The organism is Aquisalimonas asiatica, from assembly GCF_900110585.1.
GTDB lineage: Bacteria > Pseudomonadota > Gammaproteobacteria > Nitrococcales > Aquisalimonadaceae > Aquisalimonas > Aquisalimonas asiatica.
This window is the reverse complement of the sequence record NZ_FOEG01000001.1, coordinates 1-55,745: the sequence shown is the minus strand read 5'-3', so window position 1 is coordinate 55,745 and position 55,745 is coordinate 1. Positions and strand designations below refer to the sequence as shown.

Annotated in this window: 58 protein-coding genes and 1 tRNA gene (1 of these 59 running past the window's edge); 22 read left to right on the top strand and 37 right to left on the bottom strand. The window is 65.9% G+C overall.

What is annotated here, in order from left to right; genetic code table 11:
- Positions 1-48: the final stretch of a M23 family metallopeptidase gene (locus BMZ02_RS00295; RefSeq protein WP_216110629.1), read on the top strand. It extends 795 nt beyond the left edge of the window; 48 of the gene's 843 nt are visible here — the last part of the coding sequence; the start codon falls outside the window, past its left edge; its stop codon occupies positions 46-48.
- A 31-nt stretch (positions 49-79) separates the two neighbouring features.
- On the opposite strand, the gene BMZ02_RS00290 is transcribed toward BMZ02_RS00295, so the two are convergent.
- Positions 80-1,042: a glutathione S-transferase family protein gene (locus BMZ02_RS00290; protein ID WP_091638932.1), complete on the bottom strand. Its 963-nt coding sequence runs from the start codon at positions 1,040-1,042 to the stop codon at positions 80-82.
- 160 nt (positions 1,043-1,202) lie between these two features.
- A complete protein-coding gene (locus tag BMZ02_RS00285) occupies positions 1,203-1,775 on the bottom strand; it encodes a hypothetical protein (protein ID WP_171909746.1) in 573 nt (190 codons plus the stop codon).
- Positions 1,776-2,125: 350 nt separating this feature from the next.
- On the opposite strand from BMZ02_RS00285, the gene BMZ02_RS00280 reads away from it, so the two are divergent.
- The gene (locus BMZ02_RS00280) at positions 2,126-3,097 is read left to right on the top strand and encodes an ABC transporter ATP-binding protein (protein ID WP_091638930.1); all 972 of its coding nucleotides are present in this window, start codon (positions 2,126-2,128) and stop codon (positions 3,095-3,097) included.
- Positions 3,098-3,118: 21 nt separating this feature from the next.
- A complete protein-coding gene (locus BMZ02_RS00275; RefSeq protein ID WP_091640311.1) occupies positions 3,119-3,892 on the top strand; it encodes an ABC transporter permease in 774 nt (257 codons plus the stop codon).
- A gap of 68 nt (positions 3,893-3,960) precedes the next feature.
- On the opposite strand, the gene BMZ02_RS00270 is transcribed toward BMZ02_RS00275, so the two are convergent.
- Entirely contained in the window at positions 3,961-4,278 is a 318-nt protein-coding gene (locus BMZ02_RS00270) for an H-NS histone family protein (protein WP_091638928.1), read from the bottom strand.
- A 243-nt stretch (positions 4,279-4,521) separates the two neighbouring features.
- Here BMZ02_RS00270 and BMZ02_RS00265 point away from each other — a divergent pair, with 243 nt between their 5' ends.
- Both BMZ02_RS00265 and BMZ02_RS00260 read left to right on the top strand, forming a co-directional pair.
- Positions 4,522-5,757: a hypothetical protein gene (locus BMZ02_RS00265; protein ID WP_091638926.1), complete on the top strand. Its 1,236-nt coding sequence runs from the start codon at positions 4,522-4,524 to the stop codon at positions 5,755-5,757.
- A gap of 27 nt (positions 5,758-5,784) precedes the next feature.
- On the top strand, positions 5,785-6,966 hold the full coding sequence (locus tag BMZ02_RS00260; RefSeq protein ID WP_091638925.1) for an MFS transporter: 1,182 nt from the start codon (positions 5,785-5,787) through the stop codon (positions 6,964-6,966).
- On the opposite strand, the gene pdxH is transcribed toward BMZ02_RS00260, so the two are convergent.
- The 3 genes from pdxH to adk form a co-directional block, all read right to left on the bottom strand.
- A complete protein-coding gene (gene pdxH, locus BMZ02_RS00255; protein WP_091638924.1) occupies positions 6,956-7,546 on the bottom strand; it encodes a pyridoxamine 5'-phosphate oxidase in 591 nt (196 codons plus the stop codon). The genes BMZ02_RS00260 and pdxH overlap by 11 nt on opposite strands.
- A complete protein-coding gene (locus BMZ02_RS00250) occupies positions 7,543-8,955 on the bottom strand; it encodes an NfeD family protein (protein WP_091638923.1) in 1,413 nt (470 codons plus the stop codon). The genes pdxH and BMZ02_RS00250 overlap by 4 nt, the downstream gene beginning before the upstream one ends.
- 142 nt (positions 8,956-9,097) lie before the next feature.
- Entirely contained in the window at positions 9,098-9,754 is a 657-nt protein-coding gene (gene adk, locus BMZ02_RS00245; RefSeq protein ID WP_091638921.1) for an adenylate kinase, read from the bottom strand.
- 277 nt (positions 9,755-10,031) lie between these two features.
- Between adk and BMZ02_RS00240 the strand changes: the two genes are divergently transcribed.
- Complete coding sequence (locus BMZ02_RS00240) at positions 10,032-10,817, top strand: pentapeptide repeat-containing protein (RefSeq protein ID WP_171909745.1); 786 nt, start codon at positions 10,032-10,034, stop codon at positions 10,815-10,817.
- Here BMZ02_RS00240 and BMZ02_RS00235 read toward each other — a convergent pair.
- From BMZ02_RS00235 to BMZ02_RS00175, 13 genes are all read right to left on the bottom strand, one after another.
- Positions 10,814-11,593: an NRDE family protein gene (locus tag BMZ02_RS00235; protein WP_091638920.1), complete on the bottom strand. Its 780-nt coding sequence runs from the start codon at positions 11,591-11,593 to the stop codon at positions 10,814-10,816. The genes BMZ02_RS00240 and BMZ02_RS00235 overlap by 4 nt on opposite strands.
- Positions 11,594-11,596: 3 nt before the next feature.
- Entirely contained in the window at positions 11,597-12,754 is a 1,158-nt protein-coding gene (gene bamB / locus BMZ02_RS00230) for an outer membrane protein assembly factor BamB (protein WP_091638918.1), read from the bottom strand.
- Positions 12,751-13,383, bottom strand: coding sequence for a YfgM family protein (locus BMZ02_RS00225; protein ID WP_091638917.1), 633 nt, complete (start codon positions 13,381-13,383; stop codon positions 12,751-12,753). The genes bamB and BMZ02_RS00225 overlap by 4 nt, the downstream gene beginning before the upstream one ends.
- 16 nt (positions 13,384-13,399) lie before the next feature.
- The gene (gene hisS / locus BMZ02_RS00220; RefSeq protein ID WP_091638915.1) at positions 13,400-14,686 is read right to left on the bottom strand and encodes a histidine--tRNA ligase; all 1,287 of its coding nucleotides are present in this window, start codon (positions 14,684-14,686) and stop codon (positions 13,400-13,402) included.
- An 83-nt stretch (positions 14,687-14,769) separates the two neighbouring features.
- A complete protein-coding gene (locus BMZ02_RS00215) occupies positions 14,770-15,927 on the bottom strand; it encodes a RodZ domain-containing protein (RefSeq protein ID WP_091638914.1) in 1,158 nt (385 codons plus the stop codon).
- On the bottom strand, positions 15,920-16,663 hold the full coding sequence (pilW, locus tag BMZ02_RS00210; RefSeq protein ID WP_091638912.1) for a type IV pilus biogenesis/stability protein PilW: 744 nt from the start codon (positions 16,661-16,663) through the stop codon (positions 15,920-15,922). The genes BMZ02_RS00215 and pilW overlap by 8 nt, the downstream gene beginning before the upstream one ends.
- Positions 16,660-17,745, bottom strand: coding sequence for a dual-specificity RNA methyltransferase RlmN (gene rlmN, locus BMZ02_RS00205; RefSeq protein WP_245753937.1), 1,086 nt, complete (start codon positions 17,743-17,745; stop codon positions 16,660-16,662). Before rlmN ends, pilW begins: the two co-directional genes overlap by 4 nt.
- Positions 17,746-17,791: 46 nt before the next feature.
- Positions 17,792-18,217, bottom strand: a complete 426-nt coding sequence (ndk, locus tag BMZ02_RS00200) for a nucleoside-diphosphate kinase (protein WP_091638908.1) — start codon at positions 18,215-18,217, stop codon at positions 17,792-17,794.
- A gap of 202 nt (positions 18,218-18,419) precedes the next feature.
- Positions 18,420-18,743, bottom strand: coding sequence for a HesB/IscA family protein (locus BMZ02_RS00195; RefSeq protein ID WP_091638906.1), 324 nt, complete (start codon positions 18,741-18,743; stop codon positions 18,420-18,422).
- A 16-nt stretch (positions 18,744-18,759) separates the two neighbouring features.
- Positions 18,760-19,137: an iron-sulfur cluster assembly scaffold protein gene (locus tag BMZ02_RS00190; protein ID WP_091638904.1), complete on the bottom strand. Its 378-nt coding sequence runs from the start codon at positions 19,135-19,137 to the stop codon at positions 18,760-18,762.
- Positions 19,137-20,399 (bottom strand): cysteine desulfurase family protein, encoded by a 1,263-nt coding sequence (locus BMZ02_RS00185; RefSeq protein ID WP_091638903.1) that lies wholly within the window; start codon positions 20,397-20,399, stop codon positions 19,137-19,139. Before BMZ02_RS00185 ends, BMZ02_RS00190 begins: the two co-directional genes overlap by 1 nt.
- A complete protein-coding gene (gene cysE / locus BMZ02_RS00180) occupies positions 20,380-21,189 on the bottom strand; it encodes a serine O-acetyltransferase (RefSeq protein WP_091638901.1) in 810 nt (269 codons plus the stop codon). Before cysE ends, BMZ02_RS00185 begins: the two co-directional genes overlap by 20 nt.
- Positions 21,190-21,364: 175 nt before the next feature.
- Entirely contained in the window at positions 21,365-22,114 is a 750-nt protein-coding gene (locus tag BMZ02_RS00175) for an RNA methyltransferase (protein ID WP_091638899.1), read from the bottom strand.
- 153 nt (positions 22,115-22,267) lie between these two features.
- Between BMZ02_RS00175 and BMZ02_RS00170 the strand changes: the two genes are divergently transcribed.
- Together BMZ02_RS00170 and BMZ02_RS00165 are read left to right on the top strand one after the other, a co-directional pair.
- Positions 22,268-23,068 carry an inositol monophosphatase family protein gene (locus BMZ02_RS00170; RefSeq protein ID WP_091638898.1) on the top strand — a complete coding sequence of 267 codons (801 nt, stop codon included), beginning with the start codon at positions 22,268-22,270 and terminating at the stop codon, positions 23,066-23,068.
- 80 nt (positions 23,069-23,148) lie between these two features.
- Positions 23,149-24,207, top strand: coding sequence for a polysaccharide deacetylase family protein (locus BMZ02_RS00165; protein ID WP_091638896.1), 1,059 nt, complete (start codon positions 23,149-23,151; stop codon positions 24,205-24,207).
- A 21-nt stretch (positions 24,208-24,228) separates the two neighbouring features.
- On the opposite strand, the gene BMZ02_RS00160 is transcribed toward BMZ02_RS00165, so the two are convergent.
- Complete coding sequence (locus tag BMZ02_RS00160; protein ID WP_245753897.1) at positions 24,229-25,506, bottom strand: M48 family metallopeptidase; 1,278 nt, start codon at positions 25,504-25,506, stop codon at positions 24,229-24,231.
- Between the two features lie 155 nt (positions 25,507-25,661).
- Entirely contained in the window at positions 25,662-25,934 is a 273-nt protein-coding gene (locus tag BMZ02_RS19155) for an RNA recognition motif domain-containing protein (RefSeq protein ID WP_091638892.1), read from the bottom strand.
- A 343-nt stretch (positions 25,935-26,277) separates the two neighbouring features.
- On the opposite strand from BMZ02_RS19155, the gene BMZ02_RS18685 reads away from it, so the two are divergent.
- Positions 26,278-26,466, top strand: a complete 189-nt coding sequence (locus tag BMZ02_RS18685) for a hypothetical protein (protein WP_139209100.1) — start codon at positions 26,278-26,280, stop codon at positions 26,464-26,466.
- A gap of 59 nt (positions 26,467-26,525) precedes the next feature.
- Here the strand turns inward: BMZ02_RS18685 and BMZ02_RS00145 are convergent, their stop codons facing one another.
- From BMZ02_RS00145 to BMZ02_RS00130, 4 genes are all read right to left on the bottom strand, one after another.
- Positions 26,526-26,897: a hypothetical protein gene (locus BMZ02_RS00145; RefSeq protein ID WP_091638889.1), complete on the bottom strand. Its 372-nt coding sequence runs from the start codon at positions 26,895-26,897 to the stop codon at positions 26,526-26,528.
- Positions 26,898-27,113: 216 nt separating this feature from the next.
- Positions 27,114-27,704 carry a TetR/AcrR family transcriptional regulator gene (locus BMZ02_RS00140; RefSeq protein WP_091638887.1) on the bottom strand — a complete coding sequence of 197 codons (591 nt, stop codon included), beginning with the start codon at positions 27,702-27,704 and terminating at the stop codon, positions 27,114-27,116.
- Between the two features lie 152 nt (positions 27,705-27,856).
- Positions 27,857-28,111 carry a Smr/MutS family protein gene (locus BMZ02_RS00135; protein WP_091638886.1) on the bottom strand — a complete coding sequence of 85 codons (255 nt, stop codon included), beginning with the start codon at positions 28,109-28,111 and terminating at the stop codon, positions 27,857-27,859.
- Positions 28,092-28,664 carry an LOG family protein gene (locus tag BMZ02_RS00130; protein WP_091638884.1) on the bottom strand — a complete coding sequence of 191 codons (573 nt, stop codon included), beginning with the start codon at positions 28,662-28,664 and terminating at the stop codon, positions 28,092-28,094. The genes BMZ02_RS00135 and BMZ02_RS00130 overlap by 20 nt, the downstream gene beginning before the upstream one ends.
- 86 nt (positions 28,665-28,750) lie before the next feature.
- Here BMZ02_RS00130 and BMZ02_RS00125 point away from each other — a divergent pair, with 86 nt between their 5' ends.
- The gene (locus BMZ02_RS00125; RefSeq protein WP_091638882.1) at positions 28,751-29,296 is read left to right on the top strand and encodes a porin family protein; all 546 of its coding nucleotides are present in this window, start codon (positions 28,751-28,753) and stop codon (positions 29,294-29,296) included.
- Positions 29,297-29,322: 26 nt separating this feature from the next.
- On the opposite strand, the gene secF is transcribed toward BMZ02_RS00125, so the two are convergent.
- From secF to ttcA, 9 genes are all read right to left on the bottom strand, one after another.
- The gene (secF, locus tag BMZ02_RS00120) at positions 29,323-30,273 is read right to left on the bottom strand and encodes a protein translocase subunit SecF (protein ID WP_091638880.1); all 951 of its coding nucleotides are present in this window, start codon (positions 30,271-30,273) and stop codon (positions 29,323-29,325) included.
- A gap of 21 nt (positions 30,274-30,294) precedes the next feature.
- A complete protein-coding gene (gene secD / locus BMZ02_RS00115) occupies positions 30,295-32,166 on the bottom strand; it encodes a protein translocase subunit SecD (RefSeq protein ID WP_091638878.1) in 1,872 nt (623 codons plus the stop codon).
- Between the two features lie 18 nt (positions 32,167-32,184).
- Positions 32,185-32,541: a preprotein translocase subunit YajC gene (gene yajC / locus BMZ02_RS00110; RefSeq protein WP_091638876.1), complete on the bottom strand. Its 357-nt coding sequence runs from the start codon at positions 32,539-32,541 to the stop codon at positions 32,185-32,187.
- A gap of 184 nt (positions 32,542-32,725) precedes the next feature.
- On the bottom strand, positions 32,726-33,838 hold the full coding sequence (gene tgt / locus BMZ02_RS00105) for a tRNA guanosine(34) transglycosylase Tgt (protein ID WP_091640308.1): 1,113 nt from the start codon (positions 33,836-33,838) through the stop codon (positions 32,726-32,728).
- Entirely contained in the window at positions 33,838-34,881 is a 1,044-nt protein-coding gene (gene queA / locus BMZ02_RS00100) for a tRNA preQ1(34) S-adenosylmethionine ribosyltransferase-isomerase QueA (protein ID WP_091638875.1), read from the bottom strand. The genes tgt and queA overlap by 1 nt, the downstream gene beginning before the upstream one ends.
- 160 nt (positions 34,882-35,041) lie before the next feature.
- Positions 35,042-35,644 carry an outer membrane beta-barrel protein gene (locus BMZ02_RS00095; protein ID WP_091638873.1) on the bottom strand — a complete coding sequence of 201 codons (603 nt, stop codon included), beginning with the start codon at positions 35,642-35,644 and terminating at the stop codon, positions 35,042-35,044.
- A gap of 284 nt (positions 35,645-35,928) precedes the next feature.
- Positions 35,929-36,015 (bottom strand) — tRNA-Leu (locus BMZ02_RS00090).
- A gap of 119 nt (positions 36,016-36,134) precedes the next feature.
- On the bottom strand, positions 36,135-36,737 hold the full coding sequence (locus BMZ02_RS00085; protein ID WP_091638871.1) for a hypothetical protein: 603 nt from the start codon (positions 36,735-36,737) through the stop codon (positions 36,135-36,137).
- A 176-nt stretch (positions 36,738-36,913) separates the two neighbouring features.
- Positions 36,914-37,765, bottom strand: a complete 852-nt coding sequence (gene ttcA / locus BMZ02_RS00080; RefSeq protein WP_091638870.1) for a tRNA 2-thiocytidine(32) synthetase TtcA — start codon at positions 37,763-37,765, stop codon at positions 36,914-36,916.
- 80 nt (positions 37,766-37,845) lie between these two features.
- Between ttcA and BMZ02_RS00075 the strand changes: the two genes are divergently transcribed.
- From BMZ02_RS00075 to BMZ02_RS00045, 7 genes are all read left to right on the top strand, one after another.
- Positions 37,846-39,684, top strand: coding sequence for an ABC transporter transmembrane domain-containing protein (locus BMZ02_RS00075; RefSeq protein WP_091638868.1), 1,839 nt, complete (start codon positions 37,846-37,848; stop codon positions 39,682-39,684).
- A 107-nt stretch (positions 39,685-39,791) separates the two neighbouring features.
- Complete coding sequence (locus tag BMZ02_RS00070) at positions 39,792-40,310, top strand: PadR family transcriptional regulator (RefSeq protein WP_091638867.1); 519 nt, start codon at positions 39,792-39,794, stop codon at positions 40,308-40,310.
- A 126-nt stretch (positions 40,311-40,436) separates the two neighbouring features.
- A complete protein-coding gene (locus BMZ02_RS00065; RefSeq protein ID WP_091638865.1) occupies positions 40,437-42,251 on the top strand; it encodes a putative bifunctional diguanylate cyclase/phosphodiesterase in 1,815 nt (604 codons plus the stop codon).
- Between the two features lie 81 nt (positions 42,252-42,332).
- Positions 42,333-42,911, top strand: a complete 579-nt coding sequence (locus BMZ02_RS00060; RefSeq protein ID WP_091638863.1) for a heme NO-binding domain-containing protein — start codon at positions 42,333-42,335, stop codon at positions 42,909-42,911.
- The gene (locus tag BMZ02_RS00055) at positions 42,908-44,815 is read left to right on the top strand and encodes an EAL domain-containing protein (RefSeq protein ID WP_091638861.1); all 1,908 of its coding nucleotides are present in this window, start codon (positions 42,908-42,910) and stop codon (positions 44,813-44,815) included. The genes BMZ02_RS00060 and BMZ02_RS00055 overlap by 4 nt, the downstream gene beginning before the upstream one ends.
- Before the next feature lie 146 nt (positions 44,816-44,961).
- The gene (traF, locus tag BMZ02_RS00050; RefSeq protein ID WP_091638859.1) at positions 44,962-46,395 is read left to right on the top strand and encodes a conjugal transfer protein TraF; all 1,434 of its coding nucleotides are present in this window, start codon (positions 44,962-44,964) and stop codon (positions 46,393-46,395) included.
- A 175-nt stretch (positions 46,396-46,570) separates the two neighbouring features.
- Complete coding sequence (locus tag BMZ02_RS00045; RefSeq protein WP_091638858.1) at positions 46,571-47,275, top strand: hypothetical protein; 705 nt, start codon at positions 46,571-46,573, stop codon at positions 47,273-47,275.
- Here the strand turns inward: BMZ02_RS00045 and BMZ02_RS00040 are convergent.
- Entirely contained in the window at positions 47,265-48,572 is a 1,308-nt protein-coding gene (locus tag BMZ02_RS00040; RefSeq protein WP_216110628.1) for a lactate 2-monooxygenase, read from the bottom strand. The two genes, BMZ02_RS00045 and BMZ02_RS00040, sit on opposite strands and share 11 nt — an antisense overlap.
- A 121-nt stretch (positions 48,573-48,693) precedes the next feature.
- On the opposite strand from BMZ02_RS00040, the gene BMZ02_RS00035 reads away from it, so the two are divergent.
- The 3 genes from BMZ02_RS00035 (at position 48,694) to BMZ02_RS00025 (ending at position 51,313) form a co-directional block, all read left to right on the top strand.
- Positions 48,694-49,965 carry a serine hydrolase domain-containing protein gene (locus tag BMZ02_RS00035; RefSeq protein WP_245753896.1) on the top strand — a complete coding sequence of 424 codons (1,272 nt, stop codon included), beginning with the start codon at positions 48,694-48,696 and terminating at the stop codon, positions 49,963-49,965.
- A 20-nt stretch (positions 49,966-49,985) separates the two neighbouring features.
- Positions 49,986-50,858 (top strand): sirohydrochlorin chelatase, encoded by an 873-nt coding sequence (locus tag BMZ02_RS00030; RefSeq protein WP_091638854.1) that lies wholly within the window; start codon positions 49,986-49,988, stop codon positions 50,856-50,858.
- A 152-nt stretch (positions 50,859-51,010) separates the two neighbouring features.
- Positions 51,011-51,313, top strand: a complete 303-nt coding sequence (locus tag BMZ02_RS00025; RefSeq protein WP_091638852.1) for a DUF4282 domain-containing protein — start codon at positions 51,011-51,013, stop codon at positions 51,311-51,313.
- A gap of 42 nt (positions 51,314-51,355) precedes the next feature.
- Here the strand turns inward: BMZ02_RS00025 and BMZ02_RS00020 are convergent, their stop codons facing one another.
- Positions 51,356-51,898 carry a hypothetical protein gene (locus tag BMZ02_RS00020; protein WP_091638850.1) on the bottom strand — a complete coding sequence of 181 codons (543 nt, stop codon included), beginning with the start codon at positions 51,896-51,898 and terminating at the stop codon, positions 51,356-51,358.
- 148 nt (positions 51,899-52,046) lie between these two features.
- On the opposite strand from BMZ02_RS00020, the gene BMZ02_RS00015 reads away from it, so the two are divergent.
- Positions 52,047-53,180, top strand: a complete 1,134-nt coding sequence (locus tag BMZ02_RS00015) for a zinc-dependent alcohol dehydrogenase family protein (protein ID WP_091638848.1) — start codon at positions 52,047-52,049, stop codon at positions 53,178-53,180.
- A 12-nt stretch (positions 53,181-53,192) separates the two neighbouring features.
- Here BMZ02_RS00015 and BMZ02_RS00010 read toward each other — a convergent pair whose 3' ends face one another.
- Positions 53,193-54,692, bottom strand: a complete 1,500-nt coding sequence (locus BMZ02_RS00010) for a methyl-accepting chemotaxis protein (protein ID WP_091638846.1) — start codon at positions 54,690-54,692, stop codon at positions 53,193-53,195.
- Positions 54,693-55,079: 387 nt separating this feature from the next.
- Here BMZ02_RS00010 and BMZ02_RS00005 point away from each other — a divergent pair.
- Positions 55,080-55,745 (top strand): AMP-binding protein (locus tag BMZ02_RS00005; protein ID WP_139209099.1); only part of this gene is annotated, 666 nt, incomplete at its 3' end.

The following is a 55,745-nucleotide window of genomic DNA, read 5'->3' as shown; positions in this document are numbered from 1 at the left end:
GAGGGGGAAGACGAATCCTACAACGAGGCAAACGGGCAGGACGGCTGACCCCGCCCGTCTGCCTGCACGACAGCACCTGTCAGCTCAGGCGATCCCGGCCGTGGGGGGCGTCCAGGTCCACCTCCGGTGCCCGCGCGACGATCCCCGTAGGGTTGATGAACCCGTGACTGCGGTAATAGTGCTGCCGGATGTGATCCATGTTCGTGGTCTCCCGGAAAGCGGGCCGCTGGTAAAGATCCCGCAGGTACCCGAGCAGATTGGGGTAGTCCATGATCCGCCGCTGCGAGCACTTGAAGTGCACGCTGTAGACGGCGTCGAACCGCACCAGCGTCGTATAGAGTGCGATATCCGCCTCCGTGATGCTGCCACCGCACAGGAACCGCTGCTGCCCCAGAACCTCATCCCAGTGGTCGAGCGCACCGAACAGCGCCTCGGATGCTTCTTCATAGGCGTCCTGGGACTGCGCGAACCCGCACTTGTAGACACCGTTGTTGACCGGTTCGTAGATGGCGTCGATGGTCTCATCCACCCGTGCCACCAGATCGGCCGGGGCGTAGTCGGTCGTGTCAGCGGCAACGGACTGCCAGCGGTGGTCCAGCATGCGCAGCAGCTCCCGTGACTCGTTGTTCACGATGGTCTGCTCCCGTTTGTCCCACAGCAATGGCACCGTCACCCGGCCCGTAAACCCTGCATCCGCAGCCTGGTAGACCTCGCGCAGGAAGCGCGCCCCATGGATGGGGTCCGACGTGCTTCCGGGATAGTCACGGAATTCCCAGCCATCGTCGAGCATCAGCGGGTGGACCACCGACACCGGAATCGCTTCTTCCAGCCCTTTCAGCCGGCGCATGATGAGAACACGGTGCGCCCACGGGCATGCATAGGACACGTAGAGGTGGTACCTCCCCGCTTCCGGCCGGAACCGGGCACTGGCGTCATCCGTGATCCAGTCGCGAAACGCGGACTCCTGCCGGACGAACCGCCCCTTGTTGTCGGGCTCGTAGCCCTGGGTATACCAGACGCCTTCAATCAGTCGACCACCCATGCAGATTCTCCCGGTGCCCAGCACCTTTGTTGCAGTACGCCAAAAGTTCTTACAAGGATAGTCCAATTTCGGACTTTTTCAAGGGCTCCCGAACCAGGAACAAAAAAACCCGGGTGGACACGTCCACCCGGGCTTGTCAGCACAGAAGGCTGGAAGGGTATTACTGCGGGGCCATTTCGCCGCCCTGCTGACCACCCATGCCGCCCTGCATGTCCTGCTGGATCTGCTGGAACTCTTCAATCAGCTCATCCGTCTCCGGATCTTCTTCACGCATGGCTTCCATCAGATCGTCCTGGAAGGCCTGCTGTGCCTCGACGACTTCATCGTCCTGCATGGCAACCTGCTGCGCCTCCTGGAGGTCCTGCTGCGCTTCCTGAGCTTCCTGCAGCATCTGCTGGCGCTCTTCGTCGGACAGGCTCTCGTCCTGCATGTCAGCCTGGACCGACTCAAGCGTCTGCATGCTCGCGTCCGGGTCATAACCCGCTTCTTCCATCTTGCGGATCACCAGCTCTTCGAGCTCGTCACGCTGCTGCTCCAGGCCCGGGTTGTTCTCAAGGGCCGCTTCCTGAACCTCGGCAAGACGCTGCTGGATCTGCTGAAGCTCCATCTGCGGGCCACCTTCCTGGCCCTGGGGCTGCTGCTCCATCTGGGCCACCGCGCTACCAGCGAAAATCATCGCTGCTGCCACGACAAGCGCCCGCAGCGCTCCAGTACCGATCATCTGCATTTGCATAGTCAGGCCTTCTCCCGTTTGCGGCCTATGCGGCCGATTTTGCATCAAGTATGAAAGCTTAGCAGCCGATTCACGTGTCGTGTCAAACCAACAGATCGTGCACGCGTCGACTTGCCCGCTCTGACGGCACGAAAACGCACAGGTTCCATCCGATTCAGGAAATTTCCGATAAACGGGTCGCAACCCGCCCCTGACTTGCCCGCCTCCCTGTCGCGCGGGTACTGTACTCACCTTCCTGGATCCAGCCCGCCGTGCCGGTCACGGCCCCGCACCCGCCCGCTCGGCGGAGCCCGGAGCTGCAGGCGCGCCGGCGCACGACCAATCATTCGCCCCGGGGGCATTGCGCACTCATGAAAGCACTCTCGCTGCAGGGCCTGAGCAAGACCTACAAGGGCGGGACGACCGCGCTCAGCGACGTCAGCCTGGACGTGGAAGAAGGCGCCTTCTTCGGCCTGCTCGGCCCGAACGGCGCCGGCAAGTCGACCATGATCGGCATCATCAGCTCGCTGGTCACCATGTCGTCCGGGAGCGTGGAGATCTTCGGTTTCGACCTCAACCGGCACGAGTGGGAAGCGAAGACCCGGCTCGGGCTGGTCCCGCAGGAATTCAATTTCAACGGCTTCGAGACCGTCGAGCAGATCGTGCTCAACCAGGCGGGCTACTACGGTATCCGGCGCCGGGAGGCGCGGGTGCGCGCGGAGAAATACCTGCGCCAACTGGGGCTGTGGGAGAAACGCGGGGATGCCTCACGCACCCTGTCCGGTGGCATGAAACGGCGACTGATGATCGCCCGGGCGCTGATCCACGAGCCGCCGCTGCTGATTCTCGACGAGCCCACGGCCGGCGTGGACATCGAGCTGCGGCGCTCCATGTGGGCTTTTCTGCGCGAGATCAACGCACGCGGCACGACCATTATTCTCACCACCCACTACCTCGAAGAGGCCGAGAGTCTCTGCCGGAAGATCGCCATCATCGATGAAGGCCGCATCATCGAGCACACCAGCACCCAGGCCCTGCTGAACCGGCTCAAGACCCACGCCTTCATTCTGGATGTCCGCGGGCCGCTCCAGGAGGCGACCCGGCTTCCCGGTTACGCCGTCCAGCAGCTGGATGACGCGCGCCTGGAGGTGGAGGTCCACGAGGACCAGTCGCTCACGGACCTGTTCGCAGCGCTGGGCGAGCGCGGCATCTCCGTGATGAGCATGCGCAACAAGTCCAACCGCCTGGAGGAACTGTTTCTGCGCCTGCTCGAGGATAACGGCGGCAGCAGCGACGCCGGCGAGCCCGGCCAGCCGGAAGCCTCTGCCGCCGAGAATGCCTGACACCGGGCCATGGAGAACCGCATGTACTGGAAACAGTCACTGATCGCCCTGCAGACCATTGCCTACAAGGAGGCCAACCGGTATCTCCGTATCTGGATGCAGACGCTGCTGCCGCCGGCGATCACCATGACGCTCTACTTCGTGATCTTCGGCAACCTGATCGGACCGCGCATCGGCCCGATGGACGGCTACACCTACATGGACTTCATCGCGCCCGGGATCATCATGATCGCGGTAATCACCAATTCCTATTCGAACGTGGTGTCCTCGTTCTTTGGAGCAAAATTCCAGAAGCACATTGAGGAATTGATGGTCTCCCCCACCCCGAACATCGTCATTCTCGCCGGCTATATCTCCGGCGGTGTGGGACGGGGCCTGCTCACGGGGCTGATCGTGACCATCGTGGCCAGTTTTTTCACCACGCTGCAGATTCACAACGTGGGCGTGCTTGTCTCAGTGGTGTTTCTCACCTCGGTGCTCTTCTCCCTGGGAGGCTTCGTCAACGCCATTTTCGCCAGGAAGTTTGACGATATCTCCATCGTCCCCACGTTCATTCTCACACCGCTGACGTACCTCGGCGGCGTGTTCTATTCCATTTCCCTCCTGCCGGACGTGTGGCAGGGCGTGTCACTGCTGAACCCCGTTCTGTACATGGTGAATGCGTTCCGCTACGGCTTTCTCGGCGCATCGGACATCGACATTCGCGTGGCCTACGCGATCATCGGTCTGTTCATTCTGGTGCTGGGGACGCTCAGCCTGACGCTGCTGAAACGGGGTGTCGGGCTGCGGGGGTAAGATCACGGCCACAAAAAACCCGGGCGGCGCGCCCGGGTTCCGGTTGACGTCTCGGCGGTCAGCGCGCCTCAGTCGTCGACCCGCAGGGCGTCCAGGGATTTGCCCTGGGCTTCCCACTCCTTGATCCAGGCCGGCTTGCGACCCCGTCCGGACCACCCCTTGGACGGGTCCTCCGGATGACGGAAGCGTACCGACGCGGCCCCTTTACCGGACTTGGAGCCACCGCCGGAAACCAGATCGGTCACTGCCAGGCCGTACTTTTCGGCGACCTGCTTGAGTTCTTTCTGGGCTTCCTTGACATCCTGCTTGCGGCGCTTTCTAAGCTCCTTGTCGATGTCTTTCTTTAACTGATTGAGTTCCTGGGACGTATACTTGGTAAGATCCATCCTTACTCCTTTTCGGGCTCAGCCCCACTGCGATTGACGTTTGAAAGATAGTTGAAATGCAAAGTCGGTGCAATACCGACCCTGTAGAAAACAGGGAGACATTAACAATATCTGTAAACGGAAGAAAACCGACCTTTCGTTAAAGCCTGCCCATTCGTTGCCAAATCGCGACAACCGTCGGGACGAAAACCATACGTTCAGGTATAGTGGCGCCCCATTTTTCGTTCGCCGACTGGAGGCCTCATGCAGAACCAGGTCGCTGCCGTACCCGCCGTACTGACGGTGGAATTGGATCTGGATGTCGTCGCTCAGGGGCAACGCCCGCCCGAGCCGCTGTCTTCAGAGGCGGCTGATTCGTTGTGCTGGGCCATTGCCGACGACCTTCAGCGCATTCTCGGCCCCTTGAACGACTACGGGTTCGTCCTCCTGGGCGGTCTGTACGATCTCACGGAGATTCTCCGTCCCGGATTGCCCATGGTGGATGTCCTCTCCGAGCTGTACCGGCGCAGCCTGCCCGACACGCGCTTTCAGCCGCAGGTCATGGCCATCGGCGCAGACGGTGACGCCTTTCCAATTCCGGAAATCGCACCGCGTCGCCGCCCGGGCTCCGGCCCCTTGCTGGCCATTCCGTTTCTTTTTCTCGGGGAACCGGAAAACATGGACGCCCTGGGCACGAAACTCGAGAAGAACCTGCTCGAGAAGGGACGTGCCTCGCTGAAAACGGGTCAACTCGTTCAGGACCGATTCGGCATCAAGGCGCTCAATCTTTCTTTCGCGACATTCAACGACCTTTGCGCGCTGATGAAGATCCAGCTCGAGCATGCTGAATTCGGCCCGTTGTGGACATTGCTGGAGGCTGCACTGTTTACCAGCCAGCCGCCGGCACGGGTGGAACTGCCGGAGGGCAATCTCCTGCTGGTGGATGGTGCCCAGGGTTTCGCCCGCTTTCTGACCTTCAGCCAGTGGGCCACCGAGAACCCCGGCGTCACCGACCCGGCGGCGGCTTACGGCCGCTTCCAGCAGATTCAGCGACAGTACACCGCCGGCCTCGCCGCACACGGGCTCAGCGTGCAGGTGGTGGAGGATAGCGCGGACCTGCGGGACGACAACCTGGACCAGGCGTTGTCGGCAGCCCGCATGGGTGCCATGCCCGCCGAAACGCTGGAGGTCAACGAAGTGGTTACGGACACGGGCGACTGGAGCGACGTGGCAGGCATCAGCCTCACGGAACACAGCCGCCCCGGCCTGGGACCGGTGGCCTACACGGTGCTCGTGCGCTCCGCGGACGACCGGGTCATCCACTACGCCAACCACTACCCGCTCGCGCCGGAGGGCATTCAGCACATCCGCGCGCAGTGGCAGGACACCGCGGCACGGTACGGGCTGGATCTCGAGTTTCTGCAGCCGGGCGACATCCTTCACAACGCCAATGGCGATCAGCTGCTCCCGTGGCCTGAGGCCATGGGCGCCAATCACTGACCGCAATGGGCGACGAGGGACTCCTGCATGGCTGAACCCGTGCGCCGGGCGCTGCTCGCGGTGATCGTGGCAGGCGTCTGCCTGGATACGCTGATCTACGGGCTTGTGGTTCCCATGCTCCCGCAACTGGGCGCTGAACTGGACTTCGGCCAGACCGGGGCCGGCATCCTGCTGGGCAGCTATGCGTTCGGCCTCTGTGTCGCCACCCCGCTGATCGGCCTGGGCATCCGGCACTGGGGCTACCGGCTGCCCCTGATCGGCGGCATCGCCGGTCTGGCGGCCGTGACCCTGCTGTTCGTCGCCGCCGACAGCTTCACCGCGATGATCACCGCCCGCATGCTCCAGGGCGCCACCTCCGGCGCCACGTGGACGGCCGGTCTGGCGGTCATCGCCAACCACTGGCCGAGTCATGAACGGGGCCGGGCCATGGGCATGGTGATGACCGGTTTCGCGGTCGGTCTGATGGCCGGCCCACCGCTGGGCGGCATCGTCAGCGACCTGTTCGGAATCACGGCAGCATTCCTGGCGCCGGCTGCCGTTGCGCTGCTCCTGACGGGCGTCGCCGCGTCTGTGCTGCTGCGTCTGCCCGAAAGCGACCAGGCCAGCTCCGCCGGGCCGCTGGCGCGGATCCTGACGGACCCGGGCATTCTCGGTCTGGCCGGTGTGGTGGCCGCGGTGGCGGCCATCATGGGCCTGCTGGAGCCCACCCTGCCGCTGTTCCTGGAGCGCCAGTTCGGCAGCGGTGCCGGCACCATCGGTGTGCTGTTCGGGCTGATCGCCGTCGCGTTCGGGCTGGGCTCCCCCCTGGCCGGGTACGGCGGAGACCGTTGGGGTGCGGTCGCAACCATACGCCGTGGCGCGGCGCCACTGGTCCTGCTGCTGCCGTTGTTCGCCCTCGCGCCCGGCGCCTGGTGGACCGCGCCGCTGTTCGCTGCCACGGGGCTGTGCTGCGCTCTTGCCCTGGGCCCCGCCCTTCCGGGCCTGGCGGCCAGAATCGATCAGCACGACGGCCAGTCCTACGGAATCGTCTACGCGCTGTTCAACCTGGCGTTCGCCGTTGGGCTGCTGCTTGGGCCGGTCGTTGGCGCCCTGCTTGCGGAGGCCATCGGGCTGCTGCCGACGTTGCTGTTCACGGCCGCCGCCATCGCCGCCTTCCTGCCTGCACTCCGACGGCTGGCCTGGATCGACGGCGAGCAGATCAGGGGTTGACGAAACAGTGCGACCAGGCGCCGTCGCCGTCGCGCTGGTAACGCTCGCGCCGGTGCAGACGGCCATCCGCCGCTGCCCAGAACTCCATCAGTGTCGGATCGATGCGATAGCCGGTCCAGTGCGGCGGCCGCGGCACCGGCTGATCGGCGTACTCGCGCTCCAGCGCATCGACCCGTGCAGCCAGGGTCTCCGGACTGTCCAGGGGCTGCGATTGCTCGGATGCCCAGGCGCCGACCTGACTGAGCCGCGGCCGGGACGCGAAGTAGGCGTCGGCCTCGTCACCGCTGACCTGGCTGACGTCCCCTTCCACCAGGACCTGCAGGTTCAACGGCGCCCAGTAGAAGCACACTGCCGCCCTGGGCTGCGTGGCAAGATGCAGGCCCTTGCGGCTACGGGTGTTCGTATAGAACACGAATCCCCGGTGATCGACGCCCTTGAGCAGCACCGTCCGCGCGGCTGGCTGCCCGCCATCACTGACGGTTGCCAGCGTCATGGCCGTGGCATCGGCGATCTCCGCACAGTCCTGCGCCTGCCTGAACCACTCCTGAAACCGATCGATCGCCTGCTCGCGCAACGTCATTGCAACTCCTGCCGATTCGCTCCCGTGGGCCGCACATGGACGGTCAGGCCGTCCACACGACTGACCCGCACCGTATCACCCTTGCGCACTTCGCCCTCCCCTTCCAGCACCGCGTTCCAGACTTCGCCGAGCAGGCGCACCTTGCCGCGGCCATCCCGGAAATCCGCAGCGGCCTCCGCCGCCTCCTCCACCATCTGCTCGGCACCGGACGCAACCCGACGCCGATGGGAGCGGACAGCCATGGTGGCGATGCCGAAGATCACCACGAAGCTGACCGCGGAGACGCCGATCACCACGGCAAGGGAGAGCTCGTAGGCTTCGACACCGGTATCCACCAGCAGCAGTGAGCCCAGCACGAATGCGGCCAGCCCGCCGATACCCAGTATGCCGAAGCTCGGCATGAACGCTTCCCCGACCATGAAGGCAGCGCCAAGCAGCATCAGGCCAAGCCCGGCGTAGTTGATCGGCAACGCCTGGAAGGCGAACAGTGCGAGCAGCAGGCTGATGCTGCCCAGCACGCCCGGGACGACAGCGCCCGGATTGGCCAGCTCGAAGATGAGGCCGTAGATGCCCACGAGCATGAGAATGTAGGCCACGTTCGGGTTGGTGATCACCGACAGGAGTTCATTGCGCCAGTCGGGCTCGATGAACTCCAGCGCAAGCCCGTCCGTCTCCAGCGTGATGTCGCCGGCAGAGGTACGCACCTCACGGCCATCGATCTGCGCAAGCAGATCGTCCATGTCGTCCGCCATGAGGTCGATGACGTTGAGCTCCAGCGCCTCGGACGATCCGATGCTGGCCGCCTCGCGCACGGCTTTCTCGGCCCAGTCCGCGTTGCGGTCCCGCATCTCCGCCAGGGAGCGGATGTAGGAGACCGCATCGTTGATCATCTTGCGCTCCATGGCGTTGGCGGGCTGCGGCGCGCCGTTGCCGTTGTCCTCATCGGCGGCGTCCTCGTCACCGTTATCGCCGTTGCCGTTATCGGTGTCCTCCGTGGTCTCCTCCTCGTCGCCACCGGGCATTCCACCCATCTGCACCGGCGTGGCGGCACCAATGGTGGTCCCGGGGGCCATTGCGGCAACATGAGAGGCATACATGATGTAGGTCCCGGCACTGGTCGCCCGCGAGCCGCTTGGAGAGACGTAGGTCACGACCGGAACGGGCGATTCCACGATCGCCTCGATGATGTCACGCATCGAACTGTCGAGACCGCCGGGGGTGTTCATGCGCAGAACGATGAGCTCCGCGTCCCGTTCCGCGGCGCGATCAATGCCGCGGCTGACGTAGTCCAGCGTCGCAGGGCCAATGGCGCCGCGGATGTCCAGCACGTAACCGCCGGGCGCCTCATCGGCGCGCCCCGCCGTGAGTGCCAGCGTGACCAACAAGACCATCGCGAGAAGACGTTTCATGCCACCGGAACCGGTTCGAGGGGTGTGTTGAAGTCGCCCGAAACGGCGCGAGCGCTCTCATGTCCAACATACCGCACGGCAGGCCATAACGCCACGACACGCAAGCTGCGGGGCGGCGTGCGCCGCCCCGCCGGGGGCGGGATTACGCCGAGAGGGTGGTGATGATGCGGTTGCGGATCTCGTCGACGTCGCCGGTACCCTGCAGCGCAACGTAGCGCGGCGCATTCGGCTCGCCGCTGTCAGCCAGTTTCTGGTAGTACTCCACCAGCGGCCGCGTCTGATCATGGTAGACCTCAAGGCGCTTGCGCACCGTGTCTTCCTGATCATCTTCCCGCTGCACCAGGTCTTCACCGGACTCATCGTCCTTGCCGGCCACCTTCGGGGGATTGTGGTCGACGTGATAGACGCGCCCGGACGCCGGATGCACCCGACGGCCGCTCATGCGGCTGACGATCTCCTCGTCATCCACCTGCAGTTCAACCACGTAATCCAGAGCGATCTGCTCGTCCTTCACCGCCTCGGCCTGGCCGATGGTCCGCGGAAACCCGTCGAACAGGAACCCGTTGGCACAGTCCGGCTTGGCGATCCGCTCCTTGACCACACCAAGAATGATCTCGTCGGAGACAAGCCCCCCGGACTTCATGATCTTCTCCGCTTCCTGGCCCAGCGGTGTCCCTTCCTTGACCGCCGCACGCAGCATGTCACCGGTGGAAATCTGGGGAATGCCGAAATGCTCGCAGATGAACCCGGCCTGCGTGCCTTTGCCCGCACCGGGCGGTCCCAATAGAATGATACGCATGACTCAAATGCCTCCTCACTCCAATGCAATAAAATCGGTCCAATCGGCGGCGCCCGGCGGAGTCGTCCTGCCGGCGCACTCCCGGCCCGGTGCCGACAGCGCGCCTGCCATCGGGCGCCCGGGGCCGGAAGGCGCTACGGCGGCAACTGCCGCCACGGTCGGCAACGCACTGATCAATCTGGTGAAACATGCCTTCCGGGCGTCCAGCCATCAGAGTGCGGCGAACGCTGTCAGCGGGGTGTCTGCCCGGCTTACGACAGGGCTCATGGCGTTGGGCATGCTCATTTTTTCGGCGCTGAGCGTATCACCCGCCCATGCGGACTGCAACGCGGAGCCGGCCCAGGGGGTCAACTGGGCGGGCTGCGACAAGCGCGAGGCGGAACTGGAGGGGGCGACGCTGAACCGTGCCCTGCTTCGCCGGATCGATCTGACGGCTGCCATGCTTCAGGGCGCCAACCTTGAGGGCGCCGTGGTCACGGACGCCTCCCTGGACGAGGCGGACCTGCGGGACGGCCAGCTCAGGCGCGCCGACTTCGGCGCATCACGGCTGGCGCGGGCGCAGTTCAACGGCGCAGATCTCAAGCGCGCCCGCTTTGTCTCCTCCAGCCTGCCGGAAGCGAGTTTTGCCGGCGCTGACCTGGAAGATGTCCGTTTCGATTCCGCGGACCTCACTGCCGCGCGTTTCAACGAGGCGCGCCTGAGCGGCGCCAGCTTCTATAATGCCCGCCTCCAGGGTGCCGACTTCACCGAGGCGAGGGCCGATGGCAGCCGGTTCAACCGCGCCAACCTGGAAGGGGCGCGCTTCCACGGAGCCGACCTCAGCGACGCCAACCTGGAGCAGGCCAACCTGGAGGGAGCTGACCTCACCGGCGCCGACCTGCGCGGCGCGAATCTGGACGGCGCGTCCCTGGACGGCGCTGATTTCACCGGTGCCAACCTGGAACGGGCGGATCTCCGCAATGCCTCGACCCGGGGGACGGTGTTCGAGGACGCGAAACTGGGCAACGCAACCTGGACGGACCGCCGCCACTGCAGGCCACGCAGCGTGGGTGAGTGTGGCTAGGCGCCTGAGCCGAACTCCATTCCCTGCCACCGGAACGTGCGGTCATCCAGGCACTCCCCGTCCGGCCCGAAGGACCGCTCGCGCACCACGATTTCACCACCGGTGCCCACCGTGACCACGGTGGACGCCCGGGTGCCGTAGGCCTCGCTGACGATGAACGGGCTGGAGAGCAGGCGCTCCCAGTCTTTCGGGATGCCGGTATCCGGGAGCGAGCCATCGGCCGCCGGGCGCCGGTCAGCCAGCAGATCCAGCAGCGCACCACTATCGCAAGGGCCGGTATCGTGGATCAGGGTCTCGAGTGCCTCGCGGACCCGGACCAGCTTCGGCCACGGGGTGTTCAGCAGCCCGTTGCTGAGCCCGTGGACGCCCGCGGGCACCGGGCGTGCGATGCCTTCCTGGTTGGAGTAGTAATACAGACCACCGGCGTCACCCCACAGCAGGTTGAACCCGTTGTAACGGTTGCCGGTCGCTTCCAGGGTCTCACCGAACGCGCCGGGGTCATCCGCGGCAAGCGCATCCACGACCAGCTGCCCACGGGAAATCGTATCAGTGCGCTGCGGCTCCGGGTCGCGGTAGTTGGTTACCGTGGCGAACCGCCCGAGCGGCGTGACACCAAGCCAGGTCCCGCCCGCGGTAAGGTCACGCCCGGCGAGCAGAGGCGCCTCACGCCACCAGTGCATGGGCTCCGTGGGACGATGATGGTATTCGTCCCGGTTGCCCACGACGATCAGCGGGTACGCAGGGTGACACCCGACCGCAAAGGCCAGCAGGCACATACCCTACTCCGCGTCGCGATCCCGCAGACGATAGCGCATCAGGTATCCGTCGTCGGTCAGCACCAGCACACCGCCCCCGTCACTGACCGGCGCCTGGGAGATGCTGTCATCTTCCGAGACCTGCCGGCGCGCCAGGATGCGCCCGTCCTGCGCCGACAGCACCGTCAGCCGCCCGGTGCTGTCACCGAAGACCACGTAGTCTCCGTGCGCCGCCGGGGCCGTGGCGTTCAGGCCTTCCGTGTCGTTCTGCCGCCAGATGGACGCACCGGTGCGCCGATCCACGGCCCAGATGCGGCCGCTCTCATCGGTGACGTACACCCGCTCGTCATCCACATCCATGCCCGCATGGGAGGAAAACTCACGGTCCCAGTAGACCTCGCCGTCCGAGGGCGATACGGCCATCAGACGCCCGCGATAGCCCACGACATACAATGTGCCGTCGAACAGCACCGGCGTGGCGTCGATGTCGCGCACGCGGTCCAGATCCGCGCTGCCGCGGGGCTCCGATACGGTCACCTGCCAGGCAGACTCACCGTCGCTTGCGCGCAGCGCCTGCAGGACGCCGTTTTCGAACCCAATGGCCACGCCGCCGTTGAGCTGCACCGGATTGCTGGAGCCGCGCAGGGAGAGCGACGGCACACTCACATCATGCACCCAGCGGCGCGACCCGGTTTCGCGGCTGAAGCCGTACACACGGCCATCGGCACTGCGAACCACCACGATATCGTCACCAATCACCGGCAGCGCAAGCACTTCACTGCTGACCCGCGCATCCCAGATCTGCTCGCCGGTCTCCGGCTCCAGGGCGATGACACGCCCCTTGCGAGTACCCACGACGACCATGTCATCGGCAATTGCCGGCCCGCCGGAGATGCCGGTGCCGATACTGAAACGCCAGCCGAGTCGCCCCGACTCGGCATCGTAGGCGCTGACACGCCCGCGGCGGTCCGCCACGTACACCTGACCATCCACCAGCACCGGCGCCAGCGCTTCGCCCTCGGTCTGGATACCGGAGCTGGCACGCCGATGCCATTCGCGCTCGGCGAGGACTTCGGGCTGACCGTCACGGAGATCGTCCGAGGGTGTGGTGCGTTCCGAGGTGGCACCACAGCCGGCGAGGGCCACGCCCGCCAGCACCAGCAGCATCACCAGGTATCTCACGCCGAGGCCTCCCCGCCCATCTCGTTGAGCTTGAGTTCGATCAGCGTCCGGCGCATCCCGGAGACGGCATCGGCGTCCAGCGCGTTGCGGTATGCGGTCCGGGCTTCTTCCCGGTCGCCACGCGCTGCGTGGATATCACCACGCAGTTCCTCATACCGCCCTTCGTAGGGACCATCCTCGGCGTCTTCGAGAACAGCGAGCGCATCATCGAGGCGGTCGTGGCCGTAGTGAATCTGGGCAAGACGCAGCCTGGCCAGGTCCCGGAAGGGCTTGTCCGCGGCATTGTCGATCACCCACTGAAGCGTGTCGACGGCGTCGTCCGCGGCGTCCTGCTGCGCCTGGTAGGTTGCCAGCTGCATGCCGGCCATGGCGGCGTAGGTGCTGGAGCCGAAGTCATCAAGTACACGCTGGCCGCGGCGAACCACGGTATCCGCATCGGCCCCGGTATCCCGCGCCTCCACGAACTGCATGTACGTGGCCGACGCCGCCTCGGCCTGCCGATCCTGATAGGCACCCCACTGCTGCCAGCCGATCACCCCGCCGACGGCGATGATGATCCCGGCAATGACTGCACGACCGTGCTCCTGCCACCACTCACGCAGCTTCTCGACCTGTTCTTCATCACTCATGCGTTGATCCCGTCCTTCATGACTCGCGCCCCGTCTCCAGGCGCTCACGCAGTTCCCGCGGCAGATCCGCGCGGGTCACGGTCAGTTGATCCCCGTCGCCGTGCAAATCCTTGATCGCCACTTCGTTCCGTGCAACCTCGTTCTCGCCCATCACCACGGCAAGCCGCGCGCCCAGGCGGTCCGCTCGCTTGAACTGGCTCTTGAAGCTGCCACCACCGCAGTGGGTTACAACACGCAGACCGGTAATGGCGCTCCTGAGTTCCTCGGCGAGCACCAGTCCTTCCTGCGTGGCGGCGTCTCCGGCAAGTACAAGGTAGACATCCGGCGCCGCTGCGACCGGCGCCTTGCCGGCATCTTCCAGTAGGGCCACCAGGCGCTCCACGCCCAGCGCAAAGCCGATCGCGGGCGTGGGTCGCCCCCCGATCTGCTCCACCAGACCGTCGTAGCGGCCGCCGGCACAGACGGTTCCCTGCGCACCGAGCTGATCGGTAATCCACTCGAACACGGTGCGCCCGTAATAATCCAGGCCGCGGACCAGTTGGGGGTTCACGGTGTAGGCAATACCGGCGCGGTCCAGTATGGCGCACAGATCACGGAAGTGCTGCCGGCTCTCGTCGTCGATCCAGTCTTCCAGCGCGGGCGCCCCGTCCAGGAGAGCCCGTGTGTCGGGGTTCTTGGTGTCGAGAATCCGCAGCGGATTGGTACTCAACCGGCGCCGACTATCCTCGTCGAGGGCCGCTTCGTGGCCACGGAGGTAGTCCACCAGGGCGTCCCGGTAGGCGGCACGGGCTTCCGGGGTACCCAGCGTGTTCAGCTCCAGACGGATGTCATCGAGACCGACGGCACGCAGCATGCGGGCGGCCAGCAGGATAACCTCGGCGTCGATATCCGGGCCGGGCAGCCCGAAGACCTCCACGCCCACCTGGTTGAACTGCCGGTAACGCCCCTTCTGGGGCCGCTCGTGCCGGAACATGCTGCCGGCATACCACAGCCGCGGCTGGCGGTTGTGGAAGAGCCCATGCTGGATGCCGGCCCTGACGCAACCGGCCGTCCCCTCGGGCCGCAGACTGAGGCTGTCGCCGTTGCGGTCGTCGAAGGTGTACATCTCCTTCTCGACGATGTCGGTGACTTCACCGATGGAGCGGGAAAACAGCTCCGTCTTCTCCAGCAGCGGCAGGCGAATCTCTTCGTAACCGTAGGCGTCCAGCGTGGCGCGCAGGCGCTGCTCCACGAACTGCCACACGGGCGTGTGCTCCGGCAGGATGTCGCCGAATCCCCTGACGGACTGGATTGTCGTAGCCAATGGGCCTCCCTGTTGTTTCGATTGCACCGGAGCTGGTGCCGCGTCACGGACGCCGGGCGCGGGCGCACCGGCTCATGCCGGGATCAGGGCACCTCGACCCGTACGACCCGGCCAGGCCGCTCCGGCCCGAGCTCGACTGCTTCGTCATCGAAGTAGACGCTGACCCGCGACACGTCACCGACGAGCACGGAAAACGGCGCCTCTCCCTCGAGCACCTGCTCACCTTCGTCCTGGACCAGCCCGTAAAGCAACCGCTCGCCGCGGGCGTCCGTCACTTCCATCCAGGCCGGCCCGGCGAAGTCCAGGACCAGCTCTTCCGGATCCGTCAACGGCGGCAGGTCATCCTCCCCGGCACCGCCCTGCGCGGCCTCGCCGGCCCCTTCGCCCGTCTCGTCCTCCGGGGCTGCGTCGATGCTCGGGGCAGGTTCCGAAGACGCCAGGTCGGGCTCGACCGCCTCATCCAGGGACTGCTCGTCGCTACCCAGCGTCAGCCCTTCATCACTGCCGGCCAGCGGATCGTCCCCGTCATCAACCGACGCGGGCGGCTCTTCCGTTCCCAGCGTCAGGGGCTCATCGCTGGCAAGCTCATCGGCCAGGGTGTCCGGATCAAGCATCGCGGCCGGTGCATCATCCGCTGCGTCATCGCCATCCGGTGTGGCTTCCACCACCGGCTCGTCCTGCAGCTCGACGGCGTCGTCATCCTCCAGCACGGCGAGGCTGTCATCGTCGGCGGGGTCCGCGGTGTCGTCCTCGTCCGCCACCTCCGGCGCCTGCTCCGCCTCCGGATCGGCAATCTCGGCCGGCGGCTCGTCCGAGAGAAACGGCGCCGTGCGGTCAAGAAACCACCAGCCGGCACCCGCAATCACGGCGAACACCACGACACCCACGCCCGTGAGCGCCAGCACCCGCGGCATTTGCGGGGAGGTGTCCACCGGTGCGCTGACCTTGAGGCCAGGCTCGGACGCCCCCATGGAGGCATCCACACGGCGCATGAGTTCTTCGCCGTCCAGTTCCAGCAACCCGGCGTAGGCCCGGATGTACCCCCGTACGAACGGGCCCGGCGGCAGGTTGCTCCAGTTCTCCGCTTCCAGATCCTCAATGGTCTGAACGGAGAGGTGCAGTGCTGTGGCCACGTCCCCCGTGGTCATGCCCTTGTCCGAACGGGCAGCACGCAGCTCCACACCCGGGCCGGTCACGGCGCTGCCAACGCCTTCCTGGTTCTCGTTATCGTTATCAGTCATCGCGATCCATCCGGCGCAGTGCCTGCGCCTCTTCCGAGTCGGGATAATCGGAGCGCAGTCTCAGCGCATAGCTGGCTGCCTCATCCTTGTTATCAAGCGCATTCTCGATACGCACACCCAGCCAGAGCGTCGCCGCGTTCTGGCTCTGTTGCTCCATCAGGCGCTGGTAGTACCCCCGCGCCGACAGATAGTCACCGTTGTCGTACCGGAGCTCGGCCAGGTGCCGCAGCGCCGGCGCGAACCGGGACTCATGCTGCAGCGCACGCCGCAGATACTCTTCCGCTTCCTCTTCGCGACCATCACGCATGGCGCAAAGGCCGGCATTGGCCAGCGCCACGTGGCGCCGCTGGTAGAGGGAGTCGTCGATGGCGTACTGGAACTGCTCCTCGGCGTCGTCGTAACGGCCCTGACTGCACAGGAACCGGCCGTAGTTGTTGCGGACCGAGGACTGATCGTCATCCAGACGCAGGGACCGACGGTAATGGTGATCGGCATCGTCATACTCGCCAAGCCGCTCGGCCAGCACCGCCTTGGCCGCGTGGGCCTCGGGGTTGCGGCGGTCCTGCTCCAGCGCCTTGTCCAGGGACTCGTTGGCCTGGCTGAGATTGCCCTGCTGCATGTAATTGACGCCAAGCTGCGTGTTGATGCGCGACGCCTCACGACCCTGCTGCCCGCTGGCACAGCCAACGGCCACCAGCACCACCAACACCAGACTCGCACGCAGCAATCGCATCATGGCTGGGTCGCCTGCTCCCGCTCCGCCCGCTTCTGCCGCCGCCGCGTGCGGTCGGCAACCTTGCCGACCAGCTGGCCACAGGCGCCGTCGATATCGTCGCCGCGGGTCTTGCGGGTGGTGGAAACGAGCCCGGCATTGCTGAGAATGTTGCTGAACGCCCGGATCCGCTCATCGCTGGAGCGCTCGTAGGGCGCCTCCGGAAACGGGTTGAACGGGATCAGGTTCACCTTGGAGGGAATACCCTTGAGCAGCCGGACCAGTTGCCGGGCGTGCGCGTCGGAGTCGTTCACCCCGTCGAGCATGACGTACTCCCAGGTGATGCTCCGATGGGGCTTGTCCGCGATGTAGCGACGACACGCGGCCAGCAGGTCCGCAATGGGGTGCTTCTTGTTGATGGGCACCAGCTCGTCGCGCAGTTCGTCGTTGGGCGCGTGCAGCGACACGGCCAGGCTGATGTCGCTCACTTCGGTGAGCTTGTCCAGGTAGGGGATGACCCCGGACGTGCTCAGGGTGACGCGACGCTTGGACAGACCGTAGGCGTGATCGTCCTTCATGAGCTCCGAGGCGGGCACAACGTTCTTGAAGTTGAGCAGCGGCTCGCCCATGCCCATGAACACCACGTTGGTGACCTGCCGCCCCTTGCCCTCCTTCTCCAGCATCCGCCAGACGTACCACAGTTGACCGATGATCTCGGCCGTGGAGAGGTTGCGGTTGAACCCCTGATACCCGGTGGAGCAGAAGGTGCATTCCAGGGCGCACCCGACCTGGGAGGAGATGCACAGGGTCTCACGGTGCTTCTCGGGGATCAGCACCGCCTCGATGGCGTTGGAGCCGTCAAGCTGCAGCAGCCACTTGCGCGTACCATCCCTGGACTCCTGGTCCATGACCGGCTCGGGCACCCGCACCTCGGCGATCTCGGCAAGCTTGGCGCGCAGCGACTTGCTGAGGTCGGTCATGTCGTCAAAGTTGGTCACGCCGCGGGCGTGGACCCACTTGAGAATCTGGGACGCACGAAAGGGCTTCTCGCCCATGTCGGCGAAAAGCCCCTCCAGCCCCTTGCGGTCGAGGCCCAGGAGATTCAGCTTCTCCGGAGCCTGACCGGGTTTCACGCCGTTTTCGGCGACAACCTTAACGGGAACAGATTTCATCGGCCTTGAAGAAATAGTCGATCTCCTGCGCCGCCGTCTCCGGTGCATCGGAGCCGTGCGCCGCGTTGGCGTCGATGCTCTCGGCATAGTCATGCCGGATGGTGCCGGCCAGCGCTTCCTTGGGGTTGGTCGCCCCCATGATGTCGCGATTCTTGCGGATGGCGTCCTCGCCCTCGAGCACCTGCACCATCACCGGCCCGGAGGTCATGAAGCCGACCAGATCGTTGAAGAACGGGCGATCCTTGTGCACGGCGTAGAACCCCTCCGCCTGTTCCCGGCTCAGGTGAACCATCCGGGCAGCAACGATTTTCAGACCGGCCTTCTCGAACCGGGTGTACAGCTCACCGATGACGTTCTTGGCAACGGCATCCGGCTTGATGATGGAAAGGGTGCGTTCAACGGCCATCCGGCTACTCCGTAACTTAGTTGATTTATTTGAGAACAACTGTGGACTGGGTCAAATATGGGAACCTCCCCGGACGGAACCCGATAACCGGCTCTGCCCGGAGAATTCACAAGGCGCGCTAGTGTACCGCCTGCACGGAAGTGCGGCAATTTGAAGGCTATCGGACCGACCCGCCCCCGAGGAAGACCAGCGCCCGGGGGCGCTAGACCGTGAAGCTCTCTCCGCAGCCGCACATGTCCTTGACGTTCGGGTTGCGGAAGTCGAACCGCTGATTGAGCCCTTCACGAATAAAGTCCACCTCCGTCCCCTCGAGGAACGGCAGACTCTTGCGGCTGATCACGATGCGGATCCCGTGCTGTTCGAAGGTCACGTCGTTGTCGTTGACCCCTTCCGCGTAATCGACGGTATACATGAACCCGGAGCAACCACTGGTACGAACACCAAGACGCAGACTGTGGTCGTGGCCTTCCCTCTCGGCGTGCGCCTTGACATGCCGGGCCGCGGCTTCGGTCAGTTGGATCGCCATGCGTGCTACCTCCAGATCACAGTTGCCGTTCCAGGTCCGCCAGCGCATGCCGGAAAGCGTCCTCCACCACGAGCACCACCGAGACGGCCTGCGCCGGCAGTGCCAGGGCGTCGCAGATGGCCGGGGCCGTCCAGCCGGCTGCACCCTCCGGGGTGCTCCCGGCGACCGTGTCCGACAGCCAGCTGGCGGCCGCGATGGCCTCGGGCGGCCCGAGGCAGAGCCACCGTGCCGCGCCCAGTCGGCCCTCCGTGGAGGCGAGAACCTGGAACTCCACTTCAATTCCCGATTGTACATGACCGGCGCAACCCCTGCCGACCACCCCCGCGGCCGGGTCGAACCTGCCGGCATGACGTGGCGCCTCGAAATGGGTCCGGGCCATCCCCTGCAACACCATTACTCGTCCTCCTTTGACGCGTCGGCGGGCTGCGCGTTCCGCCGATACAGCGCGTCCAGGGAGTGCCCGTCGCGGTAACGCAGCCACGCCGGCGACAGGGCACGCAGGCGCTCCGCTGCAGCGGCCACCCGCGCGCCCGCCACATCCACCGACTCCGGGGTTGTCCAGCGACCGAAGCTGAACCGCAGCGTGCTGTGCGCCAGGGCGTCGGGCACGCCCATGGCGCGAAGCACATGGGAGGCGGCCTGGTCGGACGAACTGCAGGCCGACCCCGCGGAAACCCCCAGGTCGCCCAGGTCCGCCTGCAACGCATCACCGTTGATGCAGCCGATACTCACGTTGAGCACGTGGGGGCTGCCGTCCACCTGACCATTCACCTGCACGGCACCCAGGCCCACAAGCTGATCGCGCAGCCGGTTGCGCAGGCCACGGAGGCGGTCGGGCTCATGCGCCATCTCTCCCTGAACCAGCGCGCACGCCGCACCCATGCCGGCGATCAGGTGCGGCGCCAGCGTGCCCGGCCGCACCCCGCCCTGCTGGCCCCCGCCATGGAGCAGCGGCGACAGGCGCACCCGCGGCCGCCGCCGCACCCACAGCGCGCCCACGCCTTTCGGCCCGTAGAGCTTGTGCCCCGACAGGGCAAGCAGGTCGATGCCCCACTGGTCGACGTGCAGTGGCAGCCGGCCCGCGCTTTGCGCGGCATCCACATGAAACCGGGCGGGGTGATGACGGAGACGGTCGCCGATGGCAGCGATGTCGTTCACGGCACCGGTTTCGTTGTTCACGTGCATGAGGGAGACCAGCACGGTGTCGTCCCGCAGCGCCGCGTCAACCTGATCCACGGAGACGGCACCATCAGGGCCCGGCGGCAACAGTGTCACCTCCATTCCTTCCCGTTCGAGCTGCTCCAGCGCCCCCAGGACCGCGGCGTGTTCGGTACGCGCCGAAATCACGTGGTTGCCGCGGCCACGCTCCCGGGCGAAACGGCCGACCCCGAGGATGGCCAGGTTGTCGGATTCGGTGGCGCCGGAGGTCCACACCACGCCTTCGGGAGCCCCTCCGATCAGCGCCGCCACCTGCTCGGCGGCGGCGTCGACCAGCCGGGCGGCATCCACACCCCAGGGGTGGAGTGACGATGGATTGCCGAACGCGCCGTCGATCTGCAGGCATGCCGCCATGCGCGCCGCCACCTCCGGCGCCACGGGGGTGGTCGCGGCGTAGTCCAGGTACAGGCGCCCGGCGTCAGCGGGTACGGTCGTCATCGCCCTCCGACTCCGCGGTCTCTTCCGCCGACGCCTCCGGGCCACCATTGCCGTTCTCGAACCGGTTGCAGTCCAGATCGGGAATGTGCGCATCCGGGAGGCGCCCGCCCAGGTCCCGGACGGCCTGGCACATCTCCACCAGCCGTTCATCGGTGACATGGATATGGTCAAGAATCGAATTGATCGCCTGGCTGACGGGATCGGGCATATCCGTCGTGCCATAGGCGTCGAACCCGATCTTGCGCGCCGTGGCCTCGCGCTGGGGCGTCTTGTCGGCGCGCTGCCCGGCGATGCGTGCGGGAATGCCCACCATGGTGGCCCCCTCCGGCACGTCCTTGATGACCACCGCGTTGGAGCCAACCCGGGCGCCGGTTGCCACGTTGACAGGCCCGAGCACCTTGGCGCCCGCCCCCACCACCACGTCGTTCTCCAGTGTTGGGTGCCGCTTGCCGCGCTCCAGGCTGGTACCCCCGAGCGTGACCCCGTGGTAGAGGGTGCAGTCGTCGCCGATCTCGGCGGTCTCGCCGATCACCACGCCCATGCCGTGATCGATGAAGAACCGTCGGCCGATACGCGCGCCCGGGTGGATCTCGATCCCGGTGGTCCAGCGGGCAAACAGCGAGATGAACCGCGCCAGCCAGTACAGTCGCCAGTTCCAGAGGCGATGGCATAAGCGGTGCCACAGCAGGGCGTGGAGCCCGGGATAGCAGGTGAGCACATCGAACGCGTTGCGGGCCGCTGGGTCACGGTCCCTGACGCACCGGATATCCTCTCGAATACGATTGAACATTGGGGATTTCCTTGTCCGGAAGGCAGGCTTCAGGCTCTGTTCGGGCCACGGTCACTACTCAGGTACAGCTGCGACAACAGCAGCGACAGAGACAGCGGCAACAGAGCCTGTGGAGATGTCCGGTCATGGTGCCTTCATGGTAGCGAACTCGGCGACAAACGCACAATCGCCGGAGTCACTCACCTCCCCCGCGTCGCAGCGTGCCGTCGAGCCCTTTCTCGACGTGGGCGAGAACACCTCTGAGAATCTGCATTTCGTTGTGATCGGGGCGCGCTCGCCCGAAGAACAGCCGCAGCCGCCGCATGAGTGCGCGCGGATTGGCCGGATCGAGAAAATCGATCCGCTGCAGCACCCGCTGCAGATGGGTATAGAAGCGCTCCATGTCGTCGGCGGTCGCCGGCGGCCACTCCGAGGTGGGCTGTTCCGGCGCGACATCGGCCAGCCCAGCCATTCGCAACTCGTAGGCCATGACCTGCACCGAGGCCGCAATGTTCAACGAGCTGTAGTCCGGGTTCGCGGGAATCTGAACCAGACGGTGGCAACGGTCCAGTTCCTCGTTGGTCAGCCCCACCCGCTCACGCCCGAACAGCACCGCCACGGGCCGTTGCTCCGCTTCGGCAATCAGCCGCGGCGCGGACTCCCGCGGTGTCTCGACGGGGCACGACAGCGTCCGCTGGCGCGCCGACAGGCCCACCACCAGTGTGGTCCCCACCAACGCGTCGTCCAGCGTCTCGTGCACCTGGGCGCGATCAAGGATGTCATCGGCTCCCGATGCCATTGCGGTGGCATCGGGATGCGGAAACTGACGAGGGCTGACCAGGTGGAGGGTGTCCAGACCCATGGTCTTGATGGCCCGGGCCGCCGCCCCGACGTTGGCCCCCAGGGAGGGCTCCACCAGTACCATACGGACGTGTTCCGGGCGCATTGAGGCTCCTGCTGCTTGCGGACTTCGGATCGCATGTTCTCGGGAGTGGCAGTGTACCGCCGATACCGCCAGAAGTAAGGCCAAGTTCAACCGGCGGCCCAGACCTGTTATTCTCCCGCACCACTTCCCAGGTCGACGGACTCAGACACCTCTATGAACCCGATGGTCAACATGGCCGTGCGCGCCGCTCGCAGCGCCGGCAACCTGATTGTTCGCTCCATGGATCGGCTCGACCGCGTCCGCATCGAGTCGAAGGGGCTGAACGACTACGTGAGCGACGTGGATCGGGCCGCCGAACAGGAGATCGTCGGCACCCTGAAACGCGCCTACCCGGATCACGAATTTCTCGGCGAGGAAGGCGGCAGCCAGGGCCGCTCCGACTACGTCTGGATCATCGACCCGCTGGATGGCACCACCAACTTCATCCACGGCCTGCCCCACTTCGCCGTCTCCATCGCGCTGCAGGTCAAGGGCCGACTGGAAGCGGGCGTCATCTACGACCCGATCCGCCAGGAGCTGTTCACCACCAGCCGTGGCAACGGCGCCACCCTGGATGACCACAAGATCCGGGTCCGCAGCCACAAGAGCATCGAGGGGCGGCTGATCGGCACCGGCTTCCCGTTCCGGCAACCGCATCACATGGACGCGTACATGGGCCAGTTCCGGGCCGTCGTGGAACACGCGGGGGATCTGCGTCGCGCGGGCTCTGCCGCACTGGATCTGGCCTACGTGGCCGCCGGCCGCCTGGACGGCTATTGGGAGATCGGCCTGCAGCCCTGGGATGTCGCGGCCGGTGCGCTGCTGGTTCGCGAGGCGGGCGGGGTCGTCGGCGATTTCAACGGCAGTGAACAGTACATGGACAACGGCAATATCGTTGCCGGCAGCCCGAAGCTGTTCCACAACCTGCTGCAGCATGTCCGGCCCCACTGCACGCCGGCGCTGCTCAAGGGCTGAACGGTCCGCCTTTCGGCCCCTGTGATCGAAGGTTATGCTGTAACACGCTCCAATCACTCAGTTGCGACGGGAGTCAACCTATGATGCTTCGGGGACTGGCCCTGGCGGGTCTGCTATTCGGCGCGGAGATCGGTGCGGCCCAGGCCGGTGGCTGGCATGCGGTCGCGTTCATGTACCACCGCTTCGGCGAGGACGACTACCCCTCCACCAGCATTTCCCTGGACACCTTCGAGGCCCACCTGGACCACCTCGAGGAGGAATACACCATCTGGCCCATGGAGCGGATCGTCGAACACCTGGAGAACGGCGAACCGGTGCCTGACCGCACTGTTGCCATCACCATCGACGACGCCTACCGCTCGGTCTACGAGAACGCCTTTCCGATTCTCAAGGAACGGGACCTGCCGTATACCGTCTTCGTCGCCACGGAGCCGGTGGACGACGGGCTCTCCGGCTACATGACCTGGGATCAGATGCGCGAGATGGAGGAGCACGGCGCCACGTTCGCCAATCACTCCACCACCCACGATTACCTGGTGCGCCAGGGCGAGGAGGAATCCGACGAGGCCTACGCCGAGCGCATCCGGGACGACATCAGCAACGCACAGGATCGCATCGAGGAGGAGCTGGGCGAACACAACGACATCCCGATGCTGTTCGCCTACCCCTACGGCGAATACAACCAGACGGTTGCGGATGTCGCCGAGGACCTGGGATACATCGGCATCGGTCAGCACAGCGGCGCCATCGGGCCTTACAGCCACCCCATGGCCTTGCCGCGCTTTCCGATGGCGGATTCGTTCTCGGACCTGGACGATTTCAAACAGAAGGCCGGAGCGAAATCACTGCCGGTGGAGTCCATCGACCCGTGGGACCCGGTGGCTGCCGAGGACAACAATCCGCCGCGAATGGAAGTGACTCTCGCCGACAGCGACGCCCGGCTGAATCAGCTCGCCTGCTTCGTGGGCGGCCAGGGTAGCGTGGAAGTGGAGTGGACGGACCGCGACGCACGGATCTTCGAAGTGGAAGCGCCGGAGACCCTGAACCGGGGCCGTACCCGCTACAACTGCACCGCGCCGTCGGAGGAACAGGGCCGCTTCTACTGGTTCAGCCAGCAGTGGATCATTCTGCCCGACTGATCCACTGACAGGGGGGCCGCCTCAGGCCCCCATATCCTCCAGTGCCTGCCGCGCCCGCCGCCCGGTCTCGTCATCGGACTGGGCGGCGGTACGGTAATGCCGGATCGCCTCGTCGCGATTCCCCTGGGCACGTTCCACGTTACCGAGATGGTAATGGGCATCCGCGGTGGGCAGCAGCTCCAGGCTCCTGCGCAGATCGCTCCTGGCCCCATCCAGTGCACCGCGGTTCTCGCGGACCATGCCACGCCGCAGATGGTGATAGAACCAGCTGTCGTCGCGCTCCAGCGCCCGGCTGTAGGCTGATTCCGCGTCCTCCATGCGCCCCTTGGTCGCCATGGCATCGCCGGCAAGGGCGTGGAACGTCGCTTCGCCATCCTCCATGTCCAGGGCTTCCCGGGCTTTCGTCAGGGCTGTCTCCGCATCACCTTCCCTGAGCGCCCGCCGCCCCTCGTCGTGCGCTGCGTACGCGGGTTTCAGCTCCTTGATGGTTGCAATCCGCTCCTGGTAACGATCGCGGCCCCACTCCCCTTCAGCCCCGAGGCGCTCCAGCGTGCGGCGGTTGTTGTCCACGCGCTCTTCGCTGGGCGGATGCGAGGCAAACAGCCCCTGTGCAAACCCGCCCCCTCCGCGACCTTCCGACAGCCGGACGAACGTCTCCTGCAGGTCCACGGCAGCTTCGGGGTTGTAGCCGGCACGGTGCATGTAGACCATGCCGTATTCGTCCGCCTCCCGTTCCGCGTCCCGGGAGTATCGCTGACTGATGAGCTGTGCCCCCAGCCCGCCGGCAAGCAGCGCGACAGCGGCGTATTCCTGGCGGTCCGTGGCGACGCCCACGGCAACCCCTCCGGCCATGACCGCCCCCTGGAGCAGCACCTGCTGTGACTGCCGCTGCGCCCCATGGCGGGCGGCCGAGTGCACCACCTCGTGACCGAGCACCGACGCCAGCTCCGCCTCGGAGTTCATTTCCGTCAGCAGGCCACGGTTGATGGCGATCTTGCCTCCGGGCAACGCCCACGCGTTGGGAACAGAACTGTTCAGCACGGTGAACTCGTAAGGCAGATCCCGGTCCGCCTCCGCGGCCACCCGCTGCCCTACTTCCTGCACGTACGCCAGCAACTCCTGATCGAACGTGTAATCGCCGCCTTCAATCTGCCGCAGCGGCGCGTAGTTCTCCTCGCCAACCTCCAGCTCCCACTCCTCACTGACCAGACTGAACTGGCGTTCACCGGTGACCGGATTGACCGAACACCCTGCGACCACGGCAACTGCAAGGCAGAGCCCGAGAACCCGATGCCACACGACACGCTCTCCCAGAGAAAACAATGGATGGAGGACCATCCGGGGCAACACTGGATAATTTCACCACAGATGCGGGACACATGCGACGGTCACGCCCCTGCCGGAGGCCGTGGCATGCAGCCGGCCCCGCCGGAACCGTGAGCGCCGGGCAGGCTTCAGAACGGCCGACGAACGCGGTGCCCCGTTCGCTGGCGTGCCTCGTTGATGCGCAGTGCGCGGCCGCCGAGTTCATAACCGTTCAATGCCGCGATCGCCGCCTCGGCCTCGTCGGCATCCATCTGCACGAACCCGAACCCGCGCGGTTTCCCGGAATCGCGATCAGCGATGAGCTTCACCGAGCGGACGGTTCCGTGAGCCTCGAACAGCGAACGCACATCGTCTTCGGTCGAGCTGAACGGCAGATTCCCCACATAGATTGTCTTGTGCACGCTTGATGCTCCGAACGACCCATCTCCAGCCGGTGATGGGCACAGCCGGCGGCCCCCCGCACGGCCAGTCCCCGGCCCCTCCTGATAACCGGGCTCCCCGGGCGCCCCGATCACGTCACGGGGGCGCCCTCTCTCGGCCGCCCTGCAGGATGCAACGTTCTCTGCGGCCATGAAGAAGTAATGGTTCAGCTTTACCCGACCGTCAAGAAGGATGTTGTGGCGGGCGCGCGGTGACTTGTTTCGTAACCCCGAGGGGGGCATCATCGGCGCCAACCGTACAATGCCCTTCCGCCAGCGCACCGGCGAGGGGCCTGTCGACCCGATCATAGAGGAGTTACGAAGCGTGGCCACCTGGGAAATGATTCTGGCAGGAGTCGTCGCCGTGCTTGTCACCATGTGGTTCATGCCCGGCATCAGGGAGAGCATGAAGCGGAACAAGGAGAACGCGGATCAGCCCAAGGACTGGCGCGGTCTGCTGTTTCCCATGGTCTTCGTGGTGCTGTTCGTTCTATTGCTGATCAGCATGGTCTAGCCGTAACGACAACGGCCCGCCGAAGCGGGCCGTTGTCGTTACTGGCGTGCTGCACACCTTCAGGAGCTCGGGTCCGACTCCCGCTCGCCACCAGCGCCCACGAGGGTGCTGACATTCCGTCCCTTCTGCGGCAGGAAGCCCCACTCGACGAGACGCTCCTCGGTCGGGTTGTCAAAGCGCTGCTCACCCACGACGCGCTGCTCGGTCTGCAGCACCCGCTCCACCGGCTGCCGCTTGAAACCCCACTCCACCAGCAGGGCCTCGGTGCGGCTCTCCGGCTCCGCCGGCACGGTCCGCACGATGTTCGTGGATTCCATGCGCTCCGGCATGAACCCCAGATCGATCAGACGCTGGTCCACGCTGGTGTTGCCGGCGAACGCAGCCTGGGAAACAAGCACAGCGGCAAGGCCTGCAATGATCTTCACTTTCATGGTCTACCTCCAGGTTTTAACGACAAGACTGAACCGATCTGTCTACACTCTATAAGAGCAAGACAGGTCTGTCTACCCCTGGAACACAATAATGCTCCCTCCGTGTACGGCCGACTTCTGCGCCGGTCACACGGGCACCTGGTGAAGGCTGTGGAAAAAAAGCCCGCGGCAGTCAGATGCTCCCGCGGGCTTTCCAGTGGCGGATCGAGGCCGGATTCAGCTCAGCTCGCCGGCGGCTCTGGCGATGATGGTGCTGGCTGCCGCGCGGGCATCTTCGACCAGGGAATGGTCTCCGGTCACCTGCGCCATCACCGTGACTCCTTCAATCAGCAGAACAAGCTGTCGGGCCACATCCTTCGGGTTCTGCAGCCCGGCCTCCTCTGCCAGGTTGGCCACGTACTCGATGCGGAACTGCTTGTGCCCCGCCGCGGCCTGGTGAATGGGATGGTCGTGCTGGGGGTACTGAACCGCCAGATTGATGGAGGGACACCCCCAGAACTCCTCCTGCTGAGCCCAGCGATCCATGAAACTGAACAGGGCCTCCAGCCGTTCCCGGGCTGTCAGCCCCTCCTCGTTCACCGCCTCTTCGAACTGATCCCGGACACGCTCGTGGAACCGCTCACACGCAGCCAGCACGAGATTGTCCTTGGACCCGAAGTGCTTGTAGAGCGTCATCTTGGCAACGCCCGCCTCGGCAAGCACCTTGTCGATACCGGTGGTATGGCAGCCGTTGCGATAGAAGAGGTCCGTCGCCGTTTCCAGCAACTGATCACGTCGTGAACCGGTCCGGTTATCGGTCGAGGTCATGGGCTTGCTTTCCTCCTCGGGCACGGTATTGACGGGTACGCGCGCCGGCGCGCCCCATTCTCTTTATGACATCGTTACAAGTATACTGGGCTGTCTACGAGAATGCGAACGGCGTCACGAAACCCGCACGGGCAAGGGATGCCCCGGCCGGATCAGTGGCGGAAATGCACGAACAACCGCCCCGGGTTCTTCGTATCCTTCTCCACCCGGTGATACTGCTCACGGATATGCGGTTGCTCGAGGAACTTGAGTACACGCTTCTTCAACTGGCCCTTACCCCGCCCGTGGATGATCTCCACCATGGGCAGGCGCTTCTCCACCGCCCGGGTGATGGCATCGTTGAGCGCCGCGTCGATCTGGCGGCCACGGTTGAAGATATCGTGCAGATCAATCTTGAGTCGTGCCATGGGTCAGCGTTGATCCGTTCTGCATCATGCGCGCCAGCAACGCATCGGGGTCGGTATCCACCGTGAGCATGGCGCGGTGCTGCGGGCGGATCAACGCCTCCTCGACGCAGTGATCGAGAAACGCCAGCAACCCATCATAGTAGCCGTGGGCATTGAGCAGTCCCACGGGCTTGGCGTGAATCCGAAGCTGGCTCCAGGTGAGAATCTCGAACAGCTCTTCGAGTGTCCCCAGGCCACCCGGCATGGCAATGAAGCCGTCGGCCCGCTCGGCCATGATCGTCTTGCGTTCATGCATGGTCTCGACCTGCACCAGTTCGGTGAGCCCGAAGTGCGCGACCTCGTGCTCTTCGACAACCCTGGGAATGACCCCGGTCACCTTCCCGTGCGCCGCCAGAACCGCTTCGGCGATCTCGCCCATCAGGCCAATGCTTGCACCGCCATAAACCAGGCCCAGCCCGCGACCGGCCAGGGCCGCCCCCATGGCCCGCGCGGTCTCCAGGTAGCGTTCACCCCGCCCCGGGCTGGAACCACAATAGACGCACACCTGTTTCATCACCACTCCCTATCAATCGCTAATGATGCATACTCCCACTGATATGCTGACGACTCTCAACCCCAGCCAAGCGCTAAGGAGCGACCATGCCCGCCCGGACCCTAGCCCGTCACGCCCCCGCACTGGCCATGGCGCTCGGCCTCTCGGCCGCCGCGATGGCAACACCCGCCGAGAGCCAGGACCGATTCTATCTCGGCATGGATGCCATGAACTGGTCGTATGATGAAGACGGGGGGCGTGATTTCTCGTCGCTCGGTGTACGGGGCCGTCTCGGCGTCCGGCTGAACCCGACCTTCTCCGTCGAGGCGCACCTGGGCGGAACGGGTACGGATCGTTCCGGCGATGAACGCCGGGAGCTGGACTTTCTCTACGCCGGCCTGATCCGGGGCGATCTCGGCATTACCCGCTACACGTCCATCTACGGCGTCATGGGCGCGGCCGGCATCGAGATGAGCGGGCGGGACGCCGACGACAACAGTGTCAGTGTCCGGGAATCCGGCGTCAGCCTTGGCATCGGCCTGGATTTCAACCTGTCGCCGGGGGCGTCGCTGAACATCGACTACATGCGCTACATCGACTCCAGCGACCTCGACTTCTCGGCCATCAGCGCTGGCGCGCGCTGGACCTTCTGAACCGGTCGCCACCGGGGCGCGGCCGCTCAGGGGCGCGCGCCCTCGCCCTCCTCTTCCTGGTCCTCACCCTCCTTGGCCGGCGGCTGCAGGTCATACTTGGTCACGCCCATGGCGAGCGCCGATGCGCTGGCCACGAAGATCGAGGAGTAGGTCCCGACCAGGACGCCGAGCAACAGGGTAAAGGCAAAGCCGGAAATCACCTCGCCGCCCACGAAGTACAGCGACAACACCACCAGCAGGGTGGTGAACGATGTCACCAACGTACGGGACAATGTCTGGTTGATGGACGCATTCATGACCTCCTCGGTACTGCCCTTGCGCATGCGCAGGAAGTTCTCCCGTATTCGGTCGAATACGACGATGGTGTCGTTCAGGGAGTAACCGATGACCGCAAGCAACGCTGCGAGTACCGTGAGATCGAACGTGATCTGGAACAGCGAGAGAATCCCCACCACGAGGGTAATATCGTGAACCAGCGCCGCCACTGACCCCGCCGCAAACCGGTATTCAAAACGGAACGCCACGTAGAGCAGAATACAGCCGAGCGCCCCGAGCATGGCCAGGGCACCCTGCTCGGTGAGCTCCTCGCCCACCTGCGGCCCGACGAATTCCACACGGCGCAGCTCCACCTCGGGGAAACGCTCCTCCAGGGTGTCGAGGACGCGATTGCTCAGCGCATCCGCGTCTTCCTCGTCACGCGGCCCGAGCCGGATCATGACATCCCGGGCGGTGCCAAAGTGCTGGACCACCGCTTCCTCGTATCCCCCCTCGTCCATGGTGCGACGGACTTCGGAGAGGTCCACGGACTCCTGGAACCCGACCTCGACGATGGTGCCGCCCGTGAAGTCGATGCCGAAATTCAGCCCACGGACTGCGATGATCGCGACGGCCAGAGAGAGCATGATCAAGGACGCCAGGCCGGCCCAGCGGCGCCGGCTCATGAAATCCAGGTTGGGCGTTTTATTGAAAAGCCACATGGTATCGCGTCCCTTGCCCGCTCAGATTGCCAGCCGCGTCAGACGACGCTTCCGGCCGTAGATCAGATTGACCACCGCACGTGTGCCCAGAATCGCCGTGAACATGGAGGTCACGATCCCGATGGACAGGGTCACGGCGAAGCCCTGGATCGGCCCGGAACCGAACAGGAACAGCACCACGGCCGCGATCAGCGTCGTAATGTTGGCATCGGCGATGGTCGACAGCGCCTTGGCGTAACCGGAGTGGATCGCTTGCTGCGGTGATAGCCCGGCCGCGATCTCCTCGCGTATTCGCTGGAATATCAGCACGTTGGCATCAACCGCCATGCCCACCGTCAGGACGATACCGGCGATGCCGGGCAACGTCAGGGTCGCCTGAAGCATGGAGAGCACCGCGACGATGAACACCAGGTTCAGCATCAGCGCCATATTGGCGATCAGGCCGAACACCCGGTAGTAGAACGCCATGAACAGCACCACCAGCACGAAACCGATCACCACCGCCATGACGCCGCGGTCAATGTTCTCCTGACCCATGCTCGGGCCGACCGTGCGCTCCTCGATGATGTCGATGGGTGCGGCCAGCGACCCCGCTCGCAGCAGGAGGGCGAGGTCTCGTGCGGCGGAGCTGTCTTCCAGGCCGGTGATGCGGAACCGGTTCGAGAGCGGCTCCTGGATGGTGGCGACATTGATCACCTCCTCCGTCCGCACCCGCTCGGTGACGCTCTCACCATCCTCTTCCCGGGTTTCCTGGCGGGTTTCGATGAACACCACCGCCATGCTGTTGCCCACGTTCTCGCGGGTCGCCCGGTTGAACATGTCGCCACCCGCGGAGCTGAGGCGGATGTTGACCTCGGGGCCGCCCGTCTCCTGATCGATGCCGGAGGAGGCATCGATGATGTACTCGCCGGTGAGCATGACCTCCCGCTCCATGACCACGTAGTCGCCATAGCGCGGATTCCGGGCCGGGTACTTCACTGTTCCGGGCGGCGCCGGGTCGTCGGCCTCGCCGCGGTACGGGTAGTGGTCTTCGTCCACCATCCGGAACTCGAGGGTGGCCGTTGTCCCGATGATCTCCCGCGCCCGGGCCGTGTCCTGCACGCCGGGCAGCTGCACGACGATGCGGCTGGTGCCCTGCTGCTGGATGACCGGCTCGGCGACACCCAGCTCGTTCACCCGGTTGCGCAGCGTGGTGATGTTCTGCTGCACGGCAAAGCGCTGGATCTCGTCCTTTTCCTCGTCGGGCACGGTGGCGATGAGCCAGTACTGGCCATCGCGCTCCTCTTCGGCCAGATCAAGCTCGCGGTACTCGCTGCGCAGCTTGTCGTAGGCCCGCTCCCGGTCCGCGGCGTCATTGAAGCGGGTGACGATGCGGTTGTCGTCATCCACCTCGATGCGGCCGTAGCGGATGCGCTCCTGGCGCAGCTGATTGCGGAAATCGGTCTGGTAGCGCTCCAGGCTCTGGGTCACGGCCGCATCCATGTCCACGTCCATGAGGAAGTGCACCCCACCGCGCAGGTCGAGGCCGAGATACATGGGCGCCGCATTGATGGCCCGCAGCCAATCCGGCGTTGCCGGCGCCAGGTTGAGCGCCACGGTGACGTCGTTCCCCAGCCGCGCGCGCAGCAGGTCCGCTGCATCCACCTGCGCATCGGAGCTGCGGAAGCGAATCAGTACCCGCTCTTCGTCCACTTCGGTGGCAATGTACTCCTTGCCTTCCTCGTCGAGGACCTCCCGGGCTTGTCGCTCGATCTCGGTGGTCTCCACCGCGCCGCGCACCGGCGTGATCTGCACGGACGGATCCTCGCCGAAGACGTTCGGCAACGCGTAGAGCACCCCGATCACGATCGCGATGATGAGGACCAGGTACTTCCAGAGCGGGTAACGATTCATGGACAGGCAGCCTTGCGCTTATTTACCAGCCTTCTTGGCTTCTTCGGGATCCACCTTGCCCTTGATCGTCCCCTTGGGCACCACCTGGGCAACTGCATTTCGCTGAACTTTCACCTGGTTGTTGTCGTTGATCTCGACACTGATGAAGGTCTCGTCAACGTCGGTGATGCGGCCCAGAAGCCCGCCCTGGGTAATGATCTCGTCACCCTTCGCCAGCTCGGAGACCATCTTCTTGTGCTCTTTCTGACGCTTCGCCTGGGGGCGGATCAGCAGAAAGTAGAAGATCGCGATCAGCAGGATCGGGAAGAGCAGAGCGGTCCAGCCCGCACCTTCTCCACCCTGCTGGGCGAAGGCACTGGAGATGAAGAATTCCATGGATCAACCTCTTGTCGATGGCAAAAACGAGCCAAACAATGCATCCGCGGTCACGCGGGCGTCAACATGCACGCACCCGGGCGGTCCACCACGAACACCGGGAGCGCATTATGCCACAGGCGCACACCGGCCGCCCTCCCGGGGCACACCGGCCGCCGGGACGCCGCGACACGGCACGGGACCGTCACAGGGCATCGATCCCCGCAGCCTGTCTGGCGTAGAAATCGTCCACGTAGGCGTCCAGCCGCCCCGCCTCGATGGCGGCCCGCAGCTCCGCCATGAGCCGCTGGTAGAAAGCCAGGTTGTGGATGGTCGCCAGCCGTTTGCCGAGAATCTCGTTGCAGCGATCAAGATGCTTGAGATAAGCGCGGCTGTAATACTGACAGGCATGGCACTCACAACCCGGCTCGATCGGCCGGGTATCCCTGGCGAACCGGCTGTTGCGGATCCGCAGCATCCCACCCCGGGTGAACAGGTACCCGTTGCGCGCGTTGCGCGTCGGCATGACGCAGTCGAACATGTCGATCCCGCGGCGCACCGCCTCGACGATATCCTGGGGCCGGCCAACCCCCATCAAATACCGTGGACAACCGGCGGGCAGTTCGGGTTCCAGGTGCTCCAGCACCCTGTTCCGCTCCTCTTCCGTCTCGCCCACGGCCAGCCCGCCCACGGCATACCCTTCGAAGCCGATGGACCGCAGCCCCTGCACGGACCGGCTGCGCAGGTGATCGTACATCCCGCCCTGGACAATACCGAACAGCGCGTTGGGATTGTCGCCATGCGCCTTGCGGCTTCGTTCCGCCCAGCGCAGGGAGAGTTCCATGGACTGCCGCGCCTCGGTTTCGGTCGCCGGATGGGGCGTGCACTCGTCGAAGATCATGACCATGTCGGAGCCCAGCGCCCGCTGCACGGCCATGGACTCCTCCGGCCCCATGAACACGCGGCTGCCGTCCACCGGCGACTGGAACGTCACCCCCTCTTCGCGGATCTTGCGCAGCGCGCCGAGGCTGAACACCTGGAAGCCCCCGGAGTCCGTGAGGATCGGCCCGTGCCACTGGGTGAAATCGTGCAGATCCCCATGGGCCTCGATGATCTCCGTACCCGGCCGCAGCATCAGGTGAAACGTATTACCGAGAATGATCTCGGCACCCAGGTCCTTCAGCTCACCGGGTGTCATGGCCTTGACCGTGCCGTAAGTGCCCACCGGCATGAACGTCGGCGTCTCCACCGTCCCGCGCGGAAACGTCAGACGGCCGCGGCGCGCGGCGCCGTCGCTGGACAAACGCTGGAACTCCATCATGCCCGGGCCTCCGCCGACGGGGGGTGAATGAACATGGCATCGCCGTAGCTGAAGAACCGGTAGCGCTGCGCCACTGCATGGTCGTATGCGGCCATGACATGCCGGTGGCCCGCGAACGCACTGACCAGCATGATCAGGCTCGACTCCGGCAGGTGGAAATTGGTCACCAGGGCGTCGACGACCCGGAACCGGTACCCCGGGTAGATGAAAATGTCGGTCTCGCCCCGGAACGGTGACAACTCACCGTCACGGGCGGCACTTTCAAGAGCACGCACCACTGTCGTGCCCACGGCCACCACGCGGCCACCGCGCTCCCGGCAGGCCCGCACCTGCTCACAGGTCCGCTCCGGCACCTGCAGCAGTTCGCTGTGCATGTGGTGGTCTTCCACCTTCTCGGCTCGCACGGGCTGAAACGTGCCGGCACCCACGTGCAGCGTGACCTGCGCCTGCTCCACCCCTGCCCCGGCAAGCCGTTCCAGCATCGCGGCATCGAAATGGAGGCCCGCCGTAGGCGCGGCCACGGCACCGGGCTCCCGGGCGAAGACGGTCTGGTACCGGTCGTGATCAACGGCCTCGTCGGCGCGCTGGATGTAGGGCGGCAGCGGCACGTGGCCGTGGGCGTCCAGGTAGGCGAACAGGTCGTCCACGCCGTGCACTGCCAGCACGAAACAGGCGCCGTCGCGCCCCTCCACCTCGGCCTCGGCGCCACCGTCCAGGTGGAGCCGCGCACCGGCCGCCGGCGCGCGGCTGACCCGCAGATGCGCCAGCACCCGGCGGTCGCCGATCACCCGCTCCAGCAACACCTCGACCCTGCCGCCCGACGCCTTGTGCCCGAACAGGCGCGCCGGAATCACGCGGGTATCGTTGAGCACCAGCAGATCGCCCGGACGCAGCAACGACTCCAGCTCAGCAAACTGGCGGTCCGCCAAGGCACCAGTGGCACCATCCAGGCAAAGCAGGCGGCTGTCGGTGCGGCGCTCCAGCGGGCGCTCCGCGATCAGCTCCTGCGGGAGATCGAAATGAAAATCACGTCGGCGCATGGAAGGGTTCAGCACAAGGATAGGGTGCCCCGGGGGAGAGTCGAACTCCCACGGCCAAAGGCCACTCGATTTTGAGTCGGGGACGATTTTTCATAAACTATTGATTTACCTGTTACTTTTCGTGCAACCCTGGGTCACATAAGGCCTTTTCGGGTCACATTCAGAACCGACCCAGGAACCCTAGCGAGAAGACGTTGACGTCATAATCGCTGCCCACATTCCGGTACTGCTGGCCCTCCACGCGAAAGGCGATGCGGTCGTTCGGTGCGATATGGAGCCCCAGGCCGATGGTCGGATCGGTCCCTGAATCAGAGGCCGACACTCTACCACAGGAGTCATTCACCTCCGCCTCAGCGGACCACCGGGCGAGACCAGCGCGGCCCATGATGTGAATCGCGTCGATGACCGGGAAGGTCCCCACGAGGGTGGCGTCCCATGCTGAGCCGGAGACCTCCGCATCCACCGCCCCCCGGCAATAGAACGAGCCAGACCCTGTCGAGCGGCCCTCGTAGTAGGAGCGCCCCAGACTCTGGTAGCCAATCTCGGCGGCCACGAGATCATTAAGCTGGTATCCCAGACGGACACCCCCCGCAACGTCCCCGCGGCGCCACTTACCCCCACTCAGGGAGCCGTCGAAATTGAAGTCCTCGTTGAATTCCGTGTCCCAGTTGGAAGCGCCGAAATTCACGCTTGCGTAGAAATCGGAAGACCACGCAGGCGCGGCCATTGCGCACAGCAGTGCACTCACCATGATCCTTTTCATGGAGTCAGTCCTCAGTGATATTGATGAATCTTGCGTGGTGGGGATGCAGGCCGCCCACACGTCCACCGACGTGCGGGCCCTGGCCCTGAGCCTGTGCAGAGCGTCGCCCCGGAGTCACCTCCGTACAGCGTCCGCTGCGCTACCTCGGCTCGTGCGTCCTGACCCGATATGATTGGAAGCGCCGCACACGCTCCCTCTCAACGTCGCCGTTCCCAGGCAACCCGGTTCCTCTTCTTGCGATCGAAATACAGGGCAGGTCCTCGTTCGCTGGATCGAACCAGTGTTGGTGCGGGGAGCGGGACTCGAACCCGCACGGTCTCTCAACCGGTGGCTTTTGAGGCCACTGCGTCTACCAATTCCGCCACCCCCGCCTGGCGCACCGAAGTGTACAGTTCCTCACCTGATAGTCCAACTCTCAAGCGAGCCCTGGCGAACGGCGGCCCCGGCGACCCACCCCGGGACAACCGCCAGGGCCCACGCAACGACGCACTCAGTCCATGACCCTGCGCCAGCCGTCACGGATGTCGTCGCTGGAGCGCTCTTCCGCATCGGGCGCCGGGTAGCTCTGGTGAGTGTGCCAGGCGATCAGGGATTCCCGCACCAGCGCGGCCGCCACGTCCTGGTAGCGTTCCACCGAAACGCCGCGATCGGGACGGTACGCTCCTTCCAGCTCCCCATCCTCCGACAGGGAGAGCTCCACGCGGAAGCGGATCGCCTCGCCGGCGCGCCGGCCGTGCTCGATCACGCCGGCAGAGCTGGCACTGCGCGTCATGTCGTAGAGGTGCTCACCATCCCCGTCACGGATGACAACCTCGTACCGGGGGCGCTGCTCGCCACGGGTGGTGAGGACGATTTCCCGGGCATCCTGGGGCAGTGGCGCCAGATCGGCCACCACCACGGCCATTGTCTCGTCCAGCGCGGCGCTGGGCCGGGGATCATCCAGCGCGGCGCGGTAGCGGCTCTCCATGACAATCAGAATCAGAACAAGCACCACCGTTGCCGCCGCGGCGAGCCCGATCCAGAGCTGGCGTCGGGTTCTTCGGTCGTAAGCGTCCGCCTCGTCGATGGTGCGTGGTTCGTTCTCGTTCGTCATTGATGAGCGCCTCCGGTTGGCGGGCGTGCGGCCCGGTGAGTGCCGCTGCCCGGTGGTTGTCGTCCCCGCATTTGACGTGCGGGACGGGTCGGGGTTCCCGACCGTTCAAGGCAAGGATAAACCACGACGCCGCGCCTTACCCGCGGCAGTACACCACATCATCAGGCGCTGCAGGCTCAGGATGCGTCAACCCTGTCCGCCTGCAGGCCGGCGAAGGCATCCTCCTCGCCGGTCACCGGGTCCGGCATGCCCGGCGCCACACTGCCCTGCAACCCGGCGAAATCGTGGAGATCGGTGTCAGCCAGGTGGGAGGGACGCACGTTCTGCATGCTGCGAAGGATGACATTGAGCCGATTCGGATCCTCCTGCTCCCACGCCTGCACCATGCGCTTGATCTCAGCGCGCTTGAGATTGGGCTGGGAGCCGCAGAGGTTGCAGGGGATGATCGGAAACGCCTTGTGCCCGGCGTATTGCTCCAGGTACTGCTCCGGCACGTAGGCCAGGGGGCGGATGACCACGTGCTTGCCATCGTTGCTCTTGAGCTTGGGCGGCATGGTGGCGAGGCGCCCGCCGTAGAAGAGGTTCAGGAACAGCGTCTCGACCAGGTCGTCGCGGTGGTGGCCCAGGGCGATCTTGTTCATGCCCATCTCTTCCGCCGCGGTGTAGAGCGCCCCGCGGCGCAACCGGGAACACAGCGAGCACATGGTCTTGCCCTCCGGGAGGACACTCTTGACCACACTGTAGGTATCCTGCTCCAGGATGCGGTAGTTCACGCCGAGGCTGTCCAGGTAATCGGGCAGGATGTGCTCCGGCCAACCCGGCTGCTTCTGATCCAGGTTGACGGCGGTAATGTCGAACCGCACCGGCGCCCGCTGCTGCAGCAGCCGGAACATCTCCAGCATGGCGTAGGAGTCTTTGCCACCGGACAGGCAGACCATAATATGGTCACCATCCTCGACCATGCGGTAATCGCGGATCGCGTTGGCAGTGAGATAGGTCAGGCGCTTTTCCAGGGACTTCAGATTCATCGCGGATTCCGGGCGGGTTGTAGCGATGGGGGTTTATACCATCCGTACCGCCCCGGACCCAACCAGGCACCGGAACACCCATGCAGCAAGGCGACACGACAACGCAACGCCCCGGCGCCGTCCGGCTGGAGCCACTGCGTCACCTGGCGGGATTCCTGCGCCGTTACCGCTGGCGCGTGCTGGCTGCCGTCATAGCGCTAGTGGTCGCCGCCGGCAGCGTGCTGGCCGTGGGACAGGCACTGCGGCTGGTGGTGGACCAGGGGTTTCTCGGCGACGACCCGGCGCAGCTGGACCGGCTGCTGGCACTGACCCTGGGCGTCATTCTGCTCATGGCCGCGGCATCGGCCGTGCGATTCTACCTGGTCTCGTGGATCGGCGAACGGGTGGCCGCGGACCTGCGCAAGGCGGTCTTCAACCACGTCACCCGCCAGGAGCCGGCGTTTTTCGAACTGAACGGCGTGGGCGAAATCCAGTCGCGACTCACCACGGACACCAGCGTGCTGCAGACGATCCTGGGCTCGTCGTTCTCCATCGCCCTGCGCAACGTGCTGCTGCTCGTGGGCGCCATCGCCATGCTGTTCGTCACCAGCCCGCGCCTGACCGCGCTGGTGCTGGTCGGGCTGCCGGTGGTGCTCATCCCCATTGTGTTCTTTGGCCGGCGGGTACGGCGGTTGTCACGCTCCAGCCAGGACCGCATCGCCGACGTGGGCAGCCACGCCGGCGAAACCCTGCAGGCCATCCGCACCGTGCAGGCATTCGGTCACGAGTCCGTCGACCGGGCGCGCTTCGAAGGTCACGTGGATACCGCCTTCACCACCGCCATGCGCCGCATCCGCCAGCGCGCCTGGCTGGTGGGCATGGCCATGGGCCTCGCGTTTACCGCCGTGGGCATCATCCTGTGGCAGGGCGGCCACGACGTGCTGGCCGGGCGCATGACCGGCGGCGAGCTCTCCGCGTTCGTGTTCTACGCCGTGCTGGCCGCCGGCGCGACAGGCGCGGTGTCGGAGGTCTCCGGTGAGCTGTTCCGCGCCGCGGGGGCAACCGAGCGGCTCATGGAGCTGCTTGCCGCCCAACCGGCCATCACCGCGCCGGCCAGGCCGCAGCCGCTTCGCCAGCCGGTCCAGGGCGCGGTGGCCCTGGAACGCGTGCGGTTTGCCTACCCGTCCCGCCCCGACGATGCCGTCATCGAGGCTCTCGACCTGACCGTTGCACCCGGGGAGCGGGTGGCGCTGGTGGGGCCATCGGGCGCTGGCAAAAGCACCCTCTTCGGGTTGTTGCTGCGCTTCTACGATCCCCAGGCCGGCCGCATCCTGTTCGACGGCCAGGACCTGCGGGCACTGGACCCTGCCGACCTGCGCGCGCAGATCGGGCTGGTGGCGCAGGAACCGACCCTGTTCAGCGGTAATGCCTGGGACAACATCGGCTACGGCCGTCAGGACGCGGACAGGCGTGCCATTCGCGAGGCGGCCGCCGCCGCGCACTGCACGGAGTTCCTGGACCGGCTCCCGGACGGGTTCGACACGCCCCTCGGGCCCGGCGGCGTGCAGCTTTCCGGCGGGCAGCGCCAGCGCATCGCCATAGCCCGCGCAATTCTCCGCAACCCCGCTCTCCTGCTGCTGGACGAGGCCACGAGCAGTCTCGACGCCGACAGCGAAGCGCGCATCCAGGCCGCGCTCACCGACCTCATGCGCGACCGGACCAGCGTGGTGATCGCTCACCGCCTGGCCACCGTGCAGTCCGCTGACCGGATCGTGGTCATGCAACATGGCCGTATCGAAGCACAGGGAACCCACCGGGAGCTGCTGGCGCAGAGCCCGCTCTATGCCCATCTGGCGGCGCTGCAGTTCAGCGCCGAGGCACTCGGTGCGGCTGCGGACAGGCACCACGGCCGGGACGGTGCTGCAACGCAGCAGAACTGATCTAAAAGGCCTGCCGCCACGGAATAAAACGGTCTAAGTGGCGCTATTTCGGTGTGCTATATAACGGGCCAGAGCCTCCACTCTGACCGCTATCGAGGTAGACCCCGCTGGACACTCGCACCCTATGTCTCGGCGCCCTCACGGAAGGCGACGCCTCCGGCTACGAGATCCGCAAACTCCTGCAGGAGCGATTCGGCCATTTTCTGGATGTCAGCTTCGGCTCCATCTATCCGGCACTGGCCGCACTGCTGCAGGAAGGATTGGTGGACTGCCAGGAGGTCTCGCAGCGCGGCCGCCCGGATAAAAAGCGTTACCACATCACCGACGCGGGTCGGGAGGCGTTCGTGGCCGCACTGCTGCAGTCACCAGGCCGGCACAAGGTCCGCTCCGAGTTTCTCGCGCTGCTGTGCTTCGCCCACTTCCTGCCGCCGGAACAGACCCAGTGGGTGCTGGACGAGCGCTACAAGGAATTCCAGGCCGCCATGGAGGAAGCGAACCGCTGGCTCGCCGACCGGGGGGACACGGCCCCCGCCGGCATGCGTTTCGCGGCAGGCTTTCGCCGGGCCGTCATGGCTGCAGCCTGCACGTACATGCGGGAGCACCGCTCGGAACTCAAGTCGGGCTGACCCCGCCCGGCGACCGCCCGGCCGGAATATCGCCAGGGCGGTATCATCCGCACGGAGGGCCGCGTACGATGGCATGAACGGCGGATAACGCTGTCTTTGCCACCTCCGACCCCATAGGGCGCCACATTGGCTGACTCCCAAACCGGCGAACCGGACGCTCTGTCTGCGCCCCCGGCGCGCTATCCCGCAGGCGTCGAGCAGCTCCGGGAACGCAACGCCCGCCTGGAACTCTTCGTACGCCTGTCGACGCAGGCGGTCGCCGACGTCACCGACGCCCGCGCCCTGACCCGGGACGCACTGACCCAGCTGGCCACCCACCTCCGCATGGTCGGCGTTTTCGCCTGGAACGGCCCCGCGGACCGGATGACTCTCGTGGCATCCACAGTGCCCGAGGCCACCAGCGGGGTTCTGCGGTTGCACGCCGACCTCACCCCCCGCGACCCGGCCGACGGGATCGCCTGGGCGGACGCCTTCCGCTCGCTCGACACCGCGCGCGGCGCCACGGGGCTGCCGCTTGCCGCGCTGCAGTCCCATGTGGTTCTGAACTGCCCGGTCACGGAAACACTGCAGCTCGCCATCGGCCTGGTGGACAGCACCGATGATCCCATCGCCCCGGAGGATGTGGCCTATGCCGCATCGGTGCTCAACCTGCTGGCACTGATCCACGCCCAGGAACAGCGCCAGAACGAAGCGACCAGTCTTGCCTACACCGATCCGCTGACAGGGATCGCCAACCGGCGGGCGTTCATCGACCAGGCCAACCGCCACATGGCGCTTGCCCGCCGGGAAAACCGCGCCATGGGGTTGCTATTCATCGACCTGAACCGGTTCAAGGAGGTCAACGACTCCTTGGGGCACAGCGTCGGCGATGACCTGCTCAACCAGATCACCGCGCGCATCAGCCGCATCTGCCGCACCAGTGACCTGCTTGCCCGGCTGGGCGGCGACGAGTTCGGCCTGTTACTGCCGCTGACCGGCGCGGACGGAGCCCTGGCCATGGCAGCACGGATCCACGACGCCCTGCTCGAGCCGTTCGACCTGGCGGGCGAAGCCATCCAGTGCGGCACCAGCGTCGGCGTTGCGGTCTTCCCCGATCACGGCGAGACGGTGGACGATCTGCAGCAGGCCGCCGACACGGCCATGTACAGCGCCAAGCACTCCCAGGAGCCCACCCGGGTTTACCGGCCCCCCCAGGGTCAGAGCGCACACCAGGCCCTGCTCGTTGGTCAGCGCCTGCGCCGGTTGATCGGCGGCGAAGAAGGGGCCATCGCTCTGCACTGCCAGCCCCTGGTGGCCCTGGACGACGGCACTGTGCGGGAGTTCGAGGTCCTGTCCCGGCTGGACACGCAGGACATGGGACGCCTGACGCCGGACCACTTCATTCCGGTCGCCGAGCGCAACGGACTGATTGTCGACCTGGACCGCCTCGTACTGAAGCAGACCGTATCCGCCATGGCGGATACGGACACGGTCCTGTCCGTGAACATCGCTGCGCCAACCCTCTACCATGCGGACTTCCCCGCCTACATCGGCACGCTGCTCGCCGACGCCGGCGTTGCGCCGCACCGGCTGTATCTCGAGATCACCGAGCGCGTAGTCACCGACCCCGGGCGCGCCCTGACCGCGCTGGAGGCGCTGTCCAGCGCCGGTGTGCGGATCGCTCTGGACGATTTCGGCACAGGCTACTCCTCACTCACGGTTCTCGCGGACCTGCCGATACACCGCATCAAGATCGACCGGCGCTTCATTCAACAGCTCGGCACCGAGCCCCCGTTGCAGCGGGCTATCATCGAGAGCGTGGTGGCCATGGCCGACGGGCTGGGGGTGTCCCTGGTGGCGGAAGGCATCGAAACGGACACCCAGGAGCAGGCCGTGAGAGACCATGGGATACGGCTTGCGCAGGGGTATCGCTTCGGGCGGCCGGAACCCATGGGCAGATAACACCCAACCACGCGCCAGGCCTTGGGCAGCGGCATGGAACGTGATACGAGTACCTGATGGGCGGAGCGCGGGCTGCGGGCGATGATCGGACTGATACAACACACCCTGCTGGTGCTGCTGGAGAAAGAAGGCGGCACGGCCCTGAAGCAACGGATCCTGACCGACTGCGGGCTGGATCCGGAGACCTATTTCCCCATCCATCAGGATTTCTCCGACACCGAGTGTGCAGCCTTGATCACGGCCGCAGCCATGAACATGCGCGTTGACGAGCAGACACTCTGGGGGCTGTACGCCGACCATTTTCTCGAAGAAGCAAAGGCGATCTTTCCACGGTTCTTCGAGCTGGCCCCGTCGGCCCGGGACTTCCTCCTGCGCCAGCCCACCATCCATTGTGCGTTCGGTGCCGGGCTGCGCGATCCGCAAGCGCGGGAACAGGTCCGGGACAAGTTCCAGATCACCGAGGACGGTGGCGACCTCATCGTGCGTTACCGCTCCCACCTGCAGCTGTGCCAGCTCTACGGCGCCCTCGCCGAGCGGGTATTGCGGCTCTATGACCAACCAGGCAGCGTCGAGGAACTCCAGTGCCGGCACCAGGGACACGAAGCCTGCACGTTCCACATCAGCTTCAACAGGGATACCGGTAAGGCTGCCGCGCAATGACCGACCGCTCCAGCCGCTCCGCGTCCTCCACGCGGGAGGCCATCGCGCAGATTGCAAACACCCTGTGCGACGTGGTGGACAACCGCTTCGACCTGCGGGTGGATGTGGACAGCGACGACCTGGAGATCCAGAAGCTGGCGATGCTGGTGAACTTCGTCCTGGAACAGATCCGTCGCAACCTCAGCGCCGTGGAAGAAGCCCGTGCCGACCTGGAAAAGCGCGTCGTGGAGCGCACCGAGCGGCTGAACCTGGTGATCGATGGCGCCAACGACGGCGTCTGGGAGTGGCTCCCGGATACGGATCAACTGCTGGTCTCGGACCGCTGGCTGGAGCAGATCGGGCGCCCGGACAGCAGCCGCGACTGGACCACCGCCGGCTGGATCGAGCTGGTCCACCGCCGCGACGCGCCGATGATCCGGCGCGCGATCCGCCGCGTGCTCACGGGCGAAGACGAACACCTGCGGGTCGAGTTCCGGCTGCGTGAAGACCTGCTGGGCCAGGAGCGCCTCATGCTCGCCCGCGGCGCCACGCTGCGGGACCATCGCGGCCATGTCCTGCGGCTTGGCGGCACGCAGACGGACATCACCCGGCGGTTCTGGACCGACCCGGAGACGGGGCTATTCACCGAGCGGGCACTGATGGCGCACCTCGGTGACCGGGACCTGGACGGTGAGGACTCCATCGCGATCATGGTCCGCATGCGCATCCTCGGTGGCTCGGCCGCTTCCAGCCCCGAAGACAGTCTGCGCGCCATCCATCAGCACGTGGCACAGCTGCTGTCCGACATCATCCCGCACGGGCCGCTACGGATCGGGCTGACCTCCGGTGACGCCGTCACCGCCATCGCCCCTGCCACCACCGCACCGGAGATGCTCAGCGCCGCTCTGGAGCGCGACATGGAGACCACCCTGGTGGTCGGCAACGAGCGCCTGTGGCTGCGCCCGGCTGTCGGCATCGCCGACACCTCGACCCTGGACAACCGTGATCCGGCCACGCTGCTTGAGAGCGCGCGCATGGCCATGCGCGCCGTACGCCAGAGGCCTGCCGGCACCGTGACCCAGGTCTTCTCCCGCCGGTTCCAGCAGCGGATGCTCGCCGACCGGGACGCCGAGCACGTCCTCTCCCAGGCCATCAGCCACCAGTGGATCACCGCACACCTGCAGCCGGTGGTGGACATGGCATCCGGCGGCATTCACGCCTTCGAGGGTCTGATGCGGCTCCACCACCCCGACCTCGGGCTGCTCCCGCCCGGCGTCTACCTGGATGCCGCCCAGCGCACCGGCTCCATGGATGCGGTCACCCGGCAGGCATTCGCCGCGGCCGCGGAGGCCATCCACTGCCCGGCCATGGCGGAGCGCTTCGGCGACGGGTTCCTGCTCAGCCTGAACATCGCCCCGGAGCAACTGGCCAGTCGGTCCGCGGCAGACGAGCTGCTCACGCTCATTCGCGACCTCGACATCCCCGTGAACCGGATCCAGCTCGAGGTCACCGAACGCTCGGTGCTCAACGACCCCGGCCACGCCGCCGAGGTGCTGGAGCAGCTTCAGGCCGCCGGCGCAGTCATCGCCATGGACGACTTCGGCACCGGCTACTCCTCCCTCGCCTACCTGCAGCAGCTCCCTCTGGACGTCCTCAAGATCGACAAGAGCCTGGTGGATCCCATCATCTCCAGCACACGCGCCCTGCGGGTTCTGACCACCATCGTCCGGCTCGCCGAAGACATCGGCCTGCAGGTGGTGATCGAGGGCGTGGAGACCGAGTCGCAGCTCCAGGCCGTGAGCCAGCTCGGCACCAACCTGTTCCAGGGGTTCCTGTTCGCGCGGCCACAGCCGCCACGGACGTTCACCCAGCCCGGTTTCATGAACCACATCACCCACCTGCAACAGCGCCTGCCCGGCCACTGAGCCAGAACCTGCACGCCGATCTCGTGCAGCGCGTCACATCACCACCACTGCAATGACGCTACGCTCGGTCCTGTCGGGGTGGGGCCAGCGCGACGGGCCCGACAACAAGAAATCAGCGGGTTACCCGCTCAGCAGGGGCACGACACATGATCAGACGAGCAACCATTGCCGGCGGCCTGGCAGCCGCCACGGCGGTTACAGGCGCGCATGCGCATCCCATGGGCCAACCGGCGGGAGCCCAGCTCACCTACGGCGGCTCAGCGCCCCACGAGGTGGCCATTGCCGTCACCGGCAATCCGGCGACTCCCTCCCTGGGCGAGCGCCGCGTGCGCGCCGGCCTGGCCAACATCGGGCTTGGCATCGAGATCGGCGAGGCGGATGACTTCGATCAGGATCTGGAGGATATCGGGGATCAGTTCGATGCGCTGGAGATGCGTTTCGATACCGTGGACACCAGCAACCAAAACCAGATCGAACAGCTCGTCAACGACATCATCGACTTCGAAGACCGGACCAACCTTCTTGTCAACGATCTTTCAGAAGATGCCTACGTACGACTGAACGCATCAGTTGGTGGCCCGGCCGCGCCCCTGAGCGTGCGCTCCCAGACCCTTGGCGGCGTGATTACCATCGATTACGGCGGCTATCTGGAAGCCCGAGCCGCGGTGGAATCCAGCGGCAACGCCTTTGATTCTGGCCTTGCAGACTTTGACCTCGGCAGCCTCACGCCTGACGCCCAATTTGACATTGGTGAGACTTCTGACGGATATCCCGTTCTTTTTATTGATGCGGAGGGCGACGACACCTTCGAGGACTATGCTTTCGAGCCCAACGAAGACGCCGGCCTCGCCGTCCAGGGCGGCCTGGTGGGTCGGCTGAGCGGCGGCTACTCCCGGGAGCTGTTCAACAACGGCCTGGGCTCCCTGCACGCCGGCGCCACCCTGAACATGTACCAGGTCACGCTGGCCCGCTCGGGGGTCCTGCTGGACGACGGCGACGATGCAGAAGACCGGGCCGAGGACGAGTTCGAGGATAACCAGGAGACGTCCAACGGGCTCGGGCTGGACGCCGGGCTGTACTGGATGGCGGGTAACTACTCCGCCGGCGCCACGCTCAAGAACATCAATGAGCCCTCCTTCGACTACCCGGATGTCTGCGGAAGCGACCCGGATGCGCAGTCCTGCGTATTTTTCGAAAGGAACCCCCAGGCCAAGCGCAACGGCAGCAGCTGGACCATGGAGCGGCAGATCACACTGGAAGGCCAGGTGTTCACCCAGAACCGGCGCTGGGTGGCCGGCGCGCGGCTGGACGCCAACAGCGTGGCCGACACCACCGGCGACGAGCACCAGTGGGCCGCCATCCACGGCAGCTACGTGCCACAGACCTTCTGGATCCCGAGCCCGCGGCTCGGCTACAAGCAGAACCTGGCCGGCGAGGAGCTGAGCTACGTCATGGCGGGCGTCACCTACTTCCGCGCCCTGCACATCGACGCCGCCTATGCGCTGGAGACGGCCTCGTTCGACGGCAACGAGATGCCGCGCTCGGTGCAGGTCAACGTCGCCCTGGACCTGCAGTTCTGAGCCTCGACCACGGGCCCCTCCGGGGCGGGCTGCAGTCACGCCGCCCGCCCCTTGACCACCGACCGTTTCTCCCTTCCCGACAGCCACCGGAACGCGTAAGGTAACCCCGGACTGGCGCAGGCACCCCGCCCGCACACCGCATGACCCACGGCCCCATGCAGGAAGGACACTCGCCTTGCGAGACTGGCTACTCATTCAGCAGATCTACGACGAATGCTCCCGCGCACGCACCCTGGGGCTACTCCTGACGCAACATGTGGTGAGCTTCTCCGGGCTGGCACTACTGATCTGCGTGCTCTTCGGCCTATCCGCGCTGGCCGTGGCACCGCTGGTCACCGAGGGGTGGTGGACACCCGCGGTAGTGGTCGCCGTGGTCCTGCTCAGCGGGCTGCTGGGCGGCCTGGTACTGGAAGATCGCGCCATGGCGGTCATTCAGGCACGGGAGGGGTCGCACCGCCACAACGCCCTCATGCGCCGGTATCGCCGGGGCATGCTGGGCCCCCGCTATGCGCTGTTCCGCGAACGGCTGCAGGAACATCCCCATCTCACGACGGCGACGCTGGAAAGCGCCCTGACCTGCTGCGACGCCGAGCGGGAGATGCGGCGCCGCGGCTACCCTGCCGCCAGCACCGGCCCCGCCGTGCTGGCGTTGCTGGCCGCGTTCGGGCTGCTGGCGGCCGTGCCCTTTGTTGCCGAGCACGGCTTCGCCGCCCTCGCGCAGTGGTCGGGGCTGGCGCTGGCGGCCATTGCATCGCTGCTGCTGGCCTGGCGGGCCGCGCAACCGGCCCTGTCGGACCGGGAAGAGCTCCGCTGCATGCTCGTCTGGGCACTGGAAGACGCGCGCACCGAAACGCCGGACCAGGATCACCTCACGCGCTGACGGCAGCGTCGGCGCGCAGCCGCTCCGGCGTCACCTCACTGATGGAGCGGCAGCCCGCCAGCGCCATGGTCAGCTCGAAGTCCGCCCGCAGGTTGGCGATCACCTCGCCCACCCCTGCCTCTCCGGCGATGGCCAGACCGTAGCAGTACGGCCGGCCAATGCCCACCGCCGTGGCACCCAGCGCCAGCGCCTTGAACGCGTCCGCGCCGCCGCGCACGCCACTGTCCAGGATCAGCGGCAACCGCCCGGCCACGGCGTCGCGGATGCGCGGCAGCTGCTCGATGGTGGACACGGCACCGTCCACCTGTCGCCCGCCGTGATTGGACACGATCAGGCCGTCGACGCCGTGATCCAGCGCCCGACGGGCGTCGTCGGGGTCGAGAACGCCCTTGAGCAGGACGGGCAGCCGCGTGTGCTCGCGCAGAAAGGCGAGATTCTCCCAGGTCAGCGTGGGGCGCGAGTAGGTGGCAATGAACCGGCGCACGGCCGCCAGCGCCCGCCCGGAGCGCAGACCGGCAAGGGTGCCGCCGGGGAAGGCGCGGGCCGCCTGCAACACCGCGCGCAGGGTGTGCAGGTTCACCGGCGGGCGCACGTCCTGGGCACCCGCGGGCAGGGGCTCGTCCAGGGAGTCCAGGAACACCGGGTCGGAAGTGTACTGGGCGATCCCCCGGCCGCGCAGAAACGGCAGATACCCCAGGTCCAGGTCGCGGCTGCGCCAGCCAAGCAGCGTGGTATCCAGGGTCACCACGATGGCGGAGCAGCCACTGCCCTCGGCACGCTGCACCAGACTCTTCACCAGCGCGTCGGACTTGCTCCAGTAGAGCTGAAACCAGCGCGGCGCATCGCCCATGGCGGCCGCACAGGTCTCCATGGGCCGGCTTGCCTGGTTGGAGAAGATGTACGGCACGCGCGCCGCTGCCGCTGCCCGGGCGACGGCAAGATCCGCGTCCGGGTGCGCCATCTCCAGCACCCCCACGGGCGAGAGCAGAAACGGCGACGGCAGGCGCTGGCCGAACAACGTGATGGAGGTGTCGCGTTCACCCACATCGCGCAGCATCTGCGGCACGATCTGCCACTGCCCGAACGCGGAGCGGTTGCGTGCCACCGTGTCCTCCCGGCCGGCACCTCCGGCGATATAGGCGAACGCCTGCGCGCTCATGCAGCGCTCGGCCCGGGCCTCCAGCGCCGCGTAGTCGGTCGGCACCTGCGGCTGCTTCGCCGCCAGCCCGCGACTGTAGATGGCGCGCTGGCCCTCCATTGGCCCGTCGGCTGCGGTGTGCTCCCCGGCAGTGCTCATGGTGCTGTTCTCCTTGTTTCGTTATTGTTCGCGGGTTCCCGCGATGCCATGCATACCACACCATGCGGGAATCAAGTACGCTCGAACCAGGCTTTCCACCCATCATCACAGGAGCGACGCGTTGGAATCCACAGACCCCCGGACGGTTGGACTCAGTGGCGAACGGCTCGGCCGGATCGGCCGCTGGATGCGCGAACACGTGGAGCGTGAGCGGCTGGCGGGCGCCAGCCTGCTGATCAATCGCGGGGGCGAGACCGCCTATTTCGACGCCTGCGGCCACCTGGACCGGGAGGCACAGTCACCGGTAACGGCAGACTCCATCTTCCGCATCTACTCCATGACCAAGCCCGTCACCAGCGTTGCTGCCATGATGCTCTACGAGCAGGGCGCCTTCCAGCTCGATGACCCGATCGCCCGGTTTCTGCCCGAGTTCGAGAACATGGAGGTGCTGGTCGGCGGCGATGCCGACAACCCGCAGTGCGAGCCGGCGCACACGCTGATTACCATGCGCAACCTGCTCACCCACACGGCCGGGCTGACCTATCACTTCTTCATGGCGTCCCCGGTGGATGCGCTTTATCACCGCCACGGCATCAGTTTCAATGCGCCTGATACCGAGCTGGGTGACATGGTCACGCGGCTGGCCGGGATGCCGCTGCTGTTCCACCCGGGCACACGCTGGAACTACGGCGTCTCCACGGACGTGCTTGGCCGGGTGGTGGAGGTCATCTCCGGCAAGCCGCTGGACCGCTTTTTCCACGACGAGATCTTCGAGCCGCTGGCCATGCACGACACCGGCTTCGGCGTCACCGAAGCGCAGCGGGACCGCCTGGCCACCATGTACACCTCCAGCACGCGCATGCCGCCGCCGCGCATCGGCCCACAGCCCACGGAACTGCCACCGGAGCTCACGGGCGGCCTGACGGAGTTCAACAACCCGGCGGGCGGGCAGTTCCATGCACCGGTGACCATGTTCTCGGGCGGCGGCGGGCTGACGTCCACCATCGGCGACTACCTGCGCTTCTGCCTGATGCTGCGTAACGGCGGCGAGCTGGACGGGGCGCGACTGCTCGGCCGCAAGACGGTGGAGTTCATGCAGATGAACCACCTGCCCGGTACCATGGAAGACATGGGCGAGCCGCGTTTCAACAGCTCGCACATGGGCGCCGGCCTTGGCTTCGGGCTGGGCTTCGCGGTGGTACTCGACCCGGCCCTGGCTGAGACCATGGGCTCCCCCGGCGAGTACTTCTGGAGCGGCATGGCCAACACCCAGTTCTGGATCGACCCGGAAGAAGACCTGATCGTCATCCAGATGGCCCAGCTCATGCCCTCGAGCCTGCTGCCCATGCGGCGGGAACTCCGCTCGCTGGTCTATCAGGCCATTGTTGACTGACAACCCTCGGGAGAGCACCGATGCAGAAGGTCTTTCTGGTCGACAACGGTTCGCTGCGGGCCGCGTCGACGCTCAACCTGCGGCGCGTGGCCGCGGCGCTCACGGAGCGCACCGGCACCGAGGTGGAGCCGGTGTCGCTGCTCCACTCCAACAAGGTGCCTGCCGCCGACCTGGGTGGCGAGGCCGCGAAGACGTTCGGCCCCGCCGCCACGCGCTGGGCGCGGGAAGGGGTGGACGACTTTCTCATTCTGCCGTTCTTCTTCGGCCCCAGCCGGGCACTGACCGAGTACATCCCGGAGCGGGTCCGCACGCTGCAGGAGCATTTCCCGAACGTTCGCGTGCGCGTGGCGCCAAGCCTGGTGGACCCGTTCGGCCCCACCGACCTGCGGCTTGCTCACCTGCTCCGCGACGGCATCGAGGAGGCCACGGGCAGCCTGGAGCGTCCGGCCGTGGCGCTGGTGGATCACGGCAGCCCCATTCCGGAAGTCACCACGGTGCGCAACGTGCTCGCCGGGCAACTGAGTGTTCTGCTGGGCGATACCGCCTCGCGGGTGGTGGGCTGCTCCATGGAGCGCCGTGACGGCGACGCCTACCGCTTCAATGAACCGCTGCTGGAACGCCTTCTGGACACACAGGACTTCCGGGATAGCAACGTCATCGTGTCCATGCTGTTTCTCTCGCCGGGCCGGCATGCGGGCGCGGAAGGCGACGTGGCCACCATCTGCCGCGAGGCGGAGGGGCGCAACGCCGGGCTGCGCACGGTCATGACCCACCTGGCCGGCGAGCACCCGGGCATCATCGACATCCTTGCGGATCGGCTGGATCAGGGGCTCCGCGGCGAACGGGTTCTGCTGGAACAGGCACCGGATCAACTCACGGCCGCCCTGCCCTGACATCGGCGCGCCCCCGGCGGGATGCCTGGCGTGAGCCGGCATCCCGTGACCCATGTCACACTGCCGCCAGTGTCCACTTCCTGCATGGCACCGAGGTCAATAGAATCGGTCGCTCCAACAAGAAATGAAAATTCATTCAATGGGAGCGCGAGATGTCTGCTAAGGACTTTTTCTTCTTCGACCGTATGATTGCCCCGATCCTGATCAAGGTGCTGTTCTGGCTGGGCCTGGTGGTCATCGTCCTTTCGGGGCTGGCCATGATGTTCAGTGGCGGCATGATGGGCGGTGCGGGCATGCACCAGCAGAGCGGCATGACCTTCGGCAGCTTCCTGGGCGGGCTGTTCTACATCGTCTTCGCCGGGCTGTTCCTGCGCGTGTTCTGCGAGTTCTGGATCGTCCTGTTCAGCATCAACGACCGTCTTCGCGAGATCCGCGACAACGGGCAAAGCCTCTGATCGGCCACTCTGCGAGCCGCCCGCCGGGCGGCTCGCTCCGGTTCAGTCGGCGTCCATGACGTCCATGATCGCGTCACGGCGCCGCTGTACCGCCTCGATATCCTCATCGGGCACGTCCTCGAACAGCCCCGCAAACGCCGCCATCTGCTGCTCGATCTGCTGACGCATCCGCTCTTTCTGTTCATCCGACAACTGCGGGTGCTCGTCGATCTCGCGCAGTGCCTGCTCCATTTCCTCCTGCTTGCCAGAGGTCATGCGCATCTCCGATGCCATCGTGGCGCGGAGTATACGGCTCCCCGCAGCGGCCCACTCATCCTCATTTTCATAGCCATGCCGGCGGATGATGGTCTGAATCTCCTCATGCTCCCGGGCGGTTTCCGCGAGCATGGCCTCGAAGTCCATGTCGTCGATGCGTTCCGGGGCGTCGAACTCATCGTCCACGTCGTCCTGGGTCGCCGCCCATGACTGCAGCTCGCTCATGGAACCAAGCCACTGGTCAATGGTGGCGTCATCAAGCGCTTTTGCCGCCGTGAATCCCGCCAGGGCCATGACGGCCACGATCAGTATGGAGATGCGCTTCAACATGGGGTCACCCTCTTCTTGTTGTCGTCTCAGGGGAGCTTAGCAGCGCGCCCCCCTTCCTGCCCGGGCACATCCCATTGCGCGCCCGTTCTGCTAGGGTGACTCCGGAGACGCACGGCGTCAGCCCCGGAGATAAAGAGGAGAGCCCCGCATGAAGACCCGCGCCGCAGTGCTGCAGGAGATCGGCCGCCCCGCGCCCTACAGGGAGAGCCAGCCCCTGGTGATCGAGGAACTGGACCTGGACCCACCCCGCGAAGGTGAAGTGCTGGTCCGCATGAAGGCGGCCGGCCTCTGCCACTCGGACCTCTCGGTCATGGACGGCAACCGCCCACGGCCCGTACCCATGGCCCTCGGGCACGAAGCCGCCGGCGTCATCGAGCAGGTAGGGCCCGGCGTACGGGACCTGCGCGAGGGCGACCACGTTGTGGCCGTGTTCATTCCGAGCTGCGGCCACTGCGGACCGTGCGCGGAGGGGCGCCCCGCCCTGTGCGAACCGGGCGGCAAGGCCAATAACGAGGGCGTGATGATTGGCGGCGGGCACCGGCTGCGGCGGGCCGATGGCACCACCGTCAACCACCACCTGGGTGTGTCCGGTTTCGCCGACTACGCGGTGATCTCCACCAACTCGCTGGTGCGCATCGACCCCGAACTGCCGTTCACCCATGCCGCGCTCTTCGGCTGCGCAGTGCTGACCGGCGTTGGCGCGGCCGTGAACTCGGCGGACGTGCGCCCCGGGCAGAGCGTCGCGGTCATCGGGCTTGGTGGCGTCGGGCTGAACAGCGTCATGGGCGCGCTGGTCGCCGGGGCCTCCGAGGTGGTGGCCGTCGACGTGGACGACAACAAGCTCGCACTGGCCCGGCAGCTTGGCGCCACCCAGGTTTTCAACAGCAGCGAAGACGGCAGTGCGGAGCGCATCCGCGAGGCCACCGGAGGTGGTGTACACAGCGCCATCGAAATGGCCGGCTCGGAGAAAGCACTGGAGTTCGCCTACCGGATAACGCGCCGCGGCGGGGTTACCGTCACCGGCGGCCTGGCACACCCGGAACGCCAGGTCTCCATCCAGCAGGTGAGCCTGGTGGCCGAGGAGCGGACCCTGCGCGGCAGCTACGTGGGCAGCTGCGTGCCGGTGCGGGACGTCGCCCGATACGTCGGCCTGTTCCGGCAGGGCCGGCTGCCGGTGGATCAGCTCCTGAGCCGTACCCTGACCCTGGACACCATCAATGACGGTTTCGACCGCCTGGCCAGTGGCGAGGCGGTACGGCAGGTCATCGTCTTCGACGACTGACCGATCGCAGGGTCAGCCGATACTGAAACGGCTGAGACGGCCCTCCAGCTCCCCGAGCACATCCCGGAGCTGTTGGTTGCGGGAGACGTTGTCCTTCGACTCCCGCGCCGTCTCATTCGCGCTCGCACTGATCTCCTCGACCTGCGCGGTGAGATCCTCCACCACCTGACGCTGCTCTTCGGCGGCGCTGGCGATCTGCCGGCTATTGTCGGAAATACCGCCGATGTGGCCGGTGACACCCTCGACCTGGCTGCGGGCAGTGTCCAGCTGCCGGGCCCCGCCCGAAGCCTGCTCGGCGCCGTCGCGCATGATCGTCGTACTGGCCGCGGTGCGCGACTGCAACGCCTCGACCTGCGTATCGATCTGCTCCGTGGACTGGTGCGTGCGGCTCGCCAGCGCCCTCACCTCCTCCGCAACGACCGCAAAACCGCGCCCCTGGTCACCGGCGCGGGCAGCCTCGATGGAGGCATTCAGTGCGAGCAGGTTGGTCTGGTCGGTGATGTCACGGATGACACCCACAACCTCACCAACCGCCCGACTCTGCTCCTCCAGCTCCGCCGCGCCATCGGCAGCGCCGTTCAGCGCCCGCTCAAGGGCCTGCATCTGATCGAGGGTAGCCTCCATGACCTGGCGGAGTTCACCGGACTGCCGATTGGCGTCTTCCACGGCGGACGCGGATGCTTCGGCGTTCTGCGCCACTTCACCGCTGGTTGCGGTGAGCTCGGTCATGGCCGAGGAAATGGACTGCAAGCGGCTCTGCTGATCCCTGGCGCGGTCATGCACCTCGCCAGCGCCAGCCTCGCTGCGGTCAGCCAGCCCGCGCACTTCATCCAGCACCCGGACTGCCTCCGCCACGACCTTGTTCACCCCGTCCACGAACGTGTTCATGCCCTGCGCCAGCGGCGTGGAGGCCTCGTGGAGCCGAAAACTCAGATCGATACGGCCGTCGCGCTCCTGCAGCCGGTTGGCGATCACGTCCAGTTCGGCAGCCTGCACCCCTTCACGGTGGAACACCCGCGCCAGATAGACGAGCACGATGGTTTCGAACACCACGAACGCCGCATGGACCGCGACCAGCCAGCCGTCACCGCGCTCCATGATGTAGACGGGTGCACCGGTGTGCTGCAGATGGTGGAAGACCACGTGATGGACTGCCGTGGTTGCGGCCCCCGCCACAACAGGCAGCCAGTCCCGGTAGACCAGCAGGAACGCCAGGAGAACGAAGATCGCGAAATGGAACTCGATCAGCCCCTTGGACTGATGAATCAGGAGCCCGGCCATGACCATGTAGGCGGCCCCCATCAGCGCCCGTGTCAGCCGCGCTCCCGGCAGCCTCCAGGCAACGACCGCGGCCAGCAGCAGGGTTGGCAGACCCACCAGTACCGGCGCGTGCCACGTGCCCGACCAGCGCATGATGCCAACGGAGAGCAACAGTGCGATGGCGAGCACAATCAGTGAGAGCCGGTCACCGCGGCGATAGGTCTCGGCGAGTCTGCTTTGAACGTCGGTCATGAAATGGATCCCTGATCGGGGCATCCGTACCCGTAAACCAAAACTGCATTTTCAATGCATATTTCTTGTACGACAATTATACATACAAAGTGTATAGGGTTGCCTCCCGGAAAGCGTGACCGGGATCACACCCCGATCAGCCTCGGGGTCGCCCCCTCGGCCACCATGAAGCCATTCCGGAAAGCCGCGCCCATTGACTCAGGTCAAGCCGCAGCCAGCTTCGTCACCTTCAGAACGGCTGGCGACCCGCACACACTTACGTTGGCGACATGTCCGTGGTAACTAGTGGTATGGCCCATAACACCTGACCTCGCCCCCCCTTGGCACGCGCTGGCGGCGCCGGGGAACAAGAGCGGTCACCGAACCGACAAGCCGGAGGAGAAACCCATGCAGTCGCCCGCATCCATCTTCGAGCAGCACCTCGGGCAGACGCCCGCCAACTACACGCCGCTGTCGCCCCTTACCTTCATCGAGCGCACCGCCAGTGTCTACCCGGAGCGTACCGCGGTCATCCACGGCAGCATCCGCCGGAGTTGGGCCGAGACCTATGCGCGCTGCCGGCGTCTCGCTGGCGCGCTGCACAACCGCGGCATCGGCAAGGGCGACACGGTGGCGGCGATGCTGCCCAACATCCCGGAGATGCTGGAGGCGCATTTCGGCGTGCCCATGGTCGGTGCCGTGCTGAACGCCCTCAACACCCGCCTGGATGCGGAGGCCATCGCGTTCATGCTGGGCCACGGCGAGGCCCGGGCGCTGATCGCCGACCGCGAGTTCGCACCGGTGGTCCGCGAGGCATTGAGCCGGGTCGACCGCGACATTCTGGTGATCGACGTGGACGACCCGGAGTACGGGGAAGGCGAAGCGCTGAGCGAGCTGGACTACGAGGCGCTGCTCGCCGAGGGCGACCCGCAGTTCCAGTGGCAGAACCCGGACAACGAGTGGGACGCCATTGCCCTCAACTACACCTCCGGCACCACGGGCGACCCCAAGGGCGTGGTCTACCACCACCGCGGCGCCTACCTGAACGCCGTGGGCAACACCATGGTCTGGGAT

Excerpts from the sequence above, each read along its gene's own strand:
- BMZ02_RS00015 (WP_091638848.1), top strand. The coding sequence starts at position 52,047 with ATGAAGACCCGCGCCGCAGTGCTGCAGGAGATCGGCCGCCCCGCGCCC.
- BMZ02_RS00030 (WP_091638854.1), top strand. The coding sequence starts at position 49,986 with ATGCAGAAGGTCTTTCTGGTCGACAACGGTTCGCTGCGGGCCGCGTCG.
- adk (WP_091638921.1), bottom strand. The coding sequence starts at position 9,754 with ATGCGTATCATTCTATTGGGACCGCCCGGTGCGGGCAAAGGCACGCAG.
- BMZ02_RS00240 (WP_171909745.1), top strand. The coding sequence starts at position 10,032 with ATGCTCATTTTTTCGGCGCTGAGCGTATCACCCGCCCATGCGGACTGC.
- secD (WP_091638878.1), bottom strand. The coding sequence starts at position 32,166 with ATGAATCGTTACCCGCTCTGGAAGTACCTGGTCCTCATCATCGCGATC.
- BMZ02_RS00040 (WP_216110628.1), bottom strand. The coding sequence starts at position 48,572 with ATGAGCACTGCCGGGGAGCACACCGCAGCCGACGGGCCAATGGAGGGC.
- BMZ02_RS00225 (WP_091638917.1), bottom strand. The coding sequence starts at position 13,383 with ATGAGTGATGAAGAACAGGTCGAGAAGCTGCGTGAGTGGTGGCAGGAG.
- BMZ02_RS00285 (WP_171909746.1), bottom strand. The coding sequence starts at position 1,775 with ATGCAAATGCAGATGATCGGTACTGGAGCGCTGCGGGCGCTTGTCGTG.
- BMZ02_RS00145 (WP_091638889.1), bottom strand. The coding sequence starts at position 26,897 with ATGAAAGTGAAGATCATTGCAGGCCTTGCCGCTGTGCTTGTTTCCCAG.
- tgt (WP_091640308.1), bottom strand. The coding sequence starts at position 33,838 with ATGGAGTTCCAGCGTTTGTCCAGCGACGGCGCCGCGCGCCGCGGCCGT.
- BMZ02_RS00055 (WP_091638861.1), top strand. The coding sequence starts at position 42,908 with ATGACCGACCGCTCCAGCCGCTCCGCGTCCTCCACGCGGGAGGCCATC.
- BMZ02_RS00190 (WP_091638904.1), bottom strand. The coding sequence starts at position 19,137 with ATGGTGTTGCAGGGGATGGCCCGGACCCATTTCGAGGCGCCACGTCAT.
- secF (WP_091638880.1), bottom strand. The coding sequence starts at position 30,273 with ATGTGGCTTTTCAATAAAACGCCCAACCTGGATTTCATGAGCCGGCGC.
- BMZ02_RS00130 (WP_091638884.1), bottom strand. The coding sequence starts at position 28,664 with ATGAAACAGGTGTGCGTCTATTGTGGTTCCAGCCCGGGGCGGGGTGAA.
- BMZ02_RS00010 (WP_091638846.1), bottom strand. The coding sequence starts at position 54,692 with ATGACCGACGTTCAAAGCAGACTCGCCGAGACCTATCGCCGCGGTGAC.
- BMZ02_RS00135 (WP_091638886.1), bottom strand. The coding sequence starts at position 28,111 with ATGGCACGACTCAAGATTGATCTGCACGATATCTTCAACCGTGGCCGC.
- BMZ02_RS00275 (WP_091640311.1), top strand. The coding sequence starts at position 3,119 with ATGTACTGGAAACAGTCACTGATCGCCCTGCAGACCATTGCCTACAAG.
- yajC (WP_091638876.1), bottom strand. The coding sequence starts at position 32,541 with ATGGAATTCTTCATCTCCAGTGCCTTCGCCCAGCAGGGTGGAGAAGGT.
- BMZ02_RS00020 (WP_091638850.1), bottom strand. The coding sequence starts at position 51,898 with ATGTTGAAGCGCATCTCCATACTGATCGTGGCCGTCATGGCCCTGGCG.
- ndk (WP_091638908.1), bottom strand. The coding sequence starts at position 18,217 with ATGGCCGTTGAACGCACCCTTTCCATCATCAAGCCGGATGCCGTTGCC.
- BMZ02_RS00140 (WP_091638887.1), bottom strand. The coding sequence starts at position 27,704 with ATGACCTCGACCGATAACCGGACCGGTTCACGACGTGATCAGTTGCTG.
- cysE (WP_091638901.1), bottom strand. The coding sequence starts at position 21,189 with ATGTTCAATCGTATTCGAGAGGATATCCGGTGCGTCAGGGACCGTGAC.
- BMZ02_RS00185 (WP_091638903.1), bottom strand. The coding sequence starts at position 20,399 with ATGACGACCGTACCCGCTGACGCCGGGCGCCTGTACCTGGACTACGCC.
- BMZ02_RS00175 (WP_091638899.1), bottom strand. The coding sequence starts at position 22,114 with ATGCGCCCGGAACACGTCCGTATGGTACTGGTGGAGCCCTCCCTGGGG.
- BMZ02_RS00250 (WP_091638923.1), bottom strand. The coding sequence starts at position 8,955 with ATGAAACGTCTTCTCGCGATGGTCTTGTTGGTCACGCTGGCACTCACG.
- BMZ02_RS00195 (WP_091638906.1), bottom strand. The coding sequence starts at position 18,743 with ATGGCGATCCAACTGACCGAAGCCGCGGCCCGGCATGTCAAGGCGCAC.
- BMZ02_RS00075 (WP_091638868.1), top strand. The coding sequence starts at position 37,846 with ATGCAGCAAGGCGACACGACAACGCAACGCCCCGGCGCCGTCCGGCTG.
- BMZ02_RS00085 (WP_091638871.1), bottom strand. The coding sequence starts at position 36,737 with ATGACGAACGAGAACGAACCACGCACCATCGACGAGGCGGACGCTTAC.
- BMZ02_RS00260 (WP_091638925.1), top strand. The coding sequence starts at position 5,785 with ATGGCTGAACCCGTGCGCCGGGCGCTGCTCGCGGTGATCGTGGCAGGC.
- ttcA (WP_091638870.1), bottom strand. The coding sequence starts at position 37,765 with ATGAATCTGAAGTCCCTGGAAAAGCGCCTGACCTATCTCACTGCCAAC.
- BMZ02_RS00170 (WP_091638898.1), top strand. The coding sequence starts at position 22,268 with ATGAACCCGATGGTCAACATGGCCGTGCGCGCCGCTCGCAGCGCCGGC.
- BMZ02_RS00165 (WP_091638896.1), top strand. The coding sequence starts at position 23,149 with ATGATGCTTCGGGGACTGGCCCTGGCGGGTCTGCTATTCGGCGCGGAG.
- pdxH (WP_091638924.1), bottom strand. The coding sequence starts at position 7,546 with ATGACGTTGCGCGAGCAGGCGATCGATCGGTTTCAGGAGTGGTTCAGG.
- BMZ02_RS00280 (WP_091638930.1), top strand. The coding sequence starts at position 2,126 with ATGAAAGCACTCTCGCTGCAGGGCCTGAGCAAGACCTACAAGGGCGGG.
- BMZ02_RS00060 (WP_091638863.1), top strand. The coding sequence starts at position 42,333 with ATGATCGGACTGATACAACACACCCTGCTGGTGCTGCTGGAGAAAGAA.
- BMZ02_RS00265 (WP_091638926.1), top strand. The coding sequence starts at position 4,522 with ATGCAGAACCAGGTCGCTGCCGTACCCGCCGTACTGACGGTGGAATTG.
- BMZ02_RS00125 (WP_091638882.1), top strand. The coding sequence starts at position 28,751 with ATGCCCGCCCGGACCCTAGCCCGTCACGCCCCCGCACTGGCCATGGCG.
- BMZ02_RS00095 (WP_091638873.1), bottom strand. The coding sequence starts at position 35,644 with ATGAAAAGGATCATGGTGAGTGCACTGCTGTGCGCAATGGCCGCGCCT.
- queA (WP_091638875.1), bottom strand. The coding sequence starts at position 34,881 with ATGCGCCGACGTGATTTTCATTTCGATCTCCCGCAGGAGCTGATCGCG.
- traF (WP_091638859.1), top strand. The coding sequence starts at position 44,962 with ATGATCAGACGAGCAACCATTGCCGGCGGCCTGGCAGCCGCCACGGCG.
- BMZ02_RS00235 (WP_091638920.1), bottom strand. The coding sequence starts at position 11,593 with ATGTGCCTGCTGGCCTTTGCGGTCGGGTGTCACCCTGCGTACCCGCTG.
- pilW (WP_091638912.1), bottom strand. The coding sequence starts at position 16,663 with ATGATGCGATTGCTGCGTGCGAGTCTGGTGTTGGTGGTGCTGGTGGCC.
- BMZ02_RS00270 (WP_091638928.1), bottom strand. The coding sequence starts at position 4,278 with ATGGATCTTACCAAGTATACGTCCCAGGAACTCAATCAGTTAAAGAAA.
- BMZ02_RS00290 (WP_091638932.1), bottom strand. The coding sequence starts at position 1,042 with ATGGGTGGTCGACTGATTGAAGGCGTCTGGTATACCCAGGGCTACGAG.
- BMZ02_RS00025 (WP_091638852.1), top strand. The coding sequence starts at position 51,011 with ATGTCTGCTAAGGACTTTTTCTTCTTCGACCGTATGATTGCCCCGATC.
- BMZ02_RS00215 (WP_091638914.1), bottom strand. The coding sequence starts at position 15,927 with ATGACTGATAACGATAACGAGAACCAGGAAGGCGTTGGCAGCGCCGTG.